This is a genomic window from Falsiroseomonas sp. HW251 (assembly GCF_050563545.1).
Classification (GTDB): Bacteria; Pseudomonadota; Alphaproteobacteria; order Acetobacterales; family Acetobacteraceae; genus Falsiroseomonas.
In genome coordinates this window covers 220,074-274,429 of sequence record NZ_JBNXUM010000006.1, presented here as the reverse complement: position 1 = coordinate 274,429, position 54,356 = coordinate 220,074, and the positions used below count along the sequence as shown (strand labels likewise).

Below are 54,356 nucleotides of genomic sequence, written 5' to 3'. Positions count from 1 at the left end.
TGGCGAGTCGCCCTCGCAGTATACCCAACCGGCACTGGCTTCAGGCCGCCAGCGCGCTACTGCAATAGTGTGGTTACCTCGATCGCGACGATGCGACACGCTAACATCGGAGGGCTGCGCTGCACCGGCTTGGCTTGACCTTCCAGCCAACTGTCGCTGCCAGCGCCATCACCCGAGCGACCGTCGTGTGGGTCCAGGCGCCGCTGCCGCGGGGCGGCGGCACCCCGCGCTCGTTCAGCGCTCGGGCGAGAGCCGCCTGACCGATAATGCCTTCAGTGCGCAGCCGCTCACCTCGAGTGCGAGCCGATGCGCGGCGCGCTCCGCCGCCTCGCGCCGTGCCTGCGCCGCGGCGCTCGCGTCCGGACCAGCGGCGGGGCGATACCCCCGATCGCCGCCCAGCACCGTCCCGCGAGCCTTCGCGGCGGCCAGGGCGGCCCGCGTCCGCTCGCTGATCAACTCCCTCTCCTTCTGCGCTATCGCTGCGTAGACCCGGATCATCAGATCGTCCGCGCCTGGCATGTCCGCCGCCCGGATCGAGATCCCGTCCTCCAGCAGCTGCGAGAGCGTGTGGGCACGGCGCGTGATCCAATCCAGCCGCGCCGCCACCAGCGCCGCGCCGAGCTGCCGGCACCGCGTCAGCGCCGCCCGGAAGCCCGGCCGCCGGTCGTCCTTGCCCGAGGCGACGTCGCTGAACTCCGTCACCAAAGTCCAGCCCTGGCTCGCGACGAAGGCCTGGACGGAGGCGCGCTGCGCCTCCAGCCCAAGCCCGCTCTGCCCCTGCTCCGCGGTCGAGACCCGGTAGAGCCCGACCGCGTAGCGCGGGGCCTGGCCGTGGCGCCGTTCAGCCGGCATCGGCGATCCGGTAGACGCTATAGGAGCCCTTCGCGCCCTGCTTATCGGGCCCGACCTGGCGAACGCGCTCCAGCACCTCGACCGCGATGCCCTGGCGCTTCTTCAGGCCGGCGAAGAAGCCGCGGACGGTGTGGTGCTGCCAACCCGTGACCTCGGCAATCTGGGCAAAGGTCGCGCCCTCCGGCCGACGCAGCAGGGCCAGCACCTGCTCCTGCTTGGTGCCTTCGCGCGGCTTGCGCGGCGCGCCAGGCTGCCGCGGCTGGCGAGCCGGCTTGCCGTCGAGCGCGGCGCGGAGCGCGGCGATGGCCTCCTCCAGGCCGGGGCGGTCGGCGGACGCGTCCCAAGCCGCCAGGACGGCCGTCGCGGCGTCGTGCAGGGTCTGGCGGCGAGAATTGCGTCCGACGGGCTCGAGGACAGCCGCAGACGCTTTCTGGGGCTCCGCGGCGCGCGCGAAGGAGCCGAAACCGCGCCAGAGCCCTTAGCGGGCGCCTGCGAGGCTTCTGCGGACTCATCCGCCGGCAGCACCGCGGCCGTAGCCGCGTGATCCAACGCGTCCGGTGAGGTGAGGTCTACGCCGGCACCGATGGCGCGCTGCGCCAGCTCCTGCTCGGCTGCAATCTCGGCATCGATCAGGTCTTCCGCCGCAGGTGCCTGGCCGATCGCGTGCAGCCCGGCCGAGGTGATCGCCAGCTCTACCGCTTTGCCGTCCACAGTCCAACGGGCGAGGGCGTCGGTGGCCGCGCCGTCGACCTCGGCGACCAGGCCGTGCTTCAGCAGCGACTTCGCCACTGCCTGGCGGGCCGGGATCGGCAGACGCTCAGGCGGCAGGACAAGCCTGTAAGGGTGCGCCGCCGCGGCCGCCAGGATCTGCGCCTGCGTGTTGGTGAGCTTCATCGTCGGGGTCTCCGGTTCAGCACCCGACCAGCCGGGCGCTACCACCCCGCCCTGCAGGCCCGACCCTGTCAGGGCAGCGCCTTTTCGTGTCGGCGCACGACAACGCTTCGCTCTATGCCGCAGCGAAGTGAAGTGGAAAGCCGAGCCGTTGGGTCCATCCTCGAGAACGCCTGGGATGTTCAATGGCCCAGCTTGCAGTACGCGAACTGCCGAGCACCTCCCAGGCTGTCGGGTCAGATAAAGCTGGAGGACATGTCGTGACCGAGCACGTCTACAAGATGGTCGAACTCGTTGGCACGTCAGGCTCAAGCGTCTCCGATGCCATCCAGAACGCGATTGCCAGAGCCAGCGCGACCATTCGGAACGTGCGGTGGTTCGAGGTGATGCAGGTGCGAGGCGACGTCGCGGACGGCAAGGTGGCGCGCTACCAGGTGACGCTCAAGATCGGGTTCACCTTGGAGGAAGGCTCTGCAACCATCCCGTGAGGGAGACCGCCAAGACGGAGTGCAACAGAGCGAAAGCGCGGGAACTGCCCAGCGCTGCGCAGGCCGCCAATCTGGAACGCGCTACGGCCTTACCGCCGCCCTTCGGCGACGCTGCCGAAGATGGCGTGCCAGATGCTCGAGACGGAGTCACGCTTCTCATGGCGGCTGCTGGCCACGGCCACGAGGCGGTGGTCGAACTTCTTTCGGAACGCGGAGCGGATGCTTCCCGGCGCGATGCGCGAGGCCGAAGCGCCGCCGATCATGCCCGTGCAGCTGGCCACCAGCACCTCGCGGAGCGGCTCGACGCGATCGTCGACAGGGAAAAGACGCTGTGGTGACGAGCGCCAGCGTGGCTGCTCGTAGCCGCGCGGTATTCGAGCTGCTGGGAACGCCGCAACGCCGTCGCAGGCAGATCGAGCTGAATGCGCGGAAGCTCCTGCATTTATGTAGAGCGCGCTCGTGATCTCCGCTTGATAGAAGGCTCGGGTGAAATGGCGGGGAGATCGCCGCGCGCACCCCAGATCCACTCCGCCCGCGCGCGCCATCGTGCAGCATCACGGGAGAGCCATGACTCACGCGGCGAGGTCTCGCATCACGCTTGGCCGCATCGCCGCACGACCAGCCTTTGCAAACAATCAAGTCACTGATTCCCTCTGCGTTGCGCCGACGCACGAGCCAGGCCCTGCCTATTCACTGCCGTGCTCCTTCGGTTCCGACTCACGGCGGTCCGCTGCAGCCAAAAGCACCGCCCGCACAACCTCGACACGCCGCACCGCTTCGGCTGCTTCAGCCTCAGCCGTCTGATCGAGGACTTCAGCAGCGACTTGGGCATCATGCTGCCGTTCGCCTGCCCACACTCGCAGCACCTCCGCGGCTTCGCGCATTTGGGCGGCGGTCAGGTGATCGAGTTCGCTCATGGCACCTCTCCTCCTGCGTGCGTCAGCGAACAGCTTCTCGCGGCTGAGAGCAGCAGCGGGAAGTCGCTCGAACGGCCGCCGCGTCCGCCCGGACTGGGCGCAGCCAGTTCAGAAGCCCATGCCGCCCATCCCGCCCATCCCTCCGGGAGCGCCGGCCGGAGCCTGCTGCTTATCCGGGTGCTCGGCGACCATCGCCTCGGTCATGATCAGCAGCGCCGCCACCGAGGCCGCATCCTGCAGCGCCGTGCGCACGACCTTCGTTGGGTCGATGATGCCGGCCGAGACAAGATCCTTGTACTCATCCATCTGCGCATCGTAGCCGTACTCGTAGGTGTTGCTGCGCAGCACCTCCTGAGCCACCACGGCGCCATTCTGGCCAGCGTTTTCGGCGATCTGCTTCAGCGGCGCCTGGATGGCGCGACGCACGATCTCGATGCCGAGGCGCTGGTCATCGTTGTCGGCCGTCACGCCGGACAGGACGCCAGCGGCACGTGCGAGCGCGACACCGCCGCCGGGCAAGATGCCCTCCTGGACCGCCGCACGGGTCGCGTGCATGGCATCGGTGACCCGGTCCTTGCGCTCCTTCACCTCGACCTCGGTGGAGCCGCCGACGCGGATCACCGCCACGCCGCCGGCGAGCTTCGCCAGGCGCTCCTGCAGCTTCTCGCGGTCGTAGTCCGAGGTGGTCTCCTCGATCTGCGCCTTGATCTGGCTGATCCGACCACGGATGTCGTCCTGACCACCGGCGCCAGCGACGATCGTGGTGTTCTCCTTCTCGATCAAGACCCGCTTGGCTCGGCCGAGCATACCAAGTGTGACCGTCTCGAGCTTGATGCCGAGGTCTTCGCTGATCACCTGGCCGCCCGTGAGGATCGCGATGTCCTCGAGCATCGCCTTTCGGCGATCGCCGAAGCCCGGCGCCTTTACGGCCGCGACCTTCAGGCCGCCGCGCAGCTTGTTCACGACGAGCGTCGCGAGAGCCTCACCCTCGACGTCCTCCGCCACGATCACCAGCGGACGGCCGGACTGCACCACCGCTTCGAGCAGGGGAAGCATGGGCTGCAGGCCGGACAGCTTCTTCTCGTGGATCAGGATATATGCATCCTCCAGTTCGGCGATCATCTTCTCCGCGTTCGTGACGAAGTACGGAGAGACGTAGCCGCGGTCGAACTGCATGCCCTCGACAATGTCGAGCTCGGTCTGGGTGACCTTCGCCTCTTCGACCGTGATGACACCCTCGTTGCCGACCTTCTCCATCGCCTTGGCGATCATCTCGCCGATCTCTCGATCACCGTTGGCGGACAACGTCCCGACCTGCGCCACCTCGCCTGCGCCGGATATCTTCCGTGTGCGGGCCTGAAGCTCCTCGACCACGCGGGCGACGGCCTTGTCGATGCCGCGCTTGAGGTCCATCGGGTTCATGCCGGCGGCCACCGACTTCGCACCCTCGCGGACGATCGCCTGGGCGAGCACGGTCGCCGTCGTCGTGCCGTCGCCCGCAATGTCGCTGGTCTTCGAGGCCACTTCGCGCACCATCTGGGCGCCCATGTTCTCGAACTTGTCGGCCAGCTCGATCTCCTTGGCGACGGTCACGCCGTCCTTGGTGATCCGCGGCGCGCCGAAGCTCTTGTCGATCACGACGTTGCGGCCCTTCGGGCCCAGCGTGACCTTCACGGCATCAGCAAGAATGTCGACACCGCGCAGCATGCGCTCACGGGCTGTCGCACCGAACATCACGTCTTTTGCTGGCATCCTCGCCTCCCATTAGAACGCAAATGGCGTTTAGGCGGCCGGGCACCGCCAGCACCGCCCCACTCCGTATGGAATGGTGCTGGGATCGCCGCGGATCAATGCTGCCCAGTGGCCGGCCACGGCCGGCGAGCCCTCCCTCGGGCAGCCAGGATATCTCGATCTCGGGCACATTCCGGGGGCTTTGCGTCCCCCTGCGAGCAAGTTGGCTAAGTCGCCGACTGGACAGACGGCGACTTAGCCTTCGCGTTCCGCAGTGCCGGCTCTTAACACAGTGACTCCCGTGCTGCAGTCAGGCAGTCGGCAAGATGTTCTGGTTCAGACGGAAGAGGTTGGCAGGGTCATACTTGGCCTTGATCCGCTGGAGCCGCGCGTAGTTCGGTCCATAGGCGGCCGCGATGACGTCATCGCGCTCATCGGCGTCGATGTAGTTCACGTACCGCCCAGCGCCCATGTAGGGCCGCAACGCCGCGAAGGAGTCCCGCGCCCAGGCCGTGCAGGCCTCCGTCTGACGCGGCTCGGTCCACTCCGACAGGACCAGCATGTTGTAGCCCTCTGCGCGGTGCGGGAAAGCCGTGTCCGCGACACCCACACGCGTAACCGCACCATGGAAGTGCTCGAGCAGGAGTTGCCCCATCGGCGTCGGGCAGCGGCCGAAGCAATCGATCATTGTCCGGATCGCGTCATCGTCCAAGCCGCCCAGGAAGCTCGACTTCCAGTAGTTCAGCGCGCCCCGAGGGTAGGCCCCGTCCAGCATGGCGTTCAGGTCGCAATACGGCATCGCCCCGACCGCATCGACCGCTGGCGTCCCAAACCCTTTCACTCGCTCGGCCGCCATCTCCCCGGCGGCAAGCGGGCCGCAGTGGCACATGACCATCACGGCGAGCTTCTCGCCTGATCCGTCCGGCGCATGCACAAGGCCGCCGAAGACGGTGAACTCGTCGGGGAGGTTGGCCGTCACGTCGCGGAAGTGCCGCAGCACGTCCCACGCGGCAGCGAACGGCCAGGCAATGAGGCCGCCGGTGACAAGCGGGCCGACCGGATGCAGCCGATACTCGAAGCTTGTCACCACGCCGAAGTTGCCGCCGCCGCCACGCAGTGCCCAGAACAGGTCCGCATTCTGCTCGCTGCTCGCGGTGACGACCCTTCCGTCCGCCAGCACCACTTCGGCCGAAAGCAGGTTATCGAGCGCAAGCGCATGCTTGCCCATGAGCCAGCCCAGGCCGCCCCCGAGCGTCAGTCCCGCGACGCCCGTCGAGGAGACGACACCGCCCGTCGTCGCCAGCCCATGCAGCTGGGTTTCACGATTGAACTCGCGCCAGGTCGCGCCACCCTGGGCGCGGGCCGTCCGACGGTTTGGATCGACGTAGACGCCCTTCATGAGTGACAAGTCGATCAGCATGCCGCCTTCGGTCGTGGCGCGCCCTGCCACGTTGTGGCCGCCGCCACGGACGGCGATTTCGAGCCGCCGTTCGCGGGCCAGAGCCAGGGCGTCAATGACGTCCGCCACGCCGAGACAGCGGGCGATGAGCGCGGGCCGCTTGTCGATCAGGCCGTTGTGCACCCTGCGGGCTTCGTCGTAATGCGGATCGCCCGACCGCAGGATCTGACCCGCAAAGGACTTGGCAAGCGCGGTGGCCATGTCGGCCGGGGATGTCGTGATGTTCATCGCCGCCTCCCTGGTTCAGCCGGCCGCGACGCTGGCGCCTATCGCCCTCTCGCGTCGGGCCGTTGGCTAGCCGCCTGATGCTCGTTCCAGCCTGCCCCCGAGGTCAAATACAAAGTGCCGGGTGAGCCAGTTGGCCGGTGCGGGAGCGACCCAGTGGTCGCCCACGCTTTACGCAGCGCCTCCCGCGACAGGAGGCGAAATCACTGTGCGACACCCTTCGCGGCTGCCAGCGCGGTCCGTGCGCGCACTCGATCGCTTGGAAGGGACACTCGAACGGCGCGGGCGGCCTTAACCCTCGTCGACGGCGGACGCCGCAGGGTCAGGTCCTACAGGACAGCCAGCATTCCGCCGTCCACATAAATGATCTGGCCATTGACGTAGTCGGACGCGGATGACGAGAGAAAGACGGCTGCGCCGACCAGGTCCTCGGGCGTGCCCCAACGGCGCGATGGCGTGCGTCCCTTGACCCAGCCGTCGAACTTCGGGTCGTCGGCCAGCGGCTTCGTCATGTCCGTCAGCATGTAGCCAGGGCCGATCGCATTCACCTGGATGCCGTGCTCCGCCCATTCGGCGGTCATGGCCTGGGTCAGCATCTTGATCCCCCCCTTGGCGGCCGTGTAGGGCCCGGTGGTCGCTCGCGCGACCGCGCTCGTCAGGGAGCCGATGTTCACGACCTTACCGCCGCGGCCCCGCGCGATCATGCGCCGTGCCGCCTCTCGCCCGACGAGAAAGGCGCTGGTCAGGTTGGTCTCGATCACCTTGCGCCAGTCCTCGGCAGCCAGGTCCACGAGTGGGCCGCGAAGCTGAATGCCCGCATTGTTCACGAGGATGTCCACCGCGATGCCGCGCGCGTCGAGCTCCGCGAAGGCCCGCACGACAGCGGCTTCGTCGGTGACGTCGAAGGCGGCGAGATGGACGGTGTATCCCCTGGCCAGCATCGCCTCATTCGCCGCGTCCAGACGGGCTTGGTCGGATCCATTCAGCACGAGGGCAGCCCCCGCGCGTCCGAGCCCCTCGGCGATCGAATTGCCGAGCCCGCGGGAGGATCCGGTGACCAGCGCGGTGCGACCGGCGAGGCTGAACATCTCCATGCCCGCCTGCCCTACCGCGACGTGTTGCGGACGGTGAGGTCGGGGCGGTCGAAGACCGCGGGCTGCAGCTCGGTGCCAAGGCCGGGCCCCTCCATCGGCAGCACATAGCCGTCGCGGATCACCGGCACCTCGGTGACGAGTTCCCTGTACCAACCGGTGTAGAAGGCACGCACGGATTCCTGGATCAGCGTGTTCGGCTGGCTGAAGGAGGTGTGGACCGCGGCGACGAAGCCGACGGGACCGATGCAGTCGTGCGGCGCGAAGGGGCGGTGGTAGGTCTCCGCCATCGACGCGATCTTGCGGCCCTCCGTCAGGCCGCCCGTCCAGCAGAGATCCACCATCACGACATGCGTTGCGTCGCGATCCAGCATCTCCTTGTATGCGAAGCGGGATCCCAGCGTCTCGCTGGCGCAGACCCAGACATCGGTGGACCGCGCATACTCTGCCAGCGCCTGCGGCGAGTTCATGCGGATCGGGTCCTCGAACCAGGTCGGCTTGTAGGGCTCGAGCGCCTTCGCAATCAGCTTCGCGGTCGGCAGGTTCCACAGCGAGTGGAACTCCACCATGATCTCCATCCGGTCGCCGACGGCCTTGCGGATCTTCTCGAAGGGCTCGATCGCCTTCTTCAGCTGCTCGGCGCTGATGAACAATCCCTCATTGGCCTGCGCTGGGGGATCGAAGGGCCAGATCTTCATCGCGCCGATGCCGCTTTCCAGCAGGCTCTCGGCGACGGCGTCGGCGCGGTTCATGAACCCGTCGAGGTCCTCGTACGGCCCCGCGGCCTCGCCAAGGTTCCATGTGTCGACGGGACGGATGTTGGTGGTGCGGACATAGCGGTAGCCCGCGCAGGTGTTGTAGACGCGCTGACGGTCTCGGCAGAGCCCGCCTAGCATCTGGTGCACGGGCTGGCCGCACACCTTGCCGAACAGGTCCCATAGCGCGATGTCGACGGCGGATGCGGCCCGGTACTCGACACCCGTGGAGGACTGCGCCATCGGCAGGTTCAGCATGTCGCGGTGGATCGCCTCGATCCGCAGGGGATCGCGGCCGAGCAGCCTTGCGGCGAGCGTATCGTGGACATGCGCCTCCACGGCGCCGGCGCCGTAGAAGGTCTCGCCGAGGCCGATGAGGTCGCTGTCGGTGTGGATGCGAACCCAGAGGACGTTGGCGAACTCCGCGGTCCGGAGTGTCTCAATCGCTGTGATCTTCACCGTCGTCCTCCTCCCGGGCCGGGTAGCAAGAAGGTACTGCTGGACGTGACATATCACAATATGCTTTTATGATATCAGCGATGCCTGCAAGGGCGCGATCCGGTTGCGCAACGCCATCCGAACGACGACAGGGAGGAGACGATGGCACGAACGAGAGCGGCTCGGCCGAGCCTGGTAGAGTCCGCCGGCGTCGGCGGCCGGCCGTCCTCGCCCCCCAGCCAGAATCGACGGAACCTCTTCGACCTCGCCTATGAGCGGATCGAGGAGATGATCGTCACCTGCGCTCTCAAGCCGGGCCGCTTCCTGACCATGCAGGAACTGCAGGAGAGCACGGGGCTGGGCCGCACGCCCGTTCACCAGGCCGTGACACGGCTCGCGGCCGACACGCTCATTGTCGTGCAGCCGCGTCAGGGGCTCCGCATTGCGACCATCGACCTGTCGCGCGACCGCATACTGCTGCAGCTTCGCCGCGACCTCGAGCGGTTCGTGATCCGGCTGGCGACCGAGCGCTCCGGCCCGTCGCACCGGAACCAGTTGTTGCACCTGGCCCGTGCGTTGCGCGAACGGCGCGACACGATCTCGATCTGCGAGTTCAACATGTTCGACCGGCGGATCGACCGCCTGATCATCACTGCCGCTGGCGAACCGTTCCTCGAGCACACGCTGCGGCCGCTGCACACCATCTATCGCCGCATCGGCTGGATCCACCACACCGCCATCGCCGCCGACGCCGGCCTGACCCAGACGGTGGACGCGCATCTCGCAATCCTCGACGCCGTGGCCAACCGTCACGAGGATGCGGCGATGGCCGCGACCGACCGGTTGATCGACTTCGTCGGCAGCATGTTCGAGGTGATGGAGCGCGAGATCGACCCCTCGCTGCTGGACTGCACGCTGACCTTCCTGCCGTCGGTCTGACTCCGGAGCCCCGCCATGCGAATCGTCTTCCACGGCGCCAACGCGGCCAGCTTCAGCGAAGGCTTCGCGGACCTGGTCGGACCAGGCGCGGAGGTCGCCATCCTCTCCGACAGCTTGGCGCAGGATGGCGAGCGCGAACGCTACGCCGCGGCGGGCGCCATCATTGGCGTGCGCTTCGACCCTTCCCTGCCACGCCCCGCCGCGCTGCGCCTGTTCCATGTGCCCGGCGCCGGCTTCGATGCGGTGGACCTCCCGACGCTGCCAGCCGCGGCGGCGCTGTGCAACTGCTTCGGGCATGAGGACGCGATCGCCGAGTACGTGATGGCCGCGCTGCTGCAGCGGACGGTGCCGCTGTCCGATGCGGATGCCCGCCTGCGCCAGGGCGAATGGACGTGGTGGGCCGGCGCGCCGGAACGTGCGCACGGGGAGATCGCCGGACGGACCATCGGGCTGCTCGGATTTGGCCATATCGGGCGCGCCGTCGCGGCGCGCGCCCGCGCCTTCGGCATGCGCGTGCATGTCGCGAACCGCAGCCCGGTGGTCGCGCCCGGCCTGGTGGATCGCGCCTTCCCGCTGTCGGACCTCGGGGACTTCTGGGCCAGCGCCGACTTCATTGTGGTCACCGTGCCGCTGGTGCCGGAGACGACCGGGATGGTCGACGAGGCCGCCTTCTCGGCGATGCGCCGCGATGCGCTGCTGATCAACGTCGCGCGCGGCCCCGTGGTGGAGCAGCGCGCGCTGTACGAGGCGTTGCGCGACCGGCGCATCGGCGGCGCGGTGATCGACACCTGGTACCGGTACCCCGGGCCGGGCGAGCTGCAAGGCCGCCCGGGCGACCTGCCCTTTGAAGAACTGCCCAATCTCCTGATGACACCGCACATGTCCGGCTGGACCGATGGCACGATCCGTCGCCGCCAGGCGACAATGGCGGAGAACATAAGACGTCTGATGCGGGGCGAGCCGTTGCTCAATCTCGTGCGGCCGGCCGCTGCCGATGTTGCTTGACGATTGTGAAATATCACGATATGCAAAACTGCGCTCAGGCGCTCCCTGCCATGCCCACGCGATCGCGCGCAGGCGCCGGCCGGGCTGAGCGAGGCGCTCAGGCGTGACGGCACGCCACGCCCAAGATGGGTCCGAGGGCGCCGTTCGGCGGCGCTGCCGGATGCCGGATGAAGCCGGCATCAGGCAGCACGGCGACGGTGGATCCCGGACTGCCCGCCGAGCGGCGGGGGCCAACCGGAAATCGTCCAGGAGCGGAATGACATGATCCACCCCACTCGCCGTGAACTCGGTATCGCCGCGGCCTCGCTGGCGCTGTTGCGCCCGCTCGCGCGCCCCGCCTTGGCACAAGGCGCGAAGGAGGTGCTCACCTTCGCCGCCGTGACCTTCGCCGAGGCCGGCCGTGGCGAACGGCTGCGCGCCTGGCTCGACCGCTTCAACCGCAGCCAGGATCGCATCGAGGTGCAGCCGGTCGCGCTGCCCTTCGCCACCCTTGCCAACACGGTCTTCACGCAGATGGGCGGCGGCGGCGGACCGGACCTCGTCCGCTTCGACCAGATCGACTACCACGCCGCCGTCCCGGCGAACCGCCTGCTGCAGCTGGACGAGCTCATCGACATGAGCGCCTATCCCATGGCCGCGACCGACCGCTACATGAAGATCGGCGGCAAGCGCTACGGCGTGGTGTTCGAAGGCAGCAATTACGTCCTGCTGTACAACCCGACGCTGCTGCGCGGCGGCGCGGCCCCTGCCGATTTCGACAACTTCCTGGAGACCGCGAAGGCGGCGACCGGCAACGGCGTCTACGGCTTCGCCTACCGCGCGACGATGGCGGAGCGTCCCGGCTTCTGGCAGGACATCTGCAACTTCGTCTTCGGCTTCGGTGGCCGGTGGAGCGACGGAACGACCCTCACGCTCGATGCGCCCGGCGTGGTGGCGGGCGTCGCGGCGTACAAGCGGGTCTACGATTCCGGCGCCATCCCGCGCGGTGCCGATGCCGCGACCTTCCGGCGCATGTTCTGGGAAGGCAAGCTGGCGATGGAAGTGGACAATGGCGGCGTCGCCGGCATTCTGAAGCAGCAGGCTCCCGACCTGCCGCTCGCTGCCGCGCCCTCTCCATTTCCCACGCGGGCGCAGGGCATGGTGCTGGCGCCGCTAACCATCAACGCCAACACGAAGAACCGCGCAGCGGCGGTCAGCTTCGTCAAATGGGTGCTGCAGCCCGACGTGCAGGCAGAGCTGCAGCCGATCCTCGGCGCCAGCAGCGTCGCCACCACCGTGCCGCGCACCGCCGAAGCCGTGGCCGCCCAGCCCTGGCTCACGGTCTACGACGAGCAGACGCCGAACAGCCTCCCGCAGCTCGTCGAGGGGTTGGAGACGCGCACGCCGGAGATCCAGCAGATCGTACTGGAGCAGGTGCTGCGCGTGCTGCAGGCGAACCGCGATCCCGGGCAGGCGATGGCCGATGCGCAGCGAGAGGCACTGCGCCGGCTGCGCCGCTAGCCCGATCCGCCGAAGAGGGACGCACAAGCCCCGGGAGGAAGCATGTCCGCACGCTCCAGCAGGCCGAAGGCGAACCGGCCAGAGGGCAGCCGCTGGTTGCCCTACCTGTTCGTCGCGCCCATCGCGCTCTATCTCGCGCTGTTCCAGGGCTACCCGCTGCTGCATGAGTTCGGGCTGAGCTTCACCGACACCTCGCTGCTGTCGCCACGCGACCATGTCTTCGTCGGGCTCGAGAACTACCGCGATCTCCTCGGCAGCGGCGATTTCGCGCATGTGCTTCTGATAACGGCCATCTACACCGTCGCATGCGTGGTGATCGCCATCGGGCTCGGGCTGTGCATCGCGCTGCTGCTCGACGCGCCCTTCCTGGGCCGGGGCGTGGCGCGGGCGGTGGTGACCATTCCGTGGGCGGCCCCGCCGGTCGCGGTCGCCCTGATCTTCGCGTGGATCTACAATGCGCAGTACGGCGTCTTCAATCATGCGCTGCGCGGCCTCGGCCTGCCCTTCGGCGACGAGCACTGGCTGGACCATCCGTCCCTCGCGCTGCCGGCCATCCTGATGACGACGATCTGGCAGATCACGCCCTTCGCCTCGGTGGTGATCCTGGCGGCGCTGCAGGGCGTCTCCTCTGAATTGCGGGAAGCGGCGGTAATCGACGGCGCCGACCGGCTCAGCGTGTTCCGCGCCGTGGTCTGGCCGACGATCCGGCCATCGGTCGCGCTGCTCGCGCTGTTCCTGACGATCTGGTCGATCCGCCGCTTCGACCTGATCTGGCTGATGACCCAGGGCGGGCCGATCGGCGCCACCAACACCCTGGTCATCGAGCTCTACCGCGAGGGCTTCGTCTACCGGAACCTCGGCAGCGCGGCCGCGATCGGCATGGTCGGCGTCGCGATCGCGTTCCTCATCACGCTGGTCTACTTCCGGGCGACGCGTCGCAACGAGGCGGAGGGCGCGCGATGAGCGGGCAGCTCGGCTGGCGGCACGGCCTGCGCCTCGTCGTCGTCCTGGCGGTGCTGGGCGCGGCGGCCTTCCCGCTCTATTGGATGTTCGTCACGTCCCTCACGCCGTCGGCGGCGCTGTTCTCGACACGGCCGCAGCTGCTGCCGCGGTTGTCGGAACTGCAGACCTACGCCGAGGCCTTCACCCGCATCCCCGTCGCGACCTGGCTGCTGAACAGCGCCATCATCGCCGCCGGAACCACGGTGCTGAGCATCGGCCTGGCGATCTTCCCGGCCTATGCCATGTCGCGCTTCCGCTTCCGCGGCAAGCTTGGCGTCGGGCTCGGCCTGTTCGCCACACAGATGCTGCCCGAGGCCATGCTGGTCGTACCGCTCTACGCCATCTTCAGCGACCTGGCGCTGCTCAACACGCTGGGCGGGCTGATCCTCGCCAACACCGCCTTCACCGTGCCGGTGGTCACCTGGCTGCTGAAGGGCGCCATCGACGGCGTGCCGATCGAGGTAGAGGAAGCCGCGCGCGTCGACGGCTGCAGCCCGTCGGGAATCGTGCTGTCCATCGTCATCCCGCTGGTCGCCCCGTCGCTGGCCGCCGCGGCCGTGATCGCCTTCTTCCATGGATGGAACGAGTATGTCTTCGCGCAGACCCTGCTGAGCGCGGAGGGGCTCAAGCCGGCCTCGGTCGGCCTCGCGGGCTTCGTCGGCGAGCTCAGCACGCCGATCCACTCGGTGATGGCGATCGGCGTGCTCTACACCGTGCCGGCCATCGTCTTCTACCTCTTCGTCCAGCGCTACGTCGTCGCCGGCATGACCGCCGGCAGCGTCAAGGGTTGAGGGACACGCATCATGGCCTCCATCCGCCTCGACGGCGTCACCCGCGCCTTCGGCTCGAAGATCGCTGTCAACGACATCAACCTGCACGTCGACGACGGCGAGTTCCTGGTCCTGCTCGGACCGTCTGGCTGCGGCAAGTCCACCCTGCTTCGCATGCTCGCGGGACTCGAGACACTGAGCAGCGGCCAGATCCACCTGGACGACGCGCGGGTTGACGAACTCCCGCCGAGCGCGCGGGACATGGCCTTCGTGTTCCAGTCCTATGCTCTCTACCCGCATATGAGCGTGCGCCGGAACATCACCTTCCCGCTTATCATGCGGCAGCACCGCTGGTGGTTCCACGTGCCGATCATCGGCGACCTCGCCAAGCGCCGCATCGAGCGCTCGCCGGAGGTGCGGGACCTCGTGGACCGCACGGCGCAGATCCTCGCGCTGACCGAGATGATGGATCGGCTGCCCAAGACCTTATCGGGCGGCCAGCGGCAGCGGGTCGCGCTGGGGCGGGCGATGGTCCGCAAGCCGCAGGTCTTCCTTATGGACGAGCCGCTGTCCAACCTCGACGCCAAGCTCCGCACCGCCATGCGGGCGGAGATCATCAAGCTGCACCGCCAGGTCGGCGGCACGTTCGTCTACGTCACCCACGACCAGATCGAGGCGATGACGATGGGCACCCGCATCGCCTTGATGCGCGACGGCGTGGTGCAGCAGTTCGGTACGGCGCGCGAGATTTACACCAATCCGCTGAACACCTACGTCGCGCGCTTCATCGGCACGCCGCCGATGAACCTGATCGTTGCGGAGCCGGACGGCGAAGCGGCGCTGCGGCTCGGCACGACGTCGGTCGCCGCGCCGCCCCGGCTTACCAGCACGGCGCGGGCGGCGGGGCCTGGACTGCTGCTCGGCGTGCGCCCAAGCGCGTTCACCCTGGACGCGCCCGACGCGCCCGGGACGCTGCCGGGCGAGGTCATGCTGGTCGAGCATGTCGGCGCGGAGTCGCTGATCGCCGTGCGATTGGTCGAGGCGAAGACTGCGCATCTCGACGAAGGCGATGTGCGCGACGAGGTGATGGTCACAGTGGCGGGCTACAGCGACCTGCAACCCGGCCAGCGCGTCGGCCTTGGCGTCGATCTCGCCGAAGCGGTGGTGTTCCGCGGTGCCGACGGGCGCCGGGTCGACGCCGCCTGAGCATTCCATCGCCCATCGAAACCTTCGAGGAGGGCCTGCCGTGAAGACCGTCGTCGTCCATGCGCCGAAGGACCTGCGCATCGAGCAGGCCGAGATCCCGCCGGTCGGCCCGCATGACGTAAAGGTGCGGCTCCGCGCGGGCGGCATCTGCGGGTCCGACCTGCACTACTACCAGCATGGCGGCTTCGGCACGATCCGGCTGCGCGAGCCCCTCATCCTCGGCCATGAGGTCGCGGGTGAAATCGTGGAGACCGGCGCGGAGGTCACCCGCGTGACGGTCGGCGACCGCGTCGCGGTCAATCCCAGCCGGGCCTGCGGGCGCTGCCGCTTCTGCCTGGCCGGGCAGCCGCAGCACTGCCTCGACATGCGGTTCTATGGCAGCGCGATGCGCATGCCGCACGTGCAGGGCGCGTTCCGCGAAGTGCTGGTCTGCGAGGAGGCGCAGGCCCTGCCGGTGCCACCCGATCTGCCCTTCGAGCACGCCGCCTTCGCCGAGCCGCTGGCGGTGTGCCTGCATGCCACGCGCCAGGCCGGGCAGGTGGCGGGAGCGCGCGTGCTCGTCACCGGCATGGGGCCGATCGGCATGCTCGCCATGCTGGCGGCCCGCCATGCCGGCGCGCGGGAGGTCGTGGTGACCGATGTGGTCGACCCTCCGCTCGCCCTGGCTCGGCGGCTCGGTGCGGATCTCGGGCTGAACACGCGGTCTGATCCGCAGGCGCTCGATCGCTTCGGCACGGACAAGGGCCACTTCGATGTGGTGTTCGAGGCTTCGGGCGCCGGCGCGGCGCTGGCCGGTGCGCTGCACGCAGCGCGACCCGGTGCGACCATCGTTCAGCTCGGCCTGGGCGGCGAGATCCCGCTGCCAGTAAACGTGCTGGTGGCAAAGGAGATCGCGCTCCGTGGCACCTTCCGGTTCCACGAGGAATTCGCCTGGGCGGTGGAGATCATCGCGGCGCGGCGGATCGATGTCACGCCCTTGCTGACGGAAGTGCTGAAGCTCGACGATGCGGTCGCGGCGTTCGAACTTGCCGGCGACCGCGGCCGGTCCATGAAGGTGCAGCTCGCGCTTTAGCCGTACGGCACGCGTGCTGCGATCGGCGTGCCCGTTCAACCGCAGATCGCGGCTGATTTCATGCAGGCCCGCCTGCTCCTCACGGGTCCCGAAGACGGTTCGAATCCAGGCGCACTGCATCGTGTTCGGGGCGAGTGCCTCACCGGCGGGGCGCGACGAAGGCGCTACGCGGGCACTCCTGCTTCGCGAAGCGGCCTCGATCCAGAGACTTTCGTTCCCCGGTTCTTACCGCTGCTCCATTCATGTCTTGCACAACCTGTCTCTCCTCGTCGGCGCGTCGCGCTGAAGCCCACGTTTGGCCGAGGTTTCCGCCCAGAACTTGATGGTCCGAGACCGCAACCACCTCGGCGAAGATGCCCCCGCTTCCGCCTGCCGGCCGCGCCCCGCAGGGCGGCCAGAACGCTGCCGCCGGCAAGGCGAACCCCAAGGATGCCCGCGCCGGAGCGAAGTTCAGCGGCAACCTCAAGCAAGGCGGCGTCGGCAAGTCCGCCATGGGCAACCGCAAGCAGGGCGACCGCTGATCAGCAGGCAGTCGCCACGCCGCCCTCATCAACAACGAGGACCAATGTCCGAGATCGACCGCGTCTTCGCCCGCTTCCGCGACGACAAGTCCCGCACCGCCGAGCGTCGCGAGCAACGCAGCATCAGCCAGCGCGGCAGCCATGGCACCCAGACCAGCAGGACCGTCGAGGTCGTGCATGTCCGCTCCGGCGCCCGCAGCCGGCAGGTCGACCCGTCCCGCGCGCCGTCCTTCGGGGTCCGCTCCGCGTCCTGGGACGATGGCTTCCCCGCCCGCGACGCGCCGCCCGCGTTCCCCGGCGCGCCGAAGCCCGCGGTCGCCGCGGCGGTCGCACCGACCTTCCACGTGATGCCGGCGCGCTCGCCATCGGTGCCGGCGTCCGAAGCGGCACCTGTCGCTCCCGATTCAGAGCCCGTCGTTGAGGGCCGTCGGAGTCGTGGGCGGCCCCGCAAGCAGCCTGTGGTAGCACCGGCCCGTCGCGTCGCCGATCCGTTCGATGCGAACGACGTCGGAGCGAACTGCCTGCGCTGCGGCTACGTCGTTGAACCGGCGCGCGAGAAGCACGGGCTGATGACCTGCGCGGCTTGCGGATAGCACTGGCATGGGGCCCGCCTGACGGAGAGAGCCCGTCGCAAAGCCTCCGTCGTCGCCAACCTAATCCGGCATCCCACCGGCACCCAGGAGCGAGGCGTCATAGTCCGCCAAGAGATGCGCCGGGTCCCTGAAAATGGCGACGCAGCCGGCGGCCAGCAAATCCGCCTCCGGAAAGCCGCCGCAGAGCATCCCGATCGCGCGCATGCCAGCCTTGCGAGCTGCTTCGGCATCATAGGGTGTGTCGCCGATGACAATGGTTTCGTCTGCGGTCACGCCCGGCAACTGAGCCAGCGCCGCCTCGAAGATGTCTGGGAAAGGCTTCGAGCGTTCGGCGTCGCTTGAGGAGGTCTCCGCGTCCAGTCGATCGTCTTCGATGCCGATGATGCGCTTGAGGGCGGCGAGCTCCTCGCTCTTAGCAGAGGATGCAAGCGCATTCCGGAGACCTGACTTGTCAACGTGCTTCACCAGCTCTGCTGCATGTGGAAAAGCGCGGACCCGGGGTAAGTAGCCATCGCGGAAAATCTCGCCGCGGCGCTTTTCGATCGCCGCTCCCTTCTCGACCAGTTCGTCTGGCGCAAGGAAAACGGGCATCAGCTGGTCACCACCTTTGCCGATCTGCGCCCGCACTTCGTCAAAGGGGATGTTGTGGCCGAACTCCCTGAAGGCATCGACCCAGGCTTGGGCGTGCAAGTCGACGGAGTCGACGAGTGTGCCGTCAACGTCGAACAGCACGGCTTTGATGAGCATGAGCGGTCTCCCGCCGGCTCGGCAGGTCCGGCTGCGAGTGACAACGCTGGCGGCTGTCGGGGGTCCCAATTGCGAAGGCCCGCAAGGAGCTTGCTAGGCGCGTGAGAGCGAACGCTCGAGCTGAAGTCGGACAGCCAGCCCTGGCGTCGGCCGCTTAAGGCAGCTCTATTTCAACTGGCTATCCTTGCTGCCCCGGCGGTTGATGCCGAAGCTAATGGGTCTGCGGTCACGCTCCGACTGGCAAGGCACGCAGGTCCGAACGCCTCGGATCGCCAGACGGCGGGCCTCCGGGATTTCTTCTCCGCACTCAGCGCAATGCGTCTGGCTCTCGCCTCCCGGAATTGCCGCTCTGGCCCGGAGGACGCCGTCCGTAACCGTGTCGTCGATTTGATCCTGCACAGCCCCGTCCGGGGCCCAGCCCGTTGCCATCTTGATGCTCTCAGTCTGCGCCGTAAGAAGTGGGAATGCGGTCGTCCGAGCCCAAGGACGTGACTGAGCGGCAAGGTTCGGCAGTCAGCCGCTGGTCTGCTCCGGCACGTAATGTGGTGAACCCGGACGCCTCGTCAGGAGCGAGCGGTCAGAGCGCCTTCGAGCACGGGCGGGTGACCATGCGTGGACGTCCTCTCGACGAAGGCGAGCGCGTGGGCCGGTTCGTCGTCCTGCGCGGCGCGAGCCGCCATCGCGGCCACAGCGGATCCCCATGCATCCGTCGGTACAGCTGAGTTCGACCCACTCCGGAAAACCGGCTTTGTCAGTCCGGTCCTGATGCCGCTCCGATCCGCAGCAAGGGCTTGCCGACGCTGCGTCGGTCTTCCAACACTACGTGCGCCTGCTCCATGGTCCAGCGTGTAATGGCCGGAGACTTCGAGGGACAAATCCTCGCCCAGAGCCCAGCTTGGCACGCTCACGAAGCAGGTCAGCCGCAACTGCAGGCTCGGCCCGGCATTAACCCTTTTGCCCGGACGGGGCCGGGATACCGGTGCGAGCTTCTGATTCGACATGCAAAGCGTGCAGACTAACGTTACATAGCGCGTTTGAATGATGCCGGTCCTGCACCTGGGGCGCAGCGGATTAAGACTATCAGCCGGCCGCTTGCCTGCCGCGGTACCCCCGGCCTCGAAAGGCGCCCAAAATGGAACATGCCGAGCGCGTGCCCATCGTCGGGATCGGCGCCTCGGCCGGGGGCGTCGAGGCGCTGCAGGCGCTGTTCCGCGCCATGCCCGAACCGCCACCTCGCGCAGCCCTGGTGGTTGTGACCCACCTCGGCAGCGGACACGAAAGCGCCCTGCCAGGTATCCTGGCGGATTGCACGGCGATGCCCGTCGTCGCCGCGCGCGACGGCGACATGGCGGAGCCGGGCCGCGCTTATGTGCTGCCGAACGATGCCGTCATGACCATTGCCGCCGGTCGGCTCAGGCTACGACCCCAGGACCCCGCCGCCCGCCGCGAGCGCCAGCCCATCGACGTCTTCTTCGCCTCGCTGGCCGAGGATCTCGGCGACAAGGCGGTCGGCATCGTCCTGTCCGGCACCGGCAGCGATGGCACGCTGGGCCTCAAGGCCATCAAGGAGCGTGGCGGCCCGACCCTTGTGCAGGGCACTGACGGGAGCGCGCCGCGCTATCCCGAGATGCCGGCCAGTGCCGTCGCCGGCGGGGGCGTGGATCTCATCGTTTCGGTGGAGGAGATGCCGGCGAGGCTCGCCGAGCTCATCCGTGGCTTTTCTATCCTGGACGGTCTCGACGACGACGATCGCCGCGGCACCGAGGCCGGCGCAAGCGCCGATGCGCAGGATGCGATCAGCGGCATCCTGCGCGAGAGGACCGGCCACGACTTTGCGGGCTACAAGGACAAGACCTTCTTTCGCCGTGTGCAGCGGCGCATGCAGGTGCTGCGGCTGCCCGACATGGACGCCTATGTCGGTCACCTGCGGCAGGATCAAGAGGAGGCCGGCAATCTCTTCCGCGACCTTCTCATCAGCGTTACGGGCTTCTTCCGGGATGCGGCCTCCTTTGCTGCGCTGCAGGAAAGCGTGGTGCCGGCCCTCTTCGACGGGCGGGGCGACGATGAGCCGGTACGCGTCTGGGTCCCTGGCTGCGCGACGGGCGAGGAGGCGTACTCGCTCGCGATGCTGCTGCGCGAGCACATGGACGCTCACCCCGACGGGCCGCGCGGCCAGATCTTTGCCACCGACATCGACGAGGCGGCGCTCGCGGTCGCGCGGTCCGGTCGGTATCCCGCGCCGATGGTCGGGGGCATCGCGCCGGACAGGCTGGCGCGCCACTTCGCTCATGACGGGGTCACCTACGCGGTGTCGAAGGAACTGCGCGACCTCTGCGTGTTTTCGCCGCACAACGTCATCCGCGATGCGCCATTCTCGCGCATCGACCTGGTCTCCTGCCGCAACCTGCTGATCTACATGGGTGGCCGGCTGCAAGAGCAGGTGGTGCCGACGTTCCACTACGCGCTCCGGCCGGGCGGCTTCCTGTTTCTCGGCGTCGCTGAGACCATCGCGCGGCACGCCGACCTGTTCGCTGTGGAGGACCGGGTCCACCGCATCTACCGCCGGCGCCTGGTCACCGCAGCCACGAACGTGCCGTTTCAAATCCAGCCCTTCGCGGGCGGTGCCGTGCGCCCGTTGCCAGCCGCAGCGCGACCGTCCCGCAGGGCACACGCGGCCACGGACCTGCGGCGGGCGACCGAGGTCCTCGTCCTCGACCGGTTCGCACCTGCCCACGTGCTGGTGGACCGTGACGGCAACATCATCCACCAGTCGGCGCGCCTCGGGAAATACCTGGAACCTGCGATCGGGGCACCGAGCCGCCAGTTGCTCTCGATGGCCCGCCGTGGCCTGCGGCCGGACCTGCGCGCCGCCCTGCGCGAGGCCGCGCAGACGCGCCGCGAGGCGGTGCGTCGGCGCGTCGAGGTGCAGTTCGAGGGCCTGACCCAGAGGATCGAGCTGACCGTCACGCCCCTGCCGGCGCCCGACGGAGGCGATCCCCTCTTCGTGGTCCTGTTCCACGACATTGGGCCGGCGCAGCTTGGCGCGGGGGCGGCCGCGGGCAGCGACGCCGCTGGCGATGACGCAGTGGCGCAGCTCGAGCTCGACTTGCGCGACGCGCGAGAGCGGCTGCAGTCCACAGTCGAGGAGTACGAGACCACCGCCGAGGAGCTGAAGTCCGCCAACGAGGAGATGGTCTCGGTCAACGAGGAGCTCCAATCCATCAACGAAGAGCTCGAAACCTCGAACGAGGAGTTGCAGTCCGTCAACGAGGAACTGCGCACGGCGAACTACGAGCTGACCGACAAGAACGACGCGCTCGATCGCGCTAACGCCGACCTGCGCAACCTGTTCGACAGCACGCAGGTGGCAACGGTGTTCCTCGACCGGCACCTGGTGATCCGCGGCTTCACGCCCGCCGTGGCTTCGATCTTCAATCTGGTCCGCACCGACATCGGCCGGTCGCTGGCCGACTTTGCCAGCCGCCTCGACCGCATCGACGTGCGGCGGGAGGCGAGCAGCGTCCTGAACGGGCGCGAAGTGGTCGAGCGGCGGGTCACCGCGCAGGACGGTTCCGTCCACTACCTCATGCGGGTGCTGCCCTACCGGACCGCGACGGGCGAGGTGGACGGGGTGGTCCTGACCTTCTTCGACGTGACCAAGGTGGTCGAGGGCGAGGTCCTGGCGACGCTCGTCGACGAGCTGAACCACCGGGTCCGCAACATGCTGCAGGTGGTGCAGTCGATCGCCGGGCACACCTTACGGCAGGCGCCCTCCCTGGAGGATTTCGGGCGCAGCTTCCTCGGACGGATACTGGCGTTGGGGCGGGCGCACGAGCTCGTGTCGCTGGGTAACTGGAGCGAGGTGTCGCTGCAGGAGCTGCTGAATAAGGAGCTGCAGCCCTACATTGCGGAGCGGACGGACCGCCTTGCCACAGCAGGGCCACCGGTGCGGCTGCGACCGAAGGCGGCCCTGTCGCTCGGCATGGTAATGCACGAGCTGGCGACCAACGCGGCGAAGTACGGCGCGCTCTCGGCGGAGCACGGACGGGTTGTCGTGGCCTGGTCCATGGAAGGCCGGGGTGCGACGGCGCAACTCCTGCTCCACTGGGCTGAGGAGGGAGGGCCGGCGATCCGCCCGCCCGGCAACAAGACCGGCTTCGGCTCCAAGCTCATCGAGCAGCAATTGCGCCACGACCTCGGCGGCACCATCGATGTCGAATACCGCGATACAGGGCTGCGCGCCGACCTGATCCTGCCCGCCAGCGTCGTCGTCCCCGGCTCATTCGGCAAGCCGCTGGACGATGTTCCCGCCGGCCAGACATAGGCCTTGGATCACGCGCGGCAAAAGACGATGCCCGTCATGGCTCCCTGATTTTGCATGGCTCCGCCGCTGCCGGGAAGTTTGCTTTCCGCCCGTTTGGGGCCCTGCGCTTCCATTCAGAGTCAGCCTCTCGGGCCGCGCCACACCCGCCATGGATTGCCGGTGCGGGGGCCCGCAAGTCCAGCGCGCGACCGGCGGTCGGGTCTCGCTCTGAGTCCAGGCGCCGACGCGCGCGCCCGCGGCGTCGCCACGGCGACGTTCCCGCGTGCCTACGACACGACGAGCGGCGGCGCAGCGACGATGGGGTCGAGGGTCGACCCGGTGTACCCGGACAGGTCCATCGTCGAGCGGACGCCCACCGAGGCGAGGTCGGCTTCGAGCCAGCGGTCGGCGGCGCCACGGCCGAGGTCCCGCATCTCCGTCAGGAAGCTCCAACTCGCGTCGCGGTGGCTGCCGCTCTTGAGCGCGCGGAATGCCTCTTCGGCCCCGATCGCATGCATGCGGGCATCGCGCAGTCGAGCCAAGGTACCCACCGCCGAGGTGGGCAGGTCGGCCAGGAAGCGCTTCGCCAGGGCGAGCGAGCGCAACTCCTGCCGCAGCGCCGCCCCGAAGGCCATCTCGTCCACCCGCTCGGCGATGCCCGAGGCGCCGACCGGCGGGTCGGGCCGGTCCTCGGGCGTCGTCCTGACCAGCACCATGTCGGCGGGCGCGCCCGCCTCGATCAGCGCCCGCAGCGGCGGGTTGGCGGAGTAGCCGCCGTCCCAGTACTGCTCGCCATCGATCTCTACGGCGGGGAACAACTGCGGCAGGCAGGCCGAGGCGAGCAGCGCGTCGTCGGTGACCTCGCCGTCGCGGAACAGCCGAGCCTCGCCGGTCCGGACGCGGGTGGCGGAGACGACCAGCGTGGGCGCGCGCTCGGTGCCGAACACGGACGGGTCAAGCAGGCCGTCGAGGACGCCCCGGAGCGGGTTCAGCCCGAGCGGGTTGACCTGATCCCGCGATAACCCTCGGGCCGCCTGCCGCAGCGCGTCGGCCACGGGCGACAGCATCCCGGCGAAGGGGAGGAGGACCCCGGCCCCGGCCACGTCGGGCGAGCCGGAGGCGTTGGCAACGCGGCGCCAGAAGGCTTCGAGCAGGCGCTTGGCCTCACCCGGTCCGCCGGTGGCGAGCCCCTGGACGAGCATGGCCGCGTTCATCGCCCCGGCACTCGCGCCGCCGACCGCGCCGATGCGGATGGCGGGCTCGTCGAGCAGGCGGTCGAGCACGCCCCAGGAGAAGGCGCCGAGCGAGCCGCCGCCCTGCAAGGCCAGCGTCACCGGACGGGGATCCACCTGCCGCTCCGGATGGCCCGCTCCCGTGTCCGCGGGGCGGAGCATGGTTTGAGTGTCGGTCATGGTGCTAGCTCCCTACGAACGTTGCGGCGGGAGCCGAGGCTTCCAGGAAGTGCCGCCGCGTGGCGGCCAGGATGGCGGCACCGACCACCGCCAAGGCCAACGTGAGAGAGAGCCAGGCCAGCGGACGCGCCAGCGGAAGGAGCGCGAAGGCCGTGAGGGCGAGGAGGGCGGCCGGGACGCCGCGGGCGAACCCGGGCGTGGCCCAGCGGGAGAAGGCAAGATGCATGTTGCTGTTCCGAGAGACTATTGTGCAGTGCAGCAAATGTGGTCGCTGCGGGACGGCATACACACCCTCACACGGGACGGTGTCCTTCGGAGTTCGCGGCGATGGATGAAGATCGGACGAGAGGGTTCGTCACACCGGACGCTGGCTAGGCGCCTCTACGGTCGTCCAAGCCATCTGCCGGCCGGTGCGGCGGACAGCCTCTCGAAGGCCGCCACCACGGCCAGGAACGCTTCCTGGCTTCCACCGACGGTATCGGGGTGCGCCGTCCTCGCGGCCCGCCGGTACGCTCGCCGGAGTTCTTGCTTGCTCGCCGGCATGCAGCCGAGGCCGAGGACGCTCAGGTCCGGATCATGCCATTGCCCGGCGCCGCCGGGCCTTGCTGCGCCCGCCCAGGCGAGCCCGAGCGCTGCCCTCGATGCCTGCGCGAAGAGGTTGGCGTTCAGCAGCGCAAGGGTGGTCCAGACCTCGATCACGGCGATCATGCTCCGCCGATAACGGCACGAGGCCTCGTATCGTGCGTCAGGCCTTAATGGCCAATTTCGGACTTCGGCTATGCGGAAATTGGTAGGCGCCCCGCGATCGACCATGATCAGCCATCGCAGGAAAGTCTCTGCTCCACGCCTCGTCCTGCTGCGCACGGCCCTGCTTGGAAGAGCGGGACGCGGCTCCTCGGGTGACGGCCGGCACGGGCGCTTTTCCCCCATCTCGGTCGGTCGCGGCGCAGCACCTTGGGTTCAGCGAGGCTGAATTTCTCTGCGTTGCTCAGCCCAGGTGACCGGAAAACGTTCGAGCATTCGCGGCAGGGTCACCCCGCCCGGCCCTCGCCCGTCCAGAATCGCCTCGACGATCGCCGGGTCCAGCAGCGTCAGCCGTAGCAGGCTGCCGAGGTACCCGCGCTCAATGCGCTCTGCCGCCGCCAAGTCGCTGATCGACGCATAGCGTTCTTCGTCCAGCAGCCGCTGGTAGCGGAATGCCCGAGCCAGCGCCTTCAGCAGCGCCGGATCTGCGCGTGTCGCGATCGCGGCGTCGCCGCCGTCTCGGACCGACGTCACCACCGTCTTGCGCCCTGACCTCCGCCGGATGGTCAACGGCACCGGGAGAGTGATGTGCGTGTGTTGTAAGCTCATCCGTCGCACTTCCGTCCTGACGCTTGCGCCTCGTCGGCCACACGCTTCCGTGCATGCTGGCCATTGCCGTCATCGGTCGCGGCAGGCCGGGGGTATGGTGCTTCCGTCGACCGGGCTGCAACCCGTCGACACCGAGAAGGGAGGTAGCGATGGCTGTAGCTAGCGTATCGAAGATCACGGCGGCTTCGAGCCAGAGTTTCGATGCCGCGGTCAGGGAGGGGCTTCAGCGCGCCAACGCGACGCTTCGCGGGATCACCGGACTGCATGTGCTCGAGATGAAAGCCAGCGTGCAGAACGGCCAGATCTCCGAGTATCGCGTCACTATGGAGGTGACGTTCGTACTCGAAGGTTGAAGCGCCGCCGTACGGGTCACGCGACGAATGCCGGCTTACCCCTGCGATCCGGCCTGAGTCCCGTTTCATGCCGCGGCTCTAAGCGCGTCAGGCGTGACAGGCGTCAGGTCGCGCGCTGATCCGGCCAGGCCTTCGACACGCAACAGGATGCCAGCGGCGGCGGGCCTAATGACGACGCGGTCGACCAGCGCGCGCACGATCCGCGCCTGCTCCGCCGGAAAGAGTTCGCTGCATAGCGGGTCGAGCCGTTGCAGCGCGTCCGTGACCTCGCGCTCGCTCAGGTTCGGCGCCTCGGCACGTGCTGCCATCCAGGTGCCTGCGATGATTTCGGGCTGGCGCAGCAGCGCGCGAACCTGGTCGACCACCGCAGCCTCGATCTCTGCGGCCGATACCCGCCGCACGATGCCGTTGTTGCCATCGGCGTCGCCCTTCAGCACGCCTTGCGCGACGTAGTACCGATAGAGGCGTCCCTTCGTCCGACAGTGGCTTGGCGACAGTGCCCGCCCGTCGATGCCGAAGATCAGCCCCTTCAGCAGCGCCGGCGCGTGCTGCCGGTTCTGCGCCGCCCGGGCGCGCGGGCTGACTTGCAGGATCGCGTGCGCCTTGTCCCAGAGCGTCCGCGGCACGATGCCCTTGTGCTCGCCGGCATAAACCTCCCCCTTATGCGTGACCTCCCCGATGTAGGTCCGCACATTCAGGATCTTGTAGGCGGCGCCCGTGTCCAGCGGCCGGCCCGACTTCGCCGCGACGCCCTCGGCCTGGAGGTGCCGAACCGTCTCAACGCCGGAGCCAGTCTCGGCGAACAGCTCGAACACGCGCCGTACGCGCGCGGCCTCGGCCTCGTTCACCAGCAGCTTGCGGTTCGCGAAGTCGTAGCCGAGCGGCACCTTGCCGCCCATCCACATGTCACGCGCCTTCGATGCCGCGACTTTGTGGCGGATGCGCTCGCCGATCACCTCACGCTCGAACTGCGCGAAGCTCAGCAGGATGTTCAGCGTCAGCCGCCCCATGCTGGTTGTCGTGTTGAGCGACTGTGTCACGCTGACGAAGGTGACGCAGTGCGCCTCCATCGTCTCGACCAGCTTGGCGAAGTCGATCAGCGATCGGGATAGGCGGGCAATCTTGTGGACGGCGATGATGTCCAAGCGGCCCAGGACGGTGTCGGGCGGCAGCGACGGAATGTTTCGGCGCAGCGGGCTCGGTCGGCGCGGCCTGCCTTGCTGCCCGACTTGCGCGTGTCATGCGGACCTCCTCTCGCGGGAGTTCGCACACACGCTCTGGTCGGCGGTGAAGTGTAGCCGAACCGTCTCCAGTCTCAGCCGCGTCGCGGGCGAAGTCCTCGGCAGTGCGGCTACGAAGCCGCACAAGGCCGGCGGCGACGATGGCGCAGACCTCGCGGAGGTGGGGCGGGAGGTGGAGAAGTGGCGGCGGCACCGGCATCAGGTCCGGGTCCGAAATTTGAGTACTTCCGACTTGTCCGTAGTTGCGGGTATGCCCGACCCCATTAACCCCGATTCGCGCCAGGGCGCGGTGCCCCTGGCGGATGCGCTGGTCCAATGGTCGGACCCCGCCTTGGTCACGGCCGTCCGTGCTCAAGAAGCCAAAGTACCGCCTGCCGATCTCGAGCGGCTTGAGCGATATCCGATCCAGAGCATGCAGACGCACAGACGGCTCCCAAATCGCTTGCGCCCGCTGGCGTTCGACGGCGCCGTCGAGGAGCTCGACCGCGCGTGGGAGACGCTGTTTGCCGCGTTCCGGCTCAAACTGGAGCGCGGCAAAACACTGCTGGAAGGTTTTCCAACGCCGCATTTTGGAGAACCGGCCGCGCGCCGCTCCCGGAAGGGTGACGGCCAGGTTGGAACCTAGCGCCGAGCAACGCCGGACCGTCCGCGCCATGGCGGGCTTTGGGGTGCCGCAGGACGAGATCGCGACCTTCCTCGACATCGACGCCAAGACCCTGCGCAAGCACTTCCGCGCGGAGCTGGACCGCGGCGGGACTGAGGCGACGACGAAGGTGGCGCAATCGCTGTTCCGGATGGCGACGGAGGGCAACAACGTCGCGGCGGCGATCTTCTGGATGAAGGGGCGGGCGGGCTGGAGCGAGCGGCAGCGGGTGGACCACGGCTTCAACGCGCCCTTCGCGGTGATCAACGGTGTCCCGCGCGCCGACGATCTGAGCGACGACGAACTGGCTCGCATCGCCGGGCGCAGCATCGCTGATGAAGATGGACCGCCTCGCCGTCGTCGATCGTACGTGGTGGACGCGCCGGATGACGACATGACGCCGGACGAGTGGATCGCGCGCTACAAGCCACGCGAGTGAAGCGCCGCAGCGAAGCCTGTTCACCACCGGCCGACGACCGTTGCTCGGTGGTGAACAGGATGGCGAACATCTGCGCCTCGGGCTGGCAAGGCCGCGCGTCCGCAGGCCAGCCGGAGACTGCGCCGATTGCCCCATCCACTATCGGCCCGGCCAGAACCGCACGGCTTCGGTTCCAAGCGGCGTTGTCACGCTGCCCACGATCCCGTTCACGGCGATCTCGCCTTTTCCGGAACACTGACCAGCGGAGAAGCGGACGGCGTAGACCTCGACCAGCCCCGTCAGCGGCCCGCCGCAGTCTCGCTCCTCCGGGCCATAGGTAGCGCTCCCGGTCATGCTCCCCGTCTGCGGGTCGGTCTGTGCTCTCAAGGTCAGGGCACCATGCGACGTTGAGATGCGCGTTTCCGAGGCGCGACTGAACTCAGTCCTTAGATTGGCCTGCGGCGACGCGGGAGTTGAGGCCAAGGGCAACATCGCCGGAGTGAGCAGAGCAAGAATGCGGAGCGGCTTCATCGCAATCGCCTCCTTCACCCGTCGCGAGGCTAGCACGGCTGATGCTGGGCATGTGTCACGAGCCATGACTGCGAGGGTGTTCAGCGGACCTGGCCCTGCCCCGACCGCTCTGAGCGAGCCCGGAATTTCGGATCGGCTTGCAGCGAGAACATAACAGGAACATACTCGCGCCATGACCGCTTCCGGCCCGATCGACCCTGAGGTCCTCCCCCGCATGCGCGAGGTCCTCGTTCACCGCCATCGCCAGCCGCCTAGCGCTGCCGGGCTGCAGCAGCCCCGACACGCTGCGCGTCTCGTCCACCCACGGATCTTCATCACGCCTCCGACGCTAGCTCTGCACGGCCCGCAAGCCGCGGCGGCCGATCCAGACGTCCCAGAATGAAGATCGCGACCTTCAACATCAAAAGCGTCGACAAGCGCTTGCGCAACCTGCAGGGCTGGCTTGCCAAGGCGCAGCACGTCGCCGCCGGCACGCAAGAACCGTCACGTGGCATCATGGCGGTCGCCCCGTGACGCGCTCTCCGCCAAATGTCGGGGTACAGTCGCTCTCGTGCCAACGTGTCGTAGAGCGATCAACGCTGCGACACGAGGTCGCTGCAGGGGCGCGCGCGGCCGAACAGCGGGCCCTGCAGCTGTCGGCAGCCCGCCTTTAGCAGCAGCTCGAACTGCTCCTCCGTTTCCACACCGGCCGCGTCGATCGGTGTGCCATGCCGGCCACAGAGCGCCAGCAGGGCCTGCATCATCTCCAGGCCGTGGTTCCGGCCGCCCAGCTCCGAGACAAGCAGCCCAGACAGGCGGGCGCCGTCGAACGGAAAGGCGCGCAGCGCGGCAGGCGCGTCCGCCCCGGCATCGACGTCATCGAGTGTCAGCCGGAGGCCCAGGTCACGCAGACGATGCATCGCGTCCAGCGCTGCTGAAGACAGCTCTCTCAGCTCGTCCAGCGGCAGCAGGATATCGAGGCGAGATGCGCTCAGGCCGGTCTCCGCCAGCGTTGCCGCGACCCGCTCAACGAGCCCGGCATCCTGCAGCTGCGGTAGAGACAGGCGCAAGGCAAGCCGTAACTCGACGGGCCAGCCCTTGGCCTCGGTGCAGGCCCGCCATAGGGCGAGCCGCCCCAGCGGCAGGACGAGGCCCAACTCCTCCGCAAGCGGCGCCAGCGTCTGCGCCGGCAGGAGGCCATGCACCGCGTGACGCCACCGTAGGCTCGCCTGTACACCAGCCATGCGTCGTGACCGGGCCTCCACAATCGGCTCGCCATGGATCTCGAAGGCGGAGGCCGCACCCTCCATCAGGGCCTGGCGCAGGTCGAGCTCAAGCAGCCGCTTGGCCTGAGCGGCGATCGCCAAGTCGGGCGTGAAGAAGCCATGCTGGCCGGCACCCTTTGCAAGGCGCGTCGCGAGCGCGGCGTTCCGCAGCAACTCGTCTGCCGTCTCGCCACTTGCCGGGAACAGCGCGATGCCGATCGCCGCACCGGTCAGGATCCGGTAACCCTCAACCTCGAACGGACGGGCCAATGCGAGCGCGAGGCGTTCGGCGATGGCCGCCGCCTCGGCCGCCGGGTCACCGCGGAGGCTCGGCGCCGGCACCGTTACCAGGACGAACTCGTCGGCCCCGACGTGGGCCAGCAGGTCCGCCCCGCTGCGAGCACGGACTAGCCGCGACATCCGCCCGGCGACTGCCCGCAGCAGGGCGTCGCCGATGTGATGACCGAGCGCCTCGTTCACGGCACGGAACCGCGAGAGATTGATATGCAGCAGTGCGACCCGCCCGCCGCTCACGCGGTGGATTTGCAGAAGCGCGGCCAGCCTCGGTCGCAGCGAGGCGCGGTTGGGCAGCCCCGTCGTGGCGTGCTGCTCCAGCAGCGCAGCCTGGCGCTGTTCCGCAGCACGCGAGACCGTCACGTCCTCGAACGTGGCGAGCCAGCCGCCATCGGGCAGCGGCCGGTGCAGAGCGAGGGCCGTCCGCCCGTCGCCGAGGTCATGGCGGAAGGACGTTGCCTCGCGGCGGACAACCAACGGCAGAAGGCGTTGCAGGAGTTCGGCGGCTCCGGCCTGCCCTCCCTCTTGCGACGCGGTGATCAGGCCGGGAAGAGTGGCACCAGGACGCAGCGCTTCGAGCGGCACGCCGGGCAGCTCGGCGCAGCGGGTGTTGGCGGCGGTGAGGCGCCCGTGGCGGCCGAAGGTTAAGAGCCCCAGCGACATGCAATCGAGCGTGGCCTGGAACGCCGAGGCATGGGCGGCGAGCTCGCGGCGATGGCGCTGCCGCTCTTCCGCGGCAGCGGCGGCCATCTGCCCGGACTGCCGCAAGGCCGCGACCTGAACCGCCTCCGCCTCAGCCTCGGCCGCGGCACGCCGGCGCGTCGCCGTCGCGGCCAGCACCACGAGGAGGAGGAACAGCAGTGCCCCGCCCCCGAGTTCGGCCATCCGGACATCTGACGGGGCCGGCGCCACGGCCAGCGTAGCGGCAGCCCGGTGAGCGCGCACGTCCCAGGCGTCCAGAGCGAGCATGGCGATGCCAGCGACGGCCGTCGCCAGCACGATGGCGAGGCTGCCCCAGGTCGAGGGCCGGGCGGCGCGCGGTGACGCTGGCCGCACTGCACCGCTTGGGTTGCCTGCCAATTCGTCCGCCATCTTCGATGCGAAGCCATCTCGATCAGGCCCGAGACCGCGACGACCGCGCCCGAGGATTCGTTACTACTTTGCACCCGGATCGTACCGCTGTGCGGGCCAGCGACAAAAGATGAAGCTGCGCGTCAGCCCTGGCGGGCAACCGGCTGGTGACCCGCTCCCCGGCCATCACGGCTCTTCATGATCCGCCCGCAGCAACAGCCGCCTGCGCTGTCCGCTCCAGGATTCGCGTGACGGTGGTTTGCGTCCATGACCCACTGCCGGTCAGCGTCGGCACGCCGCGCTCGTTGAGCGCCCGCGCCAGCGCCGCCTGGCCCAGCACGCCCTCGGCGCGCAGGCGCTCCACCTCGAGTGCGAGCCGATGCGCTGCGCCCTCCGCCGTCTCGCGTGTGCCTGCGCGGCAGCGGCCGCGTCTGGGCCAGCACAGGGCCGGTAGCCTCTATCCCCACCCAGCGCCCGCGACTCTGGCTATAAGGGCACCTCCAACGCGGTTGCGGAACTCATCGACAACGCGCTTCAGGCCGGGGCGACCGAAATCGCCGTGTCCATCATTGTCGACGAGACTCGTGACGAGCACCCGTTGGTGCTGCCCGTAGTTGATAATGGGGCGGGAATGGATGCCCGGACGCTGCGGACCGCCCTGCTCTTTGGCGGGAGTTCCCGCTTCAACGACCGGGGCGGCCTCGGACATTACGGCATTGGACTGCCGAATAGTTCGCTCAGTCAGGCGAAGCGCGTCACGGTCCACACATGGCGATCGCGCAGAGGCCAGGTCCTCGGCTCGTACCTCGACATCGATGAGATTGCGAGCGGCGCGCCCACGGCAGTTCCTGAGCCGGCGGCCGTGCCCGACGCACCAAAGCGCGCTGCCGCCTCGCCGGTCGTGCCGACTTTCCACGTGGTGGCTTCGCGATCGCCGTCGGTGCCCGCGGCAGAAGCGGCACCCACCGTTCCCGATGCGGAGCCTGTCATCGCAGCTCGTCGTGGCGGCTATCGCGAGGCTGGGTTTGACCGCGAAGCAGTCCTACGCACATCTGCCAAAGCCAGGCAGTCCCGTGGCTGCCCGCTACTCAGCGGCGGCGCGAGGCCAATCCGGCGTCTCGCCGCCGATCCGGCGGGTCAGTGCCAACGCTGTCTCAGCAAGGATAGGCCGCGCAGCGGCCAGTGCCTCGGATGTCCAGCGAATGACTGGCGCGGAGAGCGCGAGCGCACCGGCCAGCGCGTCCCCCGGCCCGAAGACCGGCATCGCCATTGCGCCTGTGTGAGGGTCCGTCGCGCCCATCGTGACAATCGGCAGCTCGAGCGTTGCGGCGTAGGCCGGCAGCGGCCTCGGCGAAAAGGCCCGCAGCACCTGCGCGATCGCGGAACTGTCGAGCGGCAGCGCGTCGCCGACCCTCACATGCATCCGCAGCAGATGGGGGCTGTCCACGCGGAACAGGCAGAGCCGCTGCTCGCCGCGACGGACGTAGAAGGCCGCGGTCTCGCCCGTGCGGGCGACGAGCTCCTCGAGCATCGGGACGACATGCGACTCCATGCGGAAGGACTGCGTGTAGATCGTGCCGAGCCGCAGCACCTCGGCATCCAGCCGATAGGACCCGTCATCCTCGCGTGCGAGGTAGCCGTGTTCCTCCAGCGAGATGGCGAGGCGCATGATCGTGCTCTTCACCAGCCCCGTGCGTTCCGCCAGCGCGGCGAGCGAGAGCGACCGGTCGCCCTTCCGGAAGGCGGACAGCACGGTCAGCGCGCGATCGGCCGAGGCCACGCCTTCCAGCGCCGGACGCCGCTTCACCTTCTCCACCATCCGCACCTCCGGCCGCCACATTAGGCTCACGTGCCGGGCCGCTCCAGCCGCGCACGCAGGATGCTGCCGGTCTCGCTTTCCGTGACGAAGAGATCACGGCCGTCCTCGCCGCCGAGGCAGAGATTGGTCGTGGAGGCACCGGCGCAGGATCCAATGCCGAGCGTCGGCACGGCGCGCGGATCGAAGCGCCAGACCGTGCCGATGCCGGTATGCGCGACGAGCAGATTGCCCTCGGGATCCCAGGCCAGCCCATCCGGCCCGCCAGGTCCACCATGCAGATGGACGAAGATGCCGGCCTTGGTCACCACGCCATCGCCCTGCAGGGGCAGGCGCCAGATCTGGTTGGCACGCGTCACCGCGAGCATCAGGTGGGACAGGTCGGGCGCGACAACGAGGCCGTTCGGGCTCGGCACCGTGCCGATGAGCTGCTGCAGCCGCCCGTCCGGCCAGAGCCGATACACGCGCCCTGTCGGGTCGTGCAGCCCCGTCTGCCCCTGGTCGGTGAAGAAGACGCTGCCATCGGCGCCGAGGCAAAGATCGTTCAGTCCCTTGAAGCCCTCGCTGCGAGCGGTCTCGAGCAGAGACGAGACCTCGCCGGTCGCGGGATCGATGCGCACCAGGCCGCGCTTGTAGTCCGTGACGAGCAGGTTGCCGTCCGGCGCAACCTTCAGCCCGTTCGGCCAGCCATCGTATTCCGCGACCTGTTCCCAGGCGCCTTCGCGCGTGATGCGGAAGATGCGGCCGAAGGGGATGTCCGTGACGTAGAGCCGCCCCTCGGCGTCGAAGCACGGCCCTTCGAGGAAGCTGTCGATCTGCCGCCCGCCGCGGTTCCAGCGCGCCCATTCCGTCGCGCGTGGGCGGCGGAAGCGGTCGGGCAGGCGGGTGAAGACCTCGGAGCCGATGCGCGGGGGCGGGGCGAAGAACATGGCGCTACTGCCGCTCGATGCCGCTGGTCTCGGCGACGCTGCGCCAGCGCGCGGTCTCCTCGGTCAGCAGCGCGGCGAAGGCGGCGGGCGGCATGCCGCCGGGGTCGGAGGCAATGGAGGCGAGGAAGTCCCGCATGTCCTGGGCCTGCAGCGCCTTGGCCACGTCCTCCTGCAGGCGGTTGACGATGGCATCCGGTGTGCGCGCCGGCGCGGCCAGGCCCGACCAGTTCACCACGCCCTCGCCATGCGGGCCGAAATTCGGCAGGCCGGCCTGGGCGAAGGTCGGCACGTCGGGCAGCGCCGCCGCGCGCTGCGTGCCGCTGATCGCGAGCACGCGGAGCGAGCCCCCCTGCACATGGCCGAGCGCCGAGCCGAGCGAGGCCATGACCAGATCCACCTGGCGCGACAGCACCGCTGTGACCGCGTCGCCGGCACCGCGGAAGGGCACGTGGAACAGCTTCACCCCGGCGGCCTGGGCGAAGGCGGCGGTCGCGAAATGCGGCGCGCTGCCGATGCCGCCGGTGCCGTAGGTGATCTTCTCGGGCTCGCGCTTTGCGTCCGCGATCAGTGCGCCGAGGTCGCGCCAGGGCGCGTCCTTGTGGACGGCGATCATGACGGGGGAGAAGGCGCTGACCGTCACCGGGCGGAAGGCGGTCGCGTGGTCGAAGGGCAGGCGTTGGAAGAGGTAGGGCAACATCGCGTAGGTGTTGTCCATGGCGAGCAGCGTGTAGCCGTCGGGCGCGGCGCGCGCGACCTCGGCGGCGCCGATGGTGCCGGTCGCGCCCGACTTGTTCTCCACCACCACCGGCCGGCCGAGGCTTTCCGAGAGCTTGGGCGCGAGGCGCCGCGCGATGGTGTCCACGGCTCCACCGGGCGCCCAGGCCACGACGACACGGATCGGGCGGGATGGCCAGGCATCCCCCTGCGCCAGGACGGGGCGCGGCAGCGTGCCGAGCGCGAGGATTCCGATGGTGGCGCGGAGCGCCTGGCGGCGAGTGGTCATGGACACCTTCCTCCCTGTCCTGCCGAATGACCTTGCATTTCGAAATGCAGTTTCGTTATACGCGGTTCACCGCCCCACCTGTCAAGCATGGTGGCGGCCCAGGGAAGGAAACCTCCGGCATGCCTGCACTCCACCTCGGTCGCCGCGCCGCGTTGCTCGCGGCGGCCGGCTGCATCTCCCGCCCCGCCCTGGCGCAGGGCACCTGGCCCGCGGGCCGGCCGATCGAGATCGTGGTGCCCTTCGCGCCGGGCGGCGGCATGGACGCCATGGCCCGCACCGTCGCGCCTTTCCTGGCTGCGAAGCTGCCGGGCGCGCGGATCGTCGTCTCCAACCGCCCCGGTGCCGGCGGCCAGCTCGGCACCGAGGCCGTGGCCAATGCTGCGCCGGACGGCTTCACCCTAGGCGCCTGCGCCACGCCGACGGTACTGAGCCAGCCGATTGAGCGGCCGGTCCGCTGGCGGCCAGCGGAGCTGACCTACCTCGCCCAGGTCGTGGACGATCCCTGTGGTCTCTTTGTCCGCACTGACAGCCCGCTGGGCGGCCTGCAGGGCGTCATTCAGGCCGCCCGCGCCCGGCCGGGGGACGTGGCCTACGGCACGGCCGGGATCGGCGGCGACGACCACATCGCCGCGCTGCTACTGGAGGAGAAGGCCGGCATCCGCCTGAACCACATCCCCTTCAACGGCACCTCCCAGCTGCTGGTCCCGCTGCTGGGCGGGCAGCTCGAGATAGGTGCCTTCAACATCAGCGAGGCGGTGCCGCTGCTGCGCGACCGCGCGATCCGCGGCCTTGCCCTCGCCTCGGCCGGGCGCGACGCCACGGCGCCGGAGATCCCGACCTATAGCGAGAGCGGCGTGGACCTCGTGTTCTCCGCGGGGCGCGGGGTGTTCGGGCCGCCGCGCATGCCGGACGCAATCCGCCGACAGATCGAAGCTGCCTTCACCGCCATCTTCGCCGACCCCGCCTGGTCCGAGGCCGCCTCGCGCGCGGGCCTGCCGCTGAAGCCGCTGGTCGGCCCGGCCTACCGCGATGCGGCGCTCGGCGGCGAGGCCGCGCTGCGGGCCTTGTGGGACCGGCGGCCCTGGAAGGAATGATCAGCGGCGCAATCGAAATTGCATTGCATTTCTAACAACGCCGATCTACCGGGCCTCCAGCACGAGGAAAGCACCGTCATGGCCATCGGTTTCCGCATCCTGACCCGCAAGCGCGCCGTCGCGCCCGAGGCTGTCGAGCGCTTCCGCACGCTGCCCGTCGCGAACGTCAGCGACGTGATGTCCCGCATGACGGCCGGCGGCCCGCGCCTGCGGCCGATGCATGGCAGCGGCGTCCTCGCCGGGCCTGCGTTGACGGTGAAGACGCGGCCTGGCGACAACCTCATGGTCCACAAGGCCATCTCGCTCGCCGCGCCCGCCGACGTCATCGTCGTGGATGCCGGCGGCGACCTCATCAACGCGATCATCGGCGAGCTTATGCTGGCGCAGATGGTCCGGCGCCGGCTCGGCGGCATCGTCATCAACGGCGCCATCCGCGACAGCGCCGCGATCCGCGCGCAGTCCTTCCCGGTCTTCGCGGCCGGGGTGACGCATCGCGGTCCCTACAAGGACGGCCCCGGCGAGATCAACGTGCCCATCGCGATCGACGGCATGGTGATCGAACCCGGCGACCTCATCCTCGGCGACGATGACGGCCTGCTCTGCGTTCCCTTCGATCACGTGGAAGCCGTGCATGCCGCCGCCACCGCCAAGGCCGCGGCCGAGGCGAAACAGATGGCGAATATCGAGGCCGGCAGCCATGACGCGTCCTGGGTGGACTCGACGCTGCGGCGCCTGGGCTGCGAAGGCCTGGCCTGAAGGAGATGACCATGACCCCCATTGGGAAGCCCGCCGTCCTCGTCACCGCCGCCAAGCTCGCGCCGGAGGCCGTCGCCATCCTGGAGCAGGCCGGCTACGCCGTGCCCTGCACCTCCGCCTACCCCTCCGAGGCCGAGCTGCTGGCCGCCATCGCGGAGCACCGCCCGATCGCGCTGCTGCACCGGCAGGGCATCATCAACGGCACGGTCATGGACGCCGCCGCGCCGGCACTGCGCGTCATCGCGCGCCATGGCGCGGGGGTGGATGGCATCGACCTCCCGGCCGCGAAGGCCCGCGGCCTGACGGTGACGCGCGCGGCCGGCGCCAATTCGCGCTCCGTCGCGGAGCATGCAATGGCGCTGATGCTCTCCCTGCTCAAGGACCTGCCCTCGGTCGTTGAGGGCATGCGCGGCGGGGTGTGGGAGAAGACGTCCCGCATGACGCGCGACGTGGAGGGCACCTCGCTCGGTATCCTCGGCTATGGCGCGATCGGATCGAAGGTCGCGCGCCTCGCCGACGCCTTCGGCATGCGCGTCTTCGCCTTTGATCCGCTGATCGCGCCGGGCGCGCTGCCCGGCCCCGGCGAGCGCGTGGCGGACCTGCACGGCCTGCTGGTGCGGGCCGAGGTTCTGTCGCTGCACTGCCCCCTTGATGCGACGACGCGCGGCATGATCGGGGCGACTGAGCTCGCGCTGCTGCCGCGCGGCGCGATCCTGGTGCACACCGCGCGAGGCGGCATCGTGGACGAGGCGGCGCTGCTCGCGGCGCTGGACTCCGGCCAGGTGTCCTGGGCGGGCGTAGACGTCTTCGCGAAGGAGCCGCTGGACGCGGAGAGCCCCCTGCGCCGCCATCCCCGCGTGCTGCCGACGCCGCATCTCGCGGCCAACACGCCGCGGGGCGCGGTCGGCATGTCCACCGGCGCGGCGGAGAGCATCGTCGCCGTCCTCGCGGGCCGCCTGCCCGCGCTGGAAGGCGCGATCGTCGTGCCGGGCGGGCTGCGCGCCGCGGCCTGACGGGACGCGCGAGGCCTCGCGATGATCCCGCGCCTGCCCCGCGCGCCGGCGCCGGAGGTGGTCTATGCCGCCTTCCTCGAGGCGCTGCGCGCCTCCGGCTTCGAGGGCGACCTGTCCTCGGACGACGCTGACCGCACCGTGCTGGCGACCGACAACTCGGTGTACGAGATCGTGCCACAGGCCGTCGCCTTCCCCCGCGGGACGGAGGACCTGGCCCGCATCGCGCGGGCTGGTGGTGGACGTCTCCCGGCCACACCCGGAACGCTGCTCGCCACCGGCTTTTCCTGCCGATGCCAGGCCGAACGCCTGGACGGCGCCCGACTCCCGCATCCCGCGTCAGCCCTGCTCGCCGCGCTGCGCGCCACCACAACGGAGGAGACGACATGACACACGGCCCCACCCGCCGCTTCTTTCTCGCCGCGAGCATTGGCACGCTCGCCGCGCCCGCGGTCGCGCAACCCGTTTGGCCGGCCGGCCGGCCGATCGAGGTGATCGTCGGCTTCGCGCCGGGCGGCGGCACCGACGTGATGGTGCGGGCGCTTGCGCAGATGCTGATCCCGGAACTGCCGGGCGCGAACTTCGTCGTATCGAACCGCCCCGGCGCCGGCGGCGAGACCGCCTATGTCGCGCTGCAGGGCGCGCGGCCTGACGGCTACACGCTCGGTACCATCAACACGCCGGGCTACCTCTCGCTCGGTGTGCAGCGCCGCGTCCGCTACGACCGCGCGCAGATCCGCCTGATCGCCCGGCTAGTGGACGACCCCAGCGCCTTCGTGGTGCACCGGGACTCGCCCTATCGCACACTGAAGGACCTGGTGGAGGCCGCAAAGCGCCGGCCGGGGACGATCAGCGTCGGCTCCTCCGGCATCGGTACGGACGACCATCTTGGCCTGACGCTGTTCGAGGCCGCGTCGGGCACCGAGTTCATCCACGTGCCCTTCGCCGGCGCGGGACCGACGAGGAATGCCGTGCTCGGCCGGCAGATCGACGTCGCCGGCCTCAACCTCGGCGAGATCGGCATGCTGGGCGAGCAGAACCCGCTGCTCCGCGCGCTGGCCGGCATGGGGGAGCGGCGCTGGGACCTGATGCCCGACGTGCCCACCTTCCGCGAAGAGGGCTATGACGTGATCATGACGAGCGAGCGCGGCCTCGGCGCGCCTCGCGGCGTCCCGGACGAGATCGCGAAGCGACTCGAGGATGCGATCGCGAAGGTGATCGCGACCCCTGAATGGACCGAGAAGGCCCGGCAGCTCGAATTGCCGATGGCCTTCCTGCGAGGAGCGGAGTGGGAGGCCCAGATGCCGGCGCAGCTCAGGCGCTACCAGCAGATCTGGGAGCGGACGCCCTGGCAATGACGGCCGGGGCGAAGGAGACCGGCCCCGGCGCCGTGCGCGTCGCAGCCGCCCGCATCCGGAGGCAGATCCTCGCCATCCTCCTCGCCTGGGGCATGCCGGACGATCTGGCGGAGACGACAGCGGAGGTGATGAGCGAGACCGACCTGACGGGGGTCGACTCGCACGGCATCTCGATGCTGATGCTCTACGAGCGGATGCGCATGGCAGGGCAGCTCAGGCTGCAGGCACGACCGCTCGTGGTGCGCGAGAATGCCTGCACCGCGCTCGTGGACGGCGGCGCCGGGCTCGGCCATCCCGTCGGCGTCATGGCGATGCAGCTCGCGGTGGAGAAGGCGCTCGCGGCCGGCATCGGGGCGGTCGGCGTGTTCAACTCCCACCATTTCGGCGCCGCGGGCTACTACGCGCGCCTCGCGACGGAGCGCGGGCTGCTGGCGATGGTTACGAGCTCGGCGCGCGGCGTGCTCGTCGTGCCGACGCGCGGTGCGATCCCGGTGCTCGGGACCAACCCGATTGCCTTCGCGGCGCCGGCGGGGCGGAACCGCCCCCTCGTGCTCGACATCGCGACGAGCACCGTCGCGGCAAACAAGGTCAAGGTCTACGATCTTCATGGCAGGACGCTGCCGGAGGGCTGGGTGACGGACGAGGCGGGACGGTCCGTGACCGATGCTGCCATGGCGATGGACTATCTCTACCGTCGGGCAGAGGGCGGGTTGACGCCGCTGGGCGGGACCGCGGAGGCGGGTGGCCACAAGGGGTATGGCCTGGCGCTTATGGCGCAGATCCTGGGCGCGACGCTGACCGGCGGCTCCTTTTCCCCGCTGCGGGAGAGCCGCCGGAGCCGGGCCGACGAGCCGGACAATGTCGGCCATTTCTTCATGGCGGTTGACCCGCGTGCCTTCCGGCCGCCTGGCGCCTTCGAGGACGACATGGATGCCATGATCAATGTGCTGCACGGCACGCCGCCAGCCAATCCTGACCAGCCCGTTCTCGTCCCGGGGGAGCCTGAAGACCTCGCCCGGGCCGAGCGGCTTCGCGACGGCATCCCGATCCCGCCGGCGCTCGATCGGCACGTGCGGGACATCTGCGCGCGGTGCGGCGCTGCCTACATGCTGCAGGACCGCTGAAAGCGCTGCGCTACCGGTTGATCGGAAGCGACTCCAGATGCCGCGGCAGCGTGACGTCGCTGCGCACGCCCTCGTCGACGGTCTGTTCCGCAATGCCCGGCTGCTCGATCACAGGATGGTCTGAGAGGGCGGAATGCCGGAACTTTCCAACTCTCGGGCAAGCCCTACAGTGACCGATGGCGGTCAGTAATCGCCCGACACAGTACCGCACGCGCCGCCAGGCCGCGCGACGGACTGCCCAAGGGGAGCGGAACCAATGCGCCTCTGCATGCTGTTGCCGCCGCGGCCGGACCGGCGATGGACCGTGGCGCGGCAGATGGGGGTCACGGCGGCCATCGCGAAGCTCGCACCCGACCTCACCGGCCGGCTCCCGCCCTGGAATTTCGAGAGCCTTGCCGCAACCCTGCGGGAGTACCGCGCCGGCGGCTTCGAGGTGGTCGGGCTCGAGGGCGACCAGTTCGACATGCGCCGCATCAAGCTTGGCCTGCCCGGCCGCGACGAGGACATCGACCGCTACCGCGCCATGCTCGTGAATATGGGCCGCGCCGGGGTCCCGCTGCTCTGCCTCAACTTCATGGTTCTCGGCTGGCAGCGCAGCGGCACCGCGGTTCCAGGTCGCGGTGGTGCGCTGGTCACCGCCTTCCGCGCCGAGGAGGCGGAGGCGCTTGGCGTGACCGAGGCCGGCGAGGTGTCCGCGGGGCGCATGTGGGAGAACTGGACCTACTTCATCCGCGCTGTCGCGCCGGCGGCCGAGGCCGCCGGAGTGCGCATGGCATTGCATCCGGACGACCCGCCGGTGCCGCGCCTGCGCGGCGTCGCGCGCATCCTGACGAGCACGGAGGCCATGGCGCGCGCCGTGGCAGAGGCCGCCAGTCCCGCCGTCGGCTTCACCTTCTGCCAGGGCAGCATCGCGACGATGGGCGAGGACGTCGCCGCGGCCGCCCGCCGCTTCGGCAGCGCCGGCCAGATCGCCTTTGTGCATGTGCGCGACGTGCGCGGCCGCGCCGACAGCTTCGTCGAGACCTTCCCAGACGAGGGCGACACCGATATGGCGGCCGTGTTCCGCGCCTATGCGGAGCTCGGCCTGGACTGCCCGATCCGCCCCGACCACGCCCCCGCGATGGATGGCGACCCGCGCCACGACGGGCCGGTGCAGGGCACCAATGTCGGCTACGAGGCCAACGGCATGATCTACACCGTCGGCTACATGAAGGGGTTGGCGCAGGCGAGCGGCATCACCCTGCGCTGACCCTCGTCATGCGCCGCCGAGCCGCGCGGAGATCGCGCCGGCGCAGCGGCGCAGCCCCTCGCGAATCGGGCGCTCGCGCCGCGCGGCCTCGGCGTCGAGATAGGGTATGCTGAGGGCGGCAACGCAGATCCCCTCTGGCCCGAAGACCGGCGCAGCGACGGCGCGGATGCCCGGCGCGAACTCACCGGCATCCATGGCCAGCCGGTCGCGCCGCACTTCCTCCAGCACGCGCCGCAACGCGTCGGCCTCGGTGATGGTCGCCGGCGTCAGCCGGGCGAGCGGGGCGGCGAGCAGCCGCGCCTGCACCTCCTCCGGCCCGAAGGCGGCGAGCACCTTGCTGGCCGCGCCGGCATGCAGCGGGAAGCGGCGGCCGACCTGGGTGGTCACCGAATAGGTCTCTGGGCTCTCGGCAGTGGCCACCACCAGCGCCACTTCGCCTTCCCGCACCGACAGCTTGACCGAGCAGCGCAGCGCGCGCGCCAGTTCGTCCATCAATGGGCGGGCCACCGCGACCAGGTCGAAGCCGCTCGGCACCGCGCGCGCGAGGCGCAGCAGCTGAGGGCCGAGGCTGTAGGCGTTCTCGGCGCCGCGCACGACGAGGCCGCGCGCCTCGAGCGAGTTGAGCACGCGGTAGACGGTGGAGCGCGGGATGCCGAGGCGCGCCGTCAGTTCGCGGATGCCGGCGGGCGCGCTGGCCAGAGCCTCCAACAGGTCCACCGCGCGCTCCACCGCCGGAATGCGGTGCGTGCCGGCCGGTGCTTCAGCGCCTGAGATTATCATTGACCGCCGCTCCGCCGCTGCTAGGCTCCATCCAAATACTAACTGCCAGTTCAAATCTGAACTGGCAAGCAGAAGAACTGGTCCGAGCATCGCAGGGAGGAGGTTTGTCATGATCCGACGACGTTCGATGCTGCTCGGTGCGGCCGGACTCGTGGGCGCGGGCCTCTCGGCGCCCACCGTGACGCGCGCGCAGGCGCGCACGATCTCCTGGGTCACGCATCCGGTGATCCTGGCCGCCACCGGCGACGGCGAGTTGCTGCGCCGCTTCGAGGCGCAGACGGGTATCCGCGTGGAGACCGTCACCTTCCCGACCGAGGTGCTCGGCCAGCGCATCCAGCAGGAGCTGATCGCCCGCAGCAGCGCCTTCGACGTCCTGAGCGTCGCCGACGCCTTCTGGACGACCAGCGTGGCGCGCTTCTGCGAGCCGCTCGACCCGATGATCCGCACCGCCCCGCCCCCTGGTGGGATGGAGGATTTCTCGGCCGGCATGGTGCAGCAGTTCCGCGTGCCGCAGACGGCGGACGGGCCCGTGATGGGCATCCCGCAGCGCGTCTCCGTCAGCCTGCTCTACGCCCGCGGCGACCTGCTGCGCGAAGCAGGGCTCGCCATGCCGCGCACCCTGGACCAGTTCCTCGCCGCCGCCCGCGCCCTGGCGCGCGGCGAGGTATCGGGCGCCGTCTACCAGGGGCTGCAGGGCCAAGCCGGCGTGCTGGACTGGTACGAGATGGCTGCGCCGCTGGGCGCCGACCTGCTTGCCCCTCCCGACTGGCGCCGCGCCGCCCTCAACACGCCGGCCGGCATCCGCGCGCTGGAGGCGCGGCGGCAGCTGATCGCCGACGGGCTCGTGAACCCGGGCGTCGTCGGCTATGGCTTCGACGATGCGATCAACGCGATCGCACAGGGCCGCGCGGCGATGGGCGTGCTGTTCTCCGCCTACTGGCCGCGCTTCACCGATCCACGCACCTCCCGCGTGGCCGACAGCATCGCCTTTGCCGCGCCGATGCGGAACGAGGGCGTCTCCCCCGCCTATCCCGCGCGCGGCTGGGCCATGTCCATCAACCGCGCCTCCGCCAGGAAGGAGATGGCGTGGGAGTTCATCCGCTTCCTGACGGACGCGCCGCAGCAGAAGTGGATGGCGATCGAGAAGGGCAATCCGGTGAGCCGGCTCTCGGTGGTGCGTGACAGGGAATTCGCCGCCGCCGTGCCGATCGCCGCCGCGTTGGGCGAAGCGCTGCCCCACGCCAAGATCATGCCGAACGCCCCGCAGCTGCCGCGCGTCTACGACGCGCTCTCGCGCCATCTCGGCGCGGCGCTGGCGGGCAGCGCGACGCCGGCAGCGGCGCTCGCCGCAGCCGAGGCCGAGGTCAACCGGCTGCTGGCATGACACTCGCCGGCGCCGCCCCGCTCTCCGTCCCGTTCCAGGCGGCGCGCCGCGGCCCGAACCGCTGGTTGCGCGCGGCGACGCCCTGGCTGTTGCTGGCGCCGGCGCTGCTTCTGCTGGCGGTGGTGGTGATCTATCCGATCTTCTTCAACCTTCATGCCAGCGTCCATGCCTGGAACCTGCTGGAGGATGACGGGCCACGTGGCTTCGTCGCCGGCGGCACCTTCGCGGAGGTGCTGGGCGAGCCCGGCTTCCTCAATGCGCTGCGCGTCACCCTCTCCTTCACCGCCGCGGCGGTGCTGCTGGAGTTCACGCTCGGCCTCGCGCTCGCGCTCGTCGCGCATGAGGCGATCTGGGGCCAGCGGCTGATCCGCACGCTGCTGGTCGCGCCGATCATGGCGACGCCGCTGGTCGTGGCGCTGGTGTTCCGGCTGATGTGGCACGGCGAGTTCGGCGTCATCAACCACTACCTCTCCTATGTCGGCATCGGGCCGGTGGTGTGGCTGGCGGGGCCGAACACCGCCTTCTTGGCCATCCTCGTCACCGAGGTCTGGCACAACACCTCCTTCGTGTTCCTCGTGCTGCTCGGCGCATTGCAGATGCTGCCGCCCGAGCCCTTCGAAGCGGCGAAGGTGGACGGCGCCAACTTCCGTCAGCGCCTGTGGCATGTGACGCTGCCGCTGCTGAAGCCGGCCATCGCCCTGGCGCTGCTGTTTCGCCTGGTGTTCACGCTGCGCCTGTTCGACGAGGTCTGGGTGCTGACGCGCGGCGGGCCGAACGGCGCGACCGAGACCGTCTCCATCCTGCTCTACCGCGCCGCCTTCGAGGTGTTCGACGTTGCCCGCGCCGGCGCGCTCTCCGCCCTGCTGCTCGCGCTGAGCGCGGCGCTCGCCTGGGGGCTGCTGCGCGTGCTCTACCGGCGAGGCCCGGCATGAGCGCGCGCCGCCTCTGGCCCCGCGTGGCGCTCACCATCCTGGCCGGTGCCGCGGCGAGCCTGACGCTGTTCCCGATCGTGTGGATGGCGCTGCTCTCGCTCAAGACGCAGCGCGACGCGCTCGCCCTGCCGCCGCGCTGGATCTTCGAGCCGAGCCTCGAGGCGTACCGCGCCGTCTGGATGAAGGGCGGCTTCGCGCAGGGCTTCGCCAACAGCCTGGTCACCGGCACGAGCACGCTCGCGGTGGTGCTGCCGATTGCGCTGCTCGCGGCCTATGCGCTCTCCCGCTACCGGTTCCGCGGCGGACGCGCCGTGCTCTACGGCATGTTCGTCACGCGGCTGTTCCCGCCGGTGGCGCTGGTGACGCCGATCTTCCTCTCGGCCAGCTGGCTCGGCCTGCACGACCGCACGCCGACGCTCGTGCTGGCCTACGCCGCGCTGAACCTGCCGCTCGCGGTCTGGATGCTGAAGGGCTACTTCGACGCCGTGCCGGAGGAGTTGGAGCACTCCGCGATGGTGGACGGCGCCTCGCGCCCGCAGGCGGTGCTGCGCGTGGTGCTGCCGCTGATGGCGCCGGGCTTGGCCGCCACCGGCGTCTTCGTCTTCGTCGGCGCCTGGAACGAATTCCTCTTCGCGCTGACCCTCACCAGCCGCGAGGCGCGGACGCTGCCGACCGTGATCGCCGAATTCGTCGGCGACACCGGGATCGAGTGGCCGCAGATCATGGCCGCCTCCACCATCGCGCTCGCCCCCGTGCTGGTGGCCACCTTCGCCCTGCAGCGCCACATCGCCGCCGGCATGACCTCCGGCGCGGTCAAGGGATGAGCGCTTCGGGGCCGACACGCTGCAACGACGGGAGGAAGGGACGATCATGATCGGCCGACGCGGATTGGGTGCCCTCGCGCTCGCGGCGGGACTGCCGGGCGCTGCCCGCGCGCAGGGGGGCTGGCGCCCCACGCGGCCGGTCGCCTTCGTGAACGGCTTCGCCCCAGGCAGCACGATCGACCTGGTCGCCAGGCTGGTCGCCAGGGAGATGGAGCCGAAGCTCGGCCAGCCGGTGGTGGTCGAGAGCCGCACCGGTGGCTCGGGCAACGTCGCGATGCAGCATGTGCTGCGGCAGCCGGCGGACGGGCAAACGATCGGCTTCGCCGCGATCACGCTTGGCACCAACCCGCACCTGATGAGCGTGGGCTACGATCCGATCCGCGACATCCAGATGGTCTCGCGCATCAGCACGGTGCCGGTCGCGATCGTCGTCGGCGGCCAGGCGCCGTTCCGCACCCTGCCGGAGATGATCGCCTTCGCGCGCGCCAACCGGGAAGGCCTCACCCTCGGCCATGGGGGCACCGGCACCTCGGGCTTCCTGGCGGCGCAGCTGCTGGCCCGCTCCGCCGGCTTCGCGCCGCTGATGGTGCCCTACACCGGCACCGGCCCGGTCTACCAGGCGATGCTGGCCGGCACGCTGCACGGCACCTTCACGCCGGTGGACAACACGCTGCCCGGCCAGGTCGCGGGCGGCGCGATGCGGGTGCTCGCCGTGATGCAGGAGTCGCGGATCGCCATGCTGCCGGACGCGCCGACGACGCGGGAGCTGGGCTTCGGGCCGGAGACGGATTTTCGCTCATGGCACGGGGTGATGGTGCGACCCGGCACGCCCGCGCCCGCGGTCGCCGCGCTGTTCGAGGCGGTGACGGGCGCGGTCGCCACGCCATCGGTGCAGGAAGGGCTGCTGCGCGCCGGCGTGGAGCCCGCGCCGTCGGCCAGCGTGGAGGAGGCGCAGGCCTTCTACATGACAGAGCTGACCCGTTGGGGCGAGCTCATCCGCGCCATCGGCATCCGCCCGCAGTAGCGCGATGCAGGGTGCCGCCAGCGACATGACCGCGATCCGACCCATTCCGGCCCGGCACGACTGGGCGAACCTTCCGATGCGGACGGCGATGGCGACCTTCTGGCCGCCCACCGACGACCGGCTGCGGTTCATGAAGCAGCTCGGCATCGACGACACGATCCTCTGGGCGACGACCTTCCCCACGCCGGAGTCGCTCAGCTTCCGCGAGCTGCTGGCGGTTCGCGCCCGCTGCGAGGCGCAGGGGCTGCGGCTGTTCGCGGTCGAAAGCGTCTCCGCCCATTTCTATGACCGCATCATCCTGGGCCTGGACGGGCGCGAGCAGCAGGTGGAGGCCTACAAGCGCATCATCCAGGCGGTCGGTCGCGCCGGCATCCCGGTGCTCGGCTACAACTGGATGGTCAACGGCGTCTGGCGTTCGAGCTACGCCAACCCGATCCGCGGCGGCGCACGCGCCACTGCCTTCGACCTCGCGCTCATGCGTGACGCGCCGCTGATCGCCGGGCGCGACTACGCCGAGGAGGAGTTCTGGGACAACTACGCATGGTTCATCCGCCGCGTCCTGCCGGCCGCGGAAGCGGAAGGGGTGAAGCTCGCCATCCATCCCAATGACCCGCCCGTGGAGACGCTGGGCGGCCTGCCCTGCCTCATGCGGTCCCGCGCGACGATCGAGCGCGCGCTCTCGATCCAGCCGAGCGAGGCGCACGGCCTGACCTTCTGCCTCGGCAATTGGGGTGCGATGGGAGAGGATCTGGTGGCGGCCATCCGTCACTTCGGGCCGGCCGGCAAGCTTCTGTACCTGCATTTCCAGGCCACGCGCGGCACGGTGCCGGCCTTCACCGAAAGCTTCGTGGACGATGCGGACTACGACCCGCTGGCGCTGATCGCTGCGCTGGACGAGGTGGGCTTCAACGGCGTGATGATCCCCGGCCACGTGCCGCAGATTGACATGGACACGGAGTGGCGGACCGAGCTGTCCGCATCGAAAACGCCCTATCATCACCCCATGGGCGGCTTCGCGGCGCGCGCCTTCACCATCGGCTACCTCAAGGCGACCATCGCCGCCGTCCGGGCGATGCGGAGCCGTCGGTGATCGAGTTGCGCGGCATCACCTGGGGCCACACGCGCGGCTTCGCGCCGCTCGCGGCGCTCGGCCGCGTCTGGGAGGATGCCCATCCGGAGGAGCGGGTGACCTGGACCGCGCGCTCGCTGTGGTCCTTCGGCGAGGAGCCGCTGGAGCCCTACCTCGACGCCTTCGACCTGCTGGTCTTCGACTACCCCTTCGCCGGCGAGGCGCTGGAACGCGGCTGGGTCATCCCGCTCGAGACCCTGCTGGACGCCGCGACGCTCGGGGAGCGGCGGACCGGCACCATCGGCCCGCTGCACGATGCGTTCCGGCACGAGGGCGGGCAGGCGGCGCTGGCGATCGACGTCGCGACCCATGTCTCGGCCTCGCGGCCGGATCTGCTTGCGCGGCTCGGCGTCGAGCAGCCGGAGAGTTGGCCGGCCGTGCTCTCGCTCGCGCGCCGGGGGGCAGTGGCCATGCCGATGCGCCCGACGGGTGTCTGGGGCGCCTGGCTCAGCCTCTGCGCGAACCGTGGCGCGCCGCCCTTCGCCGCCCATGACGGCCCGGCCTTCGTGGAGGACATCGCCGCCGCCGCGCTCGACGACCTGTCCGCGCTCGCGGCCCTCATGCCGGCCTGGTGCCGCGAGGCCTATCCGGTCGGCCTGCTGAACCGCATGGCCGAGGAGGACACGATCGCCTTCGTGCCGATGACCTACGGCTATTCCACCTACAGCCTGCGCGGCTATGGGCGGCATCGGATCGCCTTCCACCCGCTTCCCTCCGGCACGGGCCACGGGCGAGGCGCGATCCTCGGCGGCGCGGGCATCGGCGTCTCCGCGCGCAGCCGGAACGCCGCGCCGGCCGCGCGGCATGCGGCCTGGCTCACCTCGCCGGACATCCAGTCCACGCTCTACGTCGCCTTCGGAGGCCAGCCGGCGGCGCGCGCCGCATGGCTCGACCCGCGGCACGACGAGCCGACGCTCGGCTTCTTCAGGGCGGTGCGGGAGAGTGCGGAGCATCCCTATGTCCGGCCGAACCGGCCCGGCTTCCACGATTTCCAGAACCGGGCGAGCCGGCTGCTGCACCGCGTGGTGATCGAGGGCGGGGCTGTCCTGCCGGCACTGCGCGAGGTGGCGGCGGCTTGGCACGCCCTGCCGCCGGGCGCGGCTGAATGACCCGGCCAGCCGCGGCATGCCGGCCCGTTCCGGCCATGGGGGGGACCGCGCGGTGAGAGATGGTGGCTGCTTGCGGCTCGACGGGCGGCGTGCGCTCCTCACCGGCGCGAGCCGCGGCATCGGCGCGGCGATCGCGGCCGCGCTCGCCGGCGCGGGTGCGCGCGTGGCCGTCAACGCTGCCGAGGCGCAGGCGGAGGAAACACGCGCGCTGGCCGCCACGCTGCCGGGGGCCGTTGCGGTGCCGCTGGACCTTGGGTCCACCGGCTCCGGCGCACGGCTCGCACATCTGGCGGAGCAGGCGCTGGGCGGCCCGACCGACATCCTCGTCCTCTGCGCCGCGATCCAGGTGGAGGAGGAGTGGCACGCCGCTGAGGCCGCCGACATGGACCTGCAGTGGTCGATCAACCTCCGCGAAGCGCTGACGCTGACGCAGGCGATCGTGCCCGGCATGGCGGAGCGGCGCTGGGGGCGCGTGCTCGGCGTCTCCTCGGTCCAGGCGCTGCGGCCGCATCCGCGCATGATGGTCTATGCGGCGCTGAAGGCCGCGTTGGCCAATGCGCTGCGCAACCTGGCGAAGCAAGTGGCCGCGCAAGGCGTCACCGCCAACCTGATCTCGCCCGGCGCCATCGACACGCCGCGCAATGCCGCCACGCTGGCGGATCCCGCGATGCGCGCCCGTGTGCTGGGCAGGATCCCGGCCGGCCGGCTGGGCACGGCCGAGGACTGCGCCGGCGCCGCCCTGTTCCTCTGCTCCGACGCTGCCGCCTACGTCACCGGGGCCGACATCCCGGTGGACGGCGGCATGGCCCTTTAGACATCAAGGAGAAAGCCACATGGCCGACCACGCCCCCGCACCGCATGAAGTGGACACCCAGGCCCTCCAGAAGGAGGCGCGGCTGATGCGGCTGGAAGCACTGATCGCGGAGCGCGAACACCACGAGATCGTGCCGCTGCCGCGTCCCGACGAGGAGATCCTGGCCCGTTACGAGCGACTCTACACCGGCGCCATCTCCGACGTGCTGCGCGAGCACGTGCTGATGGACCAGGCCATCCCCGGCCATCTGCACTGCCTGCGGCCGGAGCGGACCGTCGCCGGCTTCGCCTTCACGGTGAAGAGCGCGCCCAACACCAAGGTGACAGGCGAGCTCACCTTCCGAACCGGCATGATCGAGAAGATGGGCCGCAACGACTTCGTGGTCTGGGACACATCCGGCGACATCGAGTCGACCGCCTGGGGCGGCGTGATGACGGCGACCGCGGTAGGCCTCGGCGTGCGGGGCGCCATGATCGACGGCGGCATCCGGGACACCGCCCAGATCCTGCAGAAGGACTTCCCGGTGTTCTATCGGTACCGCTCGCCCAACGGCTCTCTGGGGCGGTGCCTGATCTCGCACTACCAGGTGCCGATCCGCATCGGTACCGTCTGGATCCGGCCTGGCGACATCGTCGTGGGCGACATGGACGGCGTGATGGTGGTGCCGCGCGGCCTCGCCATGGCCGTGCTCGAGCGCGCGGAGCAGATCCTGGGCAACGAACGCGAGATCTTCCGCTGGGTCGCCGAGGGCGACAGCGTGCGGCAGATCACCGAGAAGGGTGGCTATTTCTGACCGATTGGTCCCCGGGTCGGCTGCCGCCATTGACGGGTGCGGCCGCCCGGGGGGCGGTCCTTGGACACCGCGACGCGCCGGCGAGCCAGGGCCGTGGCGGTCGCGAAGGGGATGGTGGGCCCGCCATTGTCATTCGACTGATGGGCGGCCTGCCGCCGAGGGCGGAGTGAGGCCCGAGGCTGTTGGCCGGAGAAAGCTGGACCCGCATTGCCCTGACCACAGTCAGGACAATGCTGGTCCAGGGCCCGGTCATCATGCCGCGAGCCTGCCGCCCTTCACCGTCACGCGCGATCCGCTGCGCACCTGCGGGAAGTAGTCCCAGATCGCGAGGTGCTGCACCGCGCGATTGTCCCAGAAAGCGACCGAATGCGGCCGCCACTGGAAGCGGATCTGGAAATCCGGCTTCTCGGCGTGCTCGAACAGGAAGCGCAGGATCGCCTCGCTCTCCTCCTCGCTCACCTCGTTGATGCGGTAGGTGAAGAGGCGATTGACGTAGAGGCCGCGCCGGCCGCTGATGGGATGGCGGGATCACCACCGGGTGGTTCGCGCTGGGGAAGACGCGGCCGGTGTCGTCGATGCCCTCGAGCCGGTTGCGCTTGCGGTAGTTGCGCTCACCGGAATGGAATGCCGTCAGCCCCTCCAGATAGGCCTTCATGCGCGGCGAGAGCGCGTCGTAGGCCGCAGCGAGGCTCGCGAAGAGCGTATCGCCGCCGGTCGGCGGCACAGTGTGCAGATGCAGGATGGAGCCCAGCGGCGGCTCCTGCCGGCAGGAGACGTCGCTGTGCCAGCGCTCGCCCGCGATCATCTTGCTGTCCGCGTCTGCGTGGATCGGCAGGATCTCCGGATGGCCTTCGGGGCCCGGCGTGTTGGGGTGGATGTCGAGCTCGCCGAAATAGCGGCCGAAGCGCTTCTGGCTGTCGTGTTCGAAGCGCTGGTCGCGGAAGAACAGCACGCCGAACTCGCCGAGCGCCGTGTGCAGCTCCTCCACCTGGCGGTTGGTCAGCGGGCGGGTGATGTCGATATCCTCGACCTCCGCGCCGACATGCGGGGAGACGCGGCGCAGCCGCAGTGTTTCATAGGTCACGTGGGTCTCGGTCTTGGGTGGCCTCATGCCGCCTCGCCCAACGAGAGCATCAGGCGGTTGGCCCAGGCGAAGAAGGACGCCGCCTGCACCAGGTCGGCGATGGCGAGGTCGTCCAGCCCCGCCACGCGCAGCCGCGCGACATGGGTCGCGTCGAAGGCGATCGGCGTCGCGGTCAGCGCGGCAGCGGCCGCGACGATGGCATTCCAGCGCTCGCCGAGATCGGCCGCAGGGCCTTCTGCCAGCAGCCGGTCCACATCGGCCTCGCGCTTCGAATAGGTCGCGGCGAGACGGGCATGGACCGAGGCGCAGTAGATGCAGCCATTGACGCGCGAGGCGACGGCGGCGGCGAGTTCCCGCTCCGCGCGCGGCAGGCCGCCATCGGCGTTGAGGAAGATGTCCTTGTCCGTGCGCGTGCGGTGCTCCAGCGCGTCCGGGTCGCGCGCCAGCAGGCGGAAATAGGGCGACTTCGCGCGTGCGGCTTCGATCAGCGCTTCCAGGTGGCGCGGCGTCAACGCGGCCTCGTCGAGCGGCTCGAGCCAGGGCTCCCAGCCGAGCTGCGCGCGGGTGAAGACGTTCGGGCCCGGCCGGGGCGCGTGGGTGTCAGGCATCGGCGTGTCCCTCAGGCGGTCGCCAGCACGCGCAGGCCATGCGCGGCGCGGATCTGGTAGGCGAGGAAGGCGACGAGCTGCGACAGCGTGACGATCGCGTCCGGCGACCAGCCCGCCGCGCGCAGCGCCGCGATCGCCTCGACGGAGGCATCGCGCGGATGCAGCACCAGCAGATGCGCATGCGCGAAGGCCGCGCACAGGCGCGGGCCGAGCGTCTCGGCCAGTGCCGTCGGCAGCGCGAAGCCTGGGCCCTCACGGTCCTCTGCGCTGAGCGGCCCGGCGGGATAGCGGCCATAGGGGCCCTCGGCCACCGTCGCCGCGGCGACCTCCGCGACGGCGTCGGCCAGCCGTGGCGCAACGCCGCGAAGGCGCGCGCCGTATTCGGCGCTGCCCGGCGCGTCGCTGTGCAGCGCGGCGATATAGGCGGCGACCGCCAGCCGCTCGGCCAGCGTCACCTCAGCGGTGTCGGCGGCGGCGAGGAGCGCGTCGTGGCTCGCCTGGCCATGGTCGCGCGTGACGGGGCGGCGGGCGCGCAGCGCGGCGACGGCCTGGCCGGGCGCGAGACGGGCGATGATGTCGGACATGGGGCCTCTCCTCAGGCGACGCGCAGCGCCGGCGCGGCCGGCCGCCAGCCCAGCGCGGGCGCAACCGCGGTTGCGACCAGCTCGATGGAGCGCAGCACAAGCGCATGCGGCGGGTCCACCGAATGGACCTGCACCGCCAGATCCGTCGCGCGGTCCAGCACGCGGTCCGCGCGGAGCGAGGCGAGGACCTCCTCCGGCGTGCCGAGGTGCACGTCCTGCCGGCGGATGATGTCGGCCAGCGGCAGGTCGGGCGGCCCGCCGCGGCCGGTCGCCGCCAGCCGCGCCTGGAAGCGGCGCAGCCCTACCTCCGCATGGCGCAGCGCCTCCGCCCGGCTGTCGGCGACGAAGACGGAGCGCGAAGCGAGGATGCGCGGGGCGACGCCGACAGGCAGCGCGCCGAGATAGGCGTCCACCATCGGGTCCTGGATGTCGGCCAGCGTGGCGTCCGGCTCGTCCGCGGTGCGCGGCTGCGTGCGGGAGAGCAGCAGCCCGGTGCCGAGCCGCCCCGCGGCGCGCGCGCCCTCCACCGAGAAGGTCGCGAACCAGATGCGGTCGAGCAGGCCGGGCCGCGCCGGATAGATCCGATCGCCGCCGGGCAGCGCCTGGCCGCCGAGCGCATCCCGCAGCGTGGCGAGATGCGCCTCGAACACGCTCCGCCGGTCGTCATTCCCGAGGCCGAAGGCGGCGAAGGCGGTGGGGTTGCCGCCCGAGCCGACGCCGAGCTCGAGCCGGCCGCCCGACAGGATGTCGAGGACGGCGGCGTCCTCCGCGACGCGGATCGGCTGCTCCATCGGCAGCGTGACGACGCCGGTGCCGAGTCGGATGCGGCTGGTGCGCGCCGCGACATGGGCGAGGAAGACGAGCGGCGCCGGCAGCCCGCCCTCCGCCTCGTGGAAATGGTGCTGCGCGACCCAGGCCGTGTCGAAGCCGAAGGCCTCGGCGCGCTGGATCTGCTCGGTGGCGCAGCGATACCGCTCGGCCGCGCTGCCCTCGTCGAGCAGGCGGGTGAAGAAGCCTAGGCGGAGCGGCCTGGAAGTGGCCATGGGTGGAACTCTCCTGTGTTCAGGCGGCGCTACGGGCGGCGCCTCCGGGCACCGCGGCGATCAGCGCGCGCGCGTAGTCGGTCCGTGGGTCAGTGAAGACGCGCTCGGCGGGGCCGGCTTCCACTACACGCCCGCCTCGCATGACGGACACGCTGTCCGCCACCAGCCGCACGACGGCAAGGTCATGCGAGACGAAGAGGTAGGTCAGGCCGAGCTCCCGCTGCAACCCGTGCAGCAGATCGAGCACAGCCGCCTGCACGGTGACGTCGAGCGCCGAGACCGCCTCGTCCAGCACCAGCACGCGCGGGCGCAGCACCAGGGCGCGGGCGATCGCGACGCGCTGGCGCTGCCCGCCGGAGAGCGCGGCGGGGCGGCGCGCCAGCAGCTCGCCCGACAGGCCGACGCGCTCCGCCGCCTCCGCCGCGCGCCGGGCGCGCTCGGCGCGGGGGATCGGCTCGAAGTTGCGCAGCGGCTCCTCGATGATGGCGGCGACATCCTGTCGCGGGTCGAGCGAGGCGAAGGGGTTCTGGAAGACCAGCTGCACGTCGCGCCGCAGGCGCCGCAGCGCCTCGCCGCGCAGCGCGGTGACCTCCGTGCCGAACAGCGCGACGCGCCCGGCGGTGGGGCGGAGGAAGCCGGCGACGGCGCGCGCCGTGGTGGTCTTGCCGGAGCCAGATTCGCCGACCAGCGCATGGGTCGTGCCGGCCGCGATCTCGAAGCCGATGTCGCTCACGGCACGGAAGGCGCGTCCATCGGCGCAGGGGTAGTCCTGCACCAGGCCCTCGACGCGGACCGCGATCTCCGCCCCCGGGTGCGGCGCGGGGCGCAGCCGCGGCGTGGCCAG

The 54,356-nt window shown here is 70.0% G+C and carries 57 protein-coding genes and 1 pseudogene (2 of these 58 cut by a window edge); 33 read left to right on the top strand and 25 right to left on the bottom strand.

What is annotated here, in order from left to right; all coding sequences use genetic code 11:
- Window positions 1-68 carry the final stretch of a tetratricopeptide repeat protein gene (locus ACLF3M_RS09830; RefSeq protein ID WP_430656730.1) on the top strand. It extends 1,255 nt beyond the left edge of the window, so 68 of the gene's 1,323 nt are visible here — the last part of the coding sequence; the start codon falls outside the window, past its left edge; the stop codon is at window positions 66-68.
- Window positions 69-234: 166 nt separating this feature from the next.
- Here the strand turns inward: ACLF3M_RS09830 and ACLF3M_RS09825 are convergent, their stop codons facing one another.
- Window positions 235-852, bottom strand: coding sequence for a recombinase family protein (locus ACLF3M_RS09825; RefSeq protein ID WP_430656729.1), 618 nt, complete (start codon window positions 850-852; stop codon window positions 235-237).
- Window positions 842-1,156: a DUF3489 domain-containing protein gene (locus ACLF3M_RS09820; RefSeq protein ID WP_430656745.1), complete on the bottom strand. Its 315-nt coding sequence runs from the start codon at window positions 1,154-1,156 to the stop codon at window positions 842-844. Before ACLF3M_RS09820 ends, ACLF3M_RS09825 begins: the two co-directional genes overlap by 11 nt.
- Before the next feature lie 847 nt (window positions 1,157-2,003).
- Between ACLF3M_RS09820 and ACLF3M_RS09815 the strand changes: the two genes are divergently transcribed.
- Together ACLF3M_RS09815 and ACLF3M_RS09810 are read left to right on the top strand one after the other, a co-directional pair.
- The gene (locus ACLF3M_RS09815) at window positions 2,004-2,231 is read left to right on the top strand and encodes a dodecin (protein ID WP_430656728.1); all 228 of its coding nucleotides are present in this window, start codon (window positions 2,004-2,006) and stop codon (window positions 2,229-2,231) included.
- A 158-nt stretch (window positions 2,232-2,389) separates the two neighbouring features.
- Window positions 2,390-2,569 (top strand): ankyrin repeat domain-containing protein, encoded by a 180-nt coding sequence (locus ACLF3M_RS09810; RefSeq protein WP_430656744.1) that lies wholly within the window; start codon window positions 2,390-2,392, stop codon window positions 2,567-2,569.
- Between the two features lie 348 nt (window positions 2,570-2,917).
- Here the strand turns inward: ACLF3M_RS09810 and ACLF3M_RS09805 are convergent, their stop codons facing one another.
- The 5 genes from ACLF3M_RS09805 to ACLF3M_RS09785 all read right to left on the bottom strand — a co-directional run bounded on the left by ACLF3M_RS09805 (window position 2,918) and on the right by ACLF3M_RS09785 (window position 8,868).
- Window positions 2,918-3,148 (bottom strand): hypothetical protein, encoded by a 231-nt coding sequence (locus ACLF3M_RS09805; protein WP_430656727.1) that lies wholly within the window; start codon window positions 3,146-3,148, stop codon window positions 2,918-2,920.
- A 108-nt stretch (window positions 3,149-3,256) separates the two neighbouring features.
- On the bottom strand, window positions 3,257-4,900 hold the full coding sequence (gene groL / locus ACLF3M_RS09800) for a chaperonin GroEL (protein ID WP_430656726.1): 1,644 nt from the start codon (window positions 4,898-4,900) through the stop codon (window positions 3,257-3,259).
- Between the two features lie 289 nt (window positions 4,901-5,189).
- Entirely contained in the window at window positions 5,190-6,566 is a 1,377-nt protein-coding gene (locus ACLF3M_RS09795) for an FAD-binding oxidoreductase (RefSeq protein WP_430656725.1), read from the bottom strand.
- 326 nt (window positions 6,567-6,892) lie between these two features.
- Window positions 6,893-7,657 (bottom strand): SDR family oxidoreductase, encoded by a 765-nt coding sequence (locus tag ACLF3M_RS09790; protein WP_430656724.1) that lies wholly within the window; start codon window positions 7,655-7,657, stop codon window positions 6,893-6,895.
- Between the two features lie 11 nt (window positions 7,658-7,668).
- Window positions 7,669-8,868 carry a mandelate racemase/muconate lactonizing enzyme family protein gene (locus ACLF3M_RS09785; protein WP_430656723.1) on the bottom strand — a complete coding sequence of 400 codons (1,200 nt, stop codon included), beginning with the start codon at window positions 8,866-8,868 and terminating at the stop codon, window positions 7,669-7,671.
- Between the two features lie 141 nt (window positions 8,869-9,009).
- Between ACLF3M_RS09785 and ACLF3M_RS09780 the strand changes: the two genes are divergently transcribed.
- The 9 genes from ACLF3M_RS09780 (at window position 9,010) to ACLF3M_RS09740 (ending at window position 17,455) form a co-directional block, all read left to right on the top strand.
- Window positions 9,010-9,786 (top strand): GntR family transcriptional regulator, encoded by a 777-nt coding sequence (locus ACLF3M_RS09780; protein ID WP_430656722.1) that lies wholly within the window; start codon window positions 9,010-9,012, stop codon window positions 9,784-9,786.
- Window positions 9,787-9,801: 15 nt separating this feature from the next.
- Window positions 9,802-10,791 carry a 2-hydroxyacid dehydrogenase gene (locus ACLF3M_RS09775; RefSeq protein ID WP_430656721.1) on the top strand — a complete coding sequence of 330 codons (990 nt, stop codon included), beginning with the start codon at window positions 9,802-9,804 and terminating at the stop codon, window positions 10,789-10,791.
- A 261-nt stretch (window positions 10,792-11,052) separates the two neighbouring features.
- A complete protein-coding gene (locus ACLF3M_RS09770; RefSeq protein WP_430656720.1) occupies window positions 11,053-12,291 on the top strand; it encodes an ABC transporter substrate-binding protein in 1,239 nt (412 codons plus the stop codon).
- A 42-nt stretch (window positions 12,292-12,333) separates the two neighbouring features.
- Window positions 12,334-13,254, top strand: coding sequence for a carbohydrate ABC transporter permease (locus tag ACLF3M_RS09765; protein WP_430656719.1), 921 nt, complete (start codon window positions 12,334-12,336; stop codon window positions 13,252-13,254).
- A complete protein-coding gene (locus tag ACLF3M_RS09760) occupies window positions 13,251-14,084 on the top strand; it encodes a carbohydrate ABC transporter permease (RefSeq protein WP_430656718.1) in 834 nt (277 codons plus the stop codon). The genes ACLF3M_RS09765 and ACLF3M_RS09760 overlap by 4 nt, the downstream gene beginning before the upstream one ends.
- Before the next feature lie 12 nt (window positions 14,085-14,096).
- Window positions 14,097-15,269 (top strand): ABC transporter ATP-binding protein, encoded by a 1,173-nt coding sequence (locus tag ACLF3M_RS09755; RefSeq protein WP_430656717.1) that lies wholly within the window; start codon window positions 14,097-14,099, stop codon window positions 15,267-15,269.
- 40 nt (window positions 15,270-15,309) lie between these two features.
- On the top strand, window positions 15,310-16,341 hold the full coding sequence (locus ACLF3M_RS09750) for an L-idonate 5-dehydrogenase (protein WP_430656716.1): 1,032 nt from the start codon (window positions 15,310-15,312) through the stop codon (window positions 16,339-16,341).
- 353 nt (window positions 16,342-16,694) lie between these two features.
- The gene (locus ACLF3M_RS09745; protein WP_430656715.1) at window positions 16,695-16,862 is read left to right on the top strand and encodes a hypothetical protein; all 168 of its coding nucleotides are present in this window, start codon (window positions 16,695-16,697) and stop codon (window positions 16,860-16,862) included.
- Window positions 16,863-16,906: 44 nt separating this feature from the next.
- On the top strand, window positions 16,907-17,455 hold the full coding sequence (locus ACLF3M_RS09740; RefSeq protein ID WP_430656714.1) for a hypothetical protein: 549 nt from the start codon (window positions 16,907-16,909) through the stop codon (window positions 17,453-17,455).
- A gap of 60 nt (window positions 17,456-17,515) precedes the next feature.
- Here the strand turns inward: ACLF3M_RS09740 and ACLF3M_RS09735 are convergent, their stop codons facing one another.
- The gene (locus tag ACLF3M_RS09735; protein WP_430656713.1) at window positions 17,516-18,202 is read right to left on the bottom strand and encodes an HAD family hydrolase; all 687 of its coding nucleotides are present in this window, start codon (window positions 18,200-18,202) and stop codon (window positions 17,516-17,518) included.
- Window positions 18,203-18,367: 165 nt separating this feature from the next.
- Entirely contained in the window at window positions 18,368-18,631 is a 264-nt protein-coding gene (locus ACLF3M_RS09730) for a DksA/TraR family C4-type zinc finger protein (protein WP_430656712.1), read from the bottom strand.
- A 703-nt stretch (window positions 18,632-19,334) separates the two neighbouring features.
- On the opposite strand from ACLF3M_RS09730, the gene ACLF3M_RS09725 reads away from it, so the two are divergent.
- On the top strand, window positions 19,335-22,526 hold the full coding sequence (locus ACLF3M_RS09725; RefSeq protein ID WP_430656710.1) for a chemotaxis protein CheB: 3,192 nt from the start codon (window positions 19,335-19,337) through the stop codon (window positions 22,524-22,526).
- Between the two features lie 266 nt (window positions 22,527-22,792).
- Here ACLF3M_RS09725 and ACLF3M_RS09720 read toward each other — a convergent pair whose 3' ends face one another.
- The 3 genes from ACLF3M_RS09720 to ACLF3M_RS09710 form a co-directional block, all read right to left on the bottom strand.
- On the bottom strand, window positions 22,793-23,839 hold the full coding sequence (locus tag ACLF3M_RS09720) for a patatin-like phospholipase family protein (protein ID WP_430656709.1): 1,047 nt from the start codon (window positions 23,837-23,839) through the stop codon (window positions 22,793-22,795).
- Window positions 23,840-24,298: 459 nt separating this feature from the next.
- A complete protein-coding gene (locus ACLF3M_RS09715) occupies window positions 24,299-24,625 on the bottom strand; it encodes a hypothetical protein (protein ID WP_430656708.1) in 327 nt (108 codons plus the stop codon).
- Between the two features lie 252 nt (window positions 24,626-24,877).
- Entirely contained in the window at window positions 24,878-25,237 is a 360-nt protein-coding gene (locus tag ACLF3M_RS09710; RefSeq protein ID WP_430656707.1) for a hypothetical protein, read from the bottom strand.
- A 182-nt stretch (window positions 25,238-25,419) separates the two neighbouring features.
- Here ACLF3M_RS09710 and ACLF3M_RS09705 point away from each other — a divergent pair, with 182 nt between their 5' ends.
- Window positions 25,420-25,623 (top strand): dodecin family protein, encoded by a 204-nt coding sequence (locus ACLF3M_RS09705; RefSeq protein ID WP_430656706.1) that lies wholly within the window; start codon window positions 25,420-25,422, stop codon window positions 25,621-25,623.
- 65 nt (window positions 25,624-25,688) lie between these two features.
- Here ACLF3M_RS09705 and ACLF3M_RS09700 read toward each other — a convergent pair whose 3' ends face one another.
- Entirely contained in the window at window positions 25,689-26,768 is a 1,080-nt protein-coding gene (locus ACLF3M_RS09700; protein ID WP_430656705.1) for a recombinase family protein, read from the bottom strand.
- 346 nt (window positions 26,769-27,114) lie between these two features.
- Between ACLF3M_RS09700 and ACLF3M_RS09695 the strand changes: the two genes are divergently transcribed.
- On the top strand, window positions 27,115-27,489 hold the full coding sequence (locus ACLF3M_RS09695; RefSeq protein ID WP_430656704.1) for a hypothetical protein: 375 nt from the start codon (window positions 27,115-27,117) through the stop codon (window positions 27,487-27,489).
- A 43-nt stretch (window positions 27,490-27,532) separates the two neighbouring features.
- A complete protein-coding gene (locus tag ACLF3M_RS09690; protein ID WP_430656703.1) occupies window positions 27,533-27,946 on the top strand; it encodes a hypothetical protein in 414 nt (137 codons plus the stop codon).
- 138 nt (window positions 27,947-28,084) lie between these two features.
- Here the strand turns inward: ACLF3M_RS09690 and ACLF3M_RS09685 are convergent, their stop codons facing one another.
- The gene (locus tag ACLF3M_RS09685) at window positions 28,085-28,456 is read right to left on the bottom strand and encodes a hypothetical protein (RefSeq protein WP_430656702.1); all 372 of its coding nucleotides are present in this window, start codon (window positions 28,454-28,456) and stop codon (window positions 28,085-28,087) included.
- A 378-nt stretch (window positions 28,457-28,834) separates the two neighbouring features.
- On the opposite strand from ACLF3M_RS09685, the gene ACLF3M_RS09680 reads away from it, so the two are divergent.
- On the top strand, window positions 28,835-28,969 hold the full coding sequence (locus ACLF3M_RS09680; RefSeq protein ID WP_430656701.1) for a hypothetical protein: 135 nt from the start codon (window positions 28,835-28,837) through the stop codon (window positions 28,967-28,969).
- A gap of 59 nt (window positions 28,970-29,028) precedes the next feature.
- Here the strand turns inward: ACLF3M_RS09680 and ACLF3M_RS09675 are convergent, their stop codons facing one another.
- Window positions 29,029-30,993, bottom strand: coding sequence for a putative bifunctional diguanylate cyclase/phosphodiesterase (locus ACLF3M_RS09675; RefSeq protein ID WP_430656700.1), 1,965 nt, complete (start codon window positions 30,991-30,993; stop codon window positions 29,029-29,031).
- A gap of 268 nt (window positions 30,994-31,261) precedes the next feature.
- Window positions 31,262-31,429, bottom strand: coding sequence for a recombinase family protein (locus ACLF3M_RS09670; protein ID WP_430656699.1), 168 nt, complete (start codon window positions 31,427-31,429; stop codon window positions 31,262-31,264).
- A gap of 147 nt (window positions 31,430-31,576) precedes the next feature.
- On the opposite strand from ACLF3M_RS09670, the pseudogene ACLF3M_RS09665 reads away from it, so the two are divergent.
- Window positions 31,577-31,894, top strand: a pseudogene (locus ACLF3M_RS09665) (ATP-binding protein); the annotation flags it as partial.
- A 255-nt stretch (window positions 31,895-32,149) separates the two neighbouring features.
- Here ACLF3M_RS09665 and ACLF3M_RS09660 read toward each other — a convergent pair.
- From ACLF3M_RS09660 to ACLF3M_RS09650, 3 genes are read right to left on the bottom strand one after another with little or no spacing between them, the layout of a single operon-like run.
- A complete protein-coding gene (locus ACLF3M_RS09660) occupies window positions 32,150-32,905 on the bottom strand; it encodes an IclR family transcriptional regulator (protein ID WP_430656743.1) in 756 nt (251 codons plus the stop codon).
- A gap of 5 nt (window positions 32,906-32,910) precedes the next feature.
- On the bottom strand, window positions 32,911-33,810 hold the full coding sequence (locus ACLF3M_RS09655; protein WP_430656698.1) for an SMP-30/gluconolactonase/LRE family protein: 900 nt from the start codon (window positions 33,808-33,810) through the stop codon (window positions 32,911-32,913).
- A 4-nt stretch (window positions 33,811-33,814) separates the two neighbouring features.
- The gene (locus ACLF3M_RS09650; protein WP_430656697.1) at window positions 33,815-34,813 is read right to left on the bottom strand and encodes a Bug family tripartite tricarboxylate transporter substrate binding protein; all 999 of its coding nucleotides are present in this window, start codon (window positions 34,811-34,813) and stop codon (window positions 33,815-33,817) included.
- 119 nt (window positions 34,814-34,932) lie between these two features.
- Here ACLF3M_RS09650 and ACLF3M_RS09645 point away from each other — a divergent pair, with 119 nt between their 5' ends.
- The 7 genes from ACLF3M_RS09645 to ACLF3M_RS09615 all read left to right on the top strand — a co-directional run bounded on the left by ACLF3M_RS09645 (window position 34,933) and on the right by ACLF3M_RS09615 (window position 41,404).
- Complete coding sequence (locus tag ACLF3M_RS09645; RefSeq protein ID WP_430656696.1) at window positions 34,933-35,907, top strand: tripartite tricarboxylate transporter substrate binding protein; 975 nt, start codon at window positions 34,933-34,935, stop codon at window positions 35,905-35,907.
- 78 nt (window positions 35,908-35,985) lie between these two features.
- On the top strand, window positions 35,986-36,663 hold the full coding sequence (locus ACLF3M_RS09640) for an RraA family protein (RefSeq protein WP_430656695.1): 678 nt from the start codon (window positions 35,986-35,988) through the stop codon (window positions 36,661-36,663).
- Between the two features lie 11 nt (window positions 36,664-36,674).
- Complete coding sequence (locus ACLF3M_RS09635) at window positions 36,675-37,676, top strand: hydroxyacid dehydrogenase (protein WP_430656694.1); 1,002 nt, start codon at window positions 36,675-36,677, stop codon at window positions 37,674-37,676.
- Between the two features lie 21 nt (window positions 37,677-37,697).
- Window positions 37,698-38,063 (top strand): hypothetical protein, encoded by a 366-nt coding sequence (locus ACLF3M_RS09630; protein ID WP_430656693.1) that lies wholly within the window; start codon window positions 37,698-37,700, stop codon window positions 38,061-38,063.
- Window positions 38,060-39,031 (top strand): tripartite tricarboxylate transporter substrate binding protein, encoded by a 972-nt coding sequence (locus tag ACLF3M_RS09625; protein WP_430656692.1) that lies wholly within the window; start codon window positions 38,060-38,062, stop codon window positions 39,029-39,031. The genes ACLF3M_RS09630 and ACLF3M_RS09625 overlap by 4 nt, the downstream gene beginning before the upstream one ends.
- Complete coding sequence (locus ACLF3M_RS09620) at window positions 39,028-40,155, top strand: Ldh family oxidoreductase (protein WP_430656691.1); 1,128 nt, start codon at window positions 39,028-39,030, stop codon at window positions 40,153-40,155. Before ACLF3M_RS09625 ends, ACLF3M_RS09620 begins: the two co-directional genes overlap by 4 nt.
- Window positions 40,156-40,411: 256 nt before the next feature.
- Window positions 40,412-41,404 (top strand): mannonate dehydratase, encoded by a 993-nt coding sequence (locus tag ACLF3M_RS09615; protein ID WP_430656690.1) that lies wholly within the window; start codon window positions 40,412-40,414, stop codon window positions 41,402-41,404.
- A gap of 6 nt (window positions 41,405-41,410) precedes the next feature.
- On the opposite strand, the gene ACLF3M_RS09610 is transcribed toward ACLF3M_RS09615, so the two are convergent.
- Window positions 41,411-42,184 carry an IclR family transcriptional regulator gene (locus tag ACLF3M_RS09610; protein WP_430656689.1) on the bottom strand — a complete coding sequence of 258 codons (774 nt, stop codon included), beginning with the start codon at window positions 42,182-42,184 and terminating at the stop codon, window positions 41,411-41,413.
- Window positions 42,185-42,293: 109 nt separating this feature from the next.
- On the opposite strand from ACLF3M_RS09610, the gene ACLF3M_RS09605 reads away from it, so the two are divergent.
- The 8 genes from ACLF3M_RS09605 (at window position 42,294) to ACLF3M_RS09570 (ending at window position 50,193) form a co-directional block, all read left to right on the top strand.
- Complete coding sequence (locus ACLF3M_RS09605; RefSeq protein ID WP_430656688.1) at window positions 42,294-43,568, top strand: extracellular solute-binding protein; 1,275 nt, start codon at window positions 42,294-42,296, stop codon at window positions 43,566-43,568.
- The gene (locus tag ACLF3M_RS09600) at window positions 43,565-44,500 is read left to right on the top strand and encodes a carbohydrate ABC transporter permease (protein ID WP_430656687.1); all 936 of its coding nucleotides are present in this window, start codon (window positions 43,565-43,567) and stop codon (window positions 44,498-44,500) included. Before ACLF3M_RS09605 ends, ACLF3M_RS09600 begins: the two co-directional genes overlap by 4 nt.
- Complete coding sequence (locus tag ACLF3M_RS09595) at window positions 44,497-45,324, top strand: carbohydrate ABC transporter permease (RefSeq protein ID WP_430656686.1); 828 nt, start codon at window positions 44,497-44,499, stop codon at window positions 45,322-45,324. The genes ACLF3M_RS09600 and ACLF3M_RS09595 overlap by 4 nt, the downstream gene beginning before the upstream one ends.
- Before the next feature lie 46 nt (window positions 45,325-45,370).
- Window positions 45,371-46,348, top strand: a complete 978-nt coding sequence (locus ACLF3M_RS09590; protein WP_430656685.1) for a Bug family tripartite tricarboxylate transporter substrate binding protein — start codon at window positions 45,371-45,373, stop codon at window positions 46,346-46,348.
- 25 nt (window positions 46,349-46,373) lie between these two features.
- Window positions 46,374-47,438, top strand: a complete 1,065-nt coding sequence (locus ACLF3M_RS09585; protein ID WP_430656684.1) for a mannonate dehydratase — start codon at window positions 46,374-46,376, stop codon at window positions 47,436-47,438.
- Complete coding sequence (locus ACLF3M_RS09580) at window positions 47,435-48,586, top strand: extracellular solute-binding protein (protein ID WP_430656683.1); 1,152 nt, start codon at window positions 47,435-47,437, stop codon at window positions 48,584-48,586. The genes ACLF3M_RS09585 and ACLF3M_RS09580 overlap by 4 nt, the downstream gene beginning before the upstream one ends.
- A gap of 70 nt (window positions 48,587-48,656) precedes the next feature.
- Window positions 48,657-49,400 (top strand): SDR family NAD(P)-dependent oxidoreductase, encoded by a 744-nt coding sequence (locus ACLF3M_RS09575; protein WP_430656682.1) that lies wholly within the window; start codon window positions 48,657-48,659, stop codon window positions 49,398-49,400.
- 19 nt (window positions 49,401-49,419) lie between these two features.
- Window positions 49,420-50,193 (top strand): RraA family protein, encoded by a 774-nt coding sequence (locus ACLF3M_RS09570; protein ID WP_430656681.1) that lies wholly within the window; start codon window positions 49,420-49,422, stop codon window positions 50,191-50,193.
- Here the strand turns inward: ACLF3M_RS09570 and ACLF3M_RS09565 are convergent.
- The 5 genes in view from ACLF3M_RS09565 to ACLF3M_RS09545 are tightly spaced (at most 19 nt apart) and all read right to left on the bottom strand, a layout consistent with a single transcriptional unit that may run on beyond the window.
- Window positions 50,168-51,304, bottom strand: a complete 1,137-nt coding sequence (locus ACLF3M_RS09565) for a TauD/TfdA dioxygenase family protein (protein WP_430656680.1) — start codon at window positions 51,302-51,304, stop codon at window positions 50,168-50,170. The two genes, ACLF3M_RS09570 and ACLF3M_RS09565, sit on opposite strands and share 26 nt — an antisense overlap.
- Window positions 51,301-51,885 (bottom strand): alkylhydroperoxidase domain protein, encoded by a 585-nt coding sequence (locus ACLF3M_RS09560; protein WP_430656679.1) that lies wholly within the window; start codon window positions 51,883-51,885, stop codon window positions 51,301-51,303. The genes ACLF3M_RS09565 and ACLF3M_RS09560 overlap by 4 nt, the downstream gene beginning before the upstream one ends.
- Window positions 51,886-51,896: 11 nt before the next feature.
- Window positions 51,897-52,469 (bottom strand): CMD domain protein, encoded by a 573-nt coding sequence (locus tag ACLF3M_RS09555; protein ID WP_430656678.1) that lies wholly within the window; start codon window positions 52,467-52,469, stop codon window positions 51,897-51,899.
- Between the two features lie 11 nt (window positions 52,470-52,480).
- A complete protein-coding gene (locus ACLF3M_RS09550) occupies window positions 52,481-53,512 on the bottom strand; it encodes a putative FMN-dependent luciferase-like monooxygenase (RefSeq protein WP_430656677.1) in 1,032 nt (343 codons plus the stop codon).
- A gap of 19 nt (window positions 53,513-53,531) precedes the next feature.
- Window positions 53,532-54,356, bottom strand: the 3' portion of a protein-coding gene (locus ACLF3M_RS09545) for a dipeptide ABC transporter ATP-binding protein (protein WP_430656676.1). 816 nt of this gene lie beyond the right edge of the window; the window shows 825 of its 1,641 coding nt (coding positions 817-1,641); the start codon falls outside the window, past its right edge; the stop codon is at window positions 53,532-53,534.

What these genes read in the sequence shown, in the direction of transcription:
- ACLF3M_RS09825 (WP_430656729.1), bottom strand. Translation starts at nt 852, where the DNA reads ATGCCGGCTGAACGGCGCCACGGCCAGGCCCCGCGCTACGCGGTCGGG.
- ACLF3M_RS09810 (WP_430656744.1), top strand. Translation starts at nt 2,390, where the DNA reads ATGGCGGCTGCTGGCCACGGCCACGAGGCGGTGGTCGAACTTCTTTCG.
- ACLF3M_RS09805 (WP_430656727.1), bottom strand. Translation starts at nt 3,148, where the DNA reads ATGAGCGAACTCGATCACCTGACCGCCGCCCAAATGCGCGAAGCCGCG.
- groL (WP_430656726.1), bottom strand. Translation starts at nt 4,900, where the DNA reads ATGCCAGCAAAAGACGTGATGTTCGGTGCGACAGCCCGTGAGCGCATG.
- ACLF3M_RS09795 (WP_430656725.1), bottom strand. Translation starts at nt 6,566, where the DNA reads ATGAACATCACGACATCCCCGGCCGACATGGCCACCGCGCTTGCCAAG.
- ACLF3M_RS09790 (WP_430656724.1), bottom strand. Translation starts at nt 7,657, where the DNA reads ATGGAGATGTTCAGCCTCGCCGGTCGCACCGCGCTGGTCACCGGATCC.
- ACLF3M_RS09780 (WP_430656722.1), top strand. Translation starts at nt 9,010, where the DNA reads ATGGCACGAACGAGAGCGGCTCGGCCGAGCCTGGTAGAGTCCGCCGGC.
- ACLF3M_RS09775 (WP_430656721.1), top strand. Translation starts at nt 9,802, where the DNA reads ATGCGAATCGTCTTCCACGGCGCCAACGCGGCCAGCTTCAGCGAAGGC.
- ACLF3M_RS09770 (WP_430656720.1), top strand. Translation starts at nt 11,053, where the DNA reads ATGATCCACCCCACTCGCCGTGAACTCGGTATCGCCGCGGCCTCGCTG.
- ACLF3M_RS09765 (WP_430656719.1), top strand. Translation starts at nt 12,334, where the DNA reads ATGTCCGCACGCTCCAGCAGGCCGAAGGCGAACCGGCCAGAGGGCAGC.
- ACLF3M_RS09760 (WP_430656718.1), top strand. Translation starts at nt 13,251, where the DNA reads ATGAGCGGGCAGCTCGGCTGGCGGCACGGCCTGCGCCTCGTCGTCGTC.
- ACLF3M_RS09755 (WP_430656717.1), top strand. Translation starts at nt 14,097, where the DNA reads ATGGCCTCCATCCGCCTCGACGGCGTCACCCGCGCCTTCGGCTCGAAG.
- ACLF3M_RS09745 (WP_430656715.1), top strand. Translation starts at nt 16,695, where the DNA reads ATGCCCCCGCTTCCGCCTGCCGGCCGCGCCCCGCAGGGCGGCCAGAAC.
- ACLF3M_RS09740 (WP_430656714.1), top strand. Translation starts at nt 16,907, where the DNA reads ATGTCCGAGATCGACCGCGTCTTCGCCCGCTTCCGCGACGACAAGTCC.
- ACLF3M_RS09735 (WP_430656713.1), bottom strand. Translation starts at nt 18,202, where the DNA reads ATGCTCATCAAAGCCGTGCTGTTCGACGTTGACGGCACACTCGTCGAC.
- ACLF3M_RS09730 (WP_430656712.1), bottom strand. Translation starts at nt 18,631, where the DNA reads ATGGCAACGGGCTGGGCCCCGGACGGGGCTGTGCAGGATCAAATCGAC.
- ACLF3M_RS09725 (WP_430656710.1), top strand. Translation starts at nt 19,335, where the DNA reads ATGGAACATGCCGAGCGCGTGCCCATCGTCGGGATCGGCGCCTCGGCC.
- ACLF3M_RS09715 (WP_430656708.1), bottom strand. Translation starts at nt 24,625, where the DNA reads ATGATCGCCGTGATCGAGGTCTGGACCACCCTTGCGCTGCTGAACGCC.
- ACLF3M_RS09705 (WP_430656706.1), top strand. Translation starts at nt 25,420, where the DNA reads ATGGCTGTAGCTAGCGTATCGAAGATCACGGCGGCTTCGAGCCAGAGT.
- ACLF3M_RS09695 (WP_430656704.1), top strand. Translation starts at nt 27,115, where the DNA reads ATGCCCGACCCCATTAACCCCGATTCGCGCCAGGGCGCGGTGCCCCTG.
- ACLF3M_RS09685 (WP_430656702.1), bottom strand. Translation starts at nt 28,456, where the DNA reads ATGAAGCCGCTCCGCATTCTTGCTCTGCTCACTCCGGCGATGTTGCCC.
- ACLF3M_RS09680 (WP_430656701.1), top strand. Translation starts at nt 28,835, where the DNA reads ATGAAGATCGCGACCTTCAACATCAAAAGCGTCGACAAGCGCTTGCGC.
- ACLF3M_RS09660 (WP_430656743.1), bottom strand. Translation starts at nt 32,905, where the DNA reads ATGTGGCGGCCGGAGGTGCGGATGGTGGAGAAGGTGAAGCGGCGTCCG.
- ACLF3M_RS09655 (WP_430656698.1), bottom strand. Translation starts at nt 33,810, where the DNA reads ATGTTCTTCGCCCCGCCCCCGCGCATCGGCTCCGAGGTCTTCACCCGC.
- ACLF3M_RS09650 (WP_430656697.1), bottom strand. Translation starts at nt 34,813, where the DNA reads ATGACCACTCGCCGCCAGGCGCTCCGCGCCACCATCGGAATCCTCGCG.
- ACLF3M_RS09645 (WP_430656696.1), top strand. Translation starts at nt 34,933, where the DNA reads ATGCCTGCACTCCACCTCGGTCGCCGCGCCGCGTTGCTCGCGGCGGCC.
- ACLF3M_RS09640 (WP_430656695.1), top strand. Translation starts at nt 35,986, where the DNA reads ATGGCCATCGGTTTCCGCATCCTGACCCGCAAGCGCGCCGTCGCGCCC.
- ACLF3M_RS09635 (WP_430656694.1), top strand. Translation starts at nt 36,675, where the DNA reads ATGACCCCCATTGGGAAGCCCGCCGTCCTCGTCACCGCCGCCAAGCTC.
- ACLF3M_RS09630 (WP_430656693.1), top strand. Translation starts at nt 37,698, where the DNA reads ATGATCCCGCGCCTGCCCCGCGCGCCGGCGCCGGAGGTGGTCTATGCC.
- ACLF3M_RS09625 (WP_430656692.1), top strand. Translation starts at nt 38,060, where the DNA reads ATGACACACGGCCCCACCCGCCGCTTCTTTCTCGCCGCGAGCATTGGC.
- ACLF3M_RS09620 (WP_430656691.1), top strand. Translation starts at nt 39,028, where the DNA reads ATGACGGCCGGGGCGAAGGAGACCGGCCCCGGCGCCGTGCGCGTCGCA.
- ACLF3M_RS09615 (WP_430656690.1), top strand. Translation starts at nt 40,412, where the DNA reads ATGCGCCTCTGCATGCTGTTGCCGCCGCGGCCGGACCGGCGATGGACC.
- ACLF3M_RS09610 (WP_430656689.1), bottom strand. Translation starts at nt 42,184, where the DNA reads ATGATAATCTCAGGCGCTGAAGCACCGGCCGGCACGCACCGCATTCCG.
- ACLF3M_RS09605 (WP_430656688.1), top strand. Translation starts at nt 42,294, where the DNA reads ATGATCCGACGACGTTCGATGCTGCTCGGTGCGGCCGGACTCGTGGGC.
- ACLF3M_RS09600 (WP_430656687.1), top strand. Translation starts at nt 43,565, where the DNA reads ATGACACTCGCCGGCGCCGCCCCGCTCTCCGTCCCGTTCCAGGCGGCG.
- ACLF3M_RS09595 (WP_430656686.1), top strand. Translation starts at nt 44,497, where the DNA reads ATGAGCGCGCGCCGCCTCTGGCCCCGCGTGGCGCTCACCATCCTGGCC.
- ACLF3M_RS09590 (WP_430656685.1), top strand. Translation starts at nt 45,371, where the DNA reads ATGATCGGCCGACGCGGATTGGGTGCCCTCGCGCTCGCGGCGGGACTG.
- ACLF3M_RS09585 (WP_430656684.1), top strand. Translation starts at nt 46,374, where the DNA reads ATGACCGCGATCCGACCCATTCCGGCCCGGCACGACTGGGCGAACCTT.
- ACLF3M_RS09570 (WP_430656681.1), top strand. Translation starts at nt 49,420, where the DNA reads ATGGCCGACCACGCCCCCGCACCGCATGAAGTGGACACCCAGGCCCTC.
- ACLF3M_RS09565 (WP_430656680.1), bottom strand. Translation starts at nt 51,304, where the DNA reads ATGAGGCCACCCAAGACCGAGACCCACGTGACCTATGAAACACTGCGG.
- ACLF3M_RS09560 (WP_430656679.1), bottom strand. Translation starts at nt 51,885, where the DNA reads ATGCCTGACACCCACGCGCCCCGGCCGGGCCCGAACGTCTTCACCCGC.
- ACLF3M_RS09555 (WP_430656678.1), bottom strand. Translation starts at nt 52,469, where the DNA reads ATGTCCGACATCATCGCCCGTCTCGCGCCCGGCCAGGCCGTCGCCGCG.
- ACLF3M_RS09550 (WP_430656677.1), bottom strand. Translation starts at nt 53,512, where the DNA reads ATGGCCACTTCCAGGCCGCTCCGCCTAGGCTTCTTCACCCGCCTGCTC.